At 58.1% G+C, this 56,621-nt stretch carries 53 protein-coding genes, 1 pseudogene and 1 riboswitch (1 of these 55 only partly in view); of the genes and pseudogenes, 28 read left to right on the top strand and 26 right to left on the bottom strand.

What is annotated here, in order from left to right; translation table 11 throughout:
* A protein-coding gene (locus HMPREF3142_RS21080) for a YbgS-like family protein (RefSeq protein WP_012542423.1) crosses the window boundary here: on the bottom strand, positions 1-247 show its 5' portion. 131 nt of this gene lie to the left of the window's left edge; the window shows 247 of its 378 coding nt (coding positions 1-247); its start codon is at positions 245-247; its stop codon lies off the left edge, out of view.
* 314 nt (positions 248-561) lie between these two features.
* On the opposite strand from HMPREF3142_RS21080, the gene aroG reads away from it, so the two are divergent.
* Positions 562-1,614 (top strand): 3-deoxy-7-phosphoheptulonate synthase AroG, encoded by a 1,053-nt coding sequence (gene aroG / locus HMPREF3142_RS21075; RefSeq protein ID WP_012542422.1) that lies wholly within the window; start codon positions 562-564, stop codon positions 1,612-1,614.
* 73 nt (positions 1,615-1,687) lie between these two features.
* On the opposite strand, the gene gpmA is transcribed toward aroG, so the two are convergent.
* The 7 genes from gpmA to modE all read right to left on the bottom strand — a co-directional run bounded on the left by gpmA (position 1,688) and on the right by modE (position 9,529).
* Positions 1,688-2,440 (bottom strand): 2,3-diphosphoglycerate-dependent phosphoglycerate mutase, encoded by a 753-nt coding sequence (gene gpmA, locus HMPREF3142_RS21070; RefSeq protein WP_002895089.1) that lies wholly within the window; start codon positions 2,438-2,440, stop codon positions 1,688-1,690.
* A gap of 290 nt (positions 2,441-2,730) precedes the next feature.
* Positions 2,731-3,774, bottom strand: coding sequence for a galactose-1-epimerase (gene galM / locus HMPREF3142_RS21065; protein ID WP_070612530.1), 1,044 nt, complete (start codon positions 3,772-3,774; stop codon positions 2,731-2,733).
* Positions 3,768-4,916, bottom strand: coding sequence for a galactokinase (gene galK / locus HMPREF3142_RS21060; protein ID WP_016160513.1), 1,149 nt, complete (start codon positions 4,914-4,916; stop codon positions 3,768-3,770). Before galK ends, galM begins: the two co-directional genes overlap by 7 nt.
* 2 nt (positions 4,917-4,918) lie before the next feature.
* Positions 4,919-5,965, bottom strand: coding sequence for a galactose-1-phosphate uridylyltransferase (galT, locus tag HMPREF3142_RS21055; protein ID WP_070612528.1), 1,047 nt, complete (start codon positions 5,963-5,965; stop codon positions 4,919-4,921).
* A gap of 9 nt (positions 5,966-5,974) precedes the next feature.
* Positions 5,975-6,991 (bottom strand): UDP-glucose 4-epimerase GalE, encoded by a 1,017-nt coding sequence (gene galE, locus HMPREF3142_RS21050; protein ID WP_012542419.1) that lies wholly within the window; start codon positions 6,989-6,991, stop codon positions 5,975-5,977.
* Positions 6,992-7,200: 209 nt separating this feature from the next.
* Entirely contained in the window at positions 7,201-8,673 is a 1,473-nt protein-coding gene (gene modF, locus HMPREF3142_RS21045) for a molybdate ABC transporter ATP-binding protein ModF (RefSeq protein ID WP_012542418.1), read from the bottom strand.
* A gap of 67 nt (positions 8,674-8,740) precedes the next feature.
* Complete coding sequence (modE, locus tag HMPREF3142_RS21040) at positions 8,741-9,529, bottom strand: molybdenum-dependent transcriptional regulator (protein WP_008805705.1); 789 nt, start codon at positions 9,527-9,529, stop codon at positions 8,741-8,743.
* Between the two features lie 153 nt (positions 9,530-9,682).
* Between modE and HMPREF3142_RS21035 the strand changes: the two genes are divergently transcribed.
* The 4 genes from HMPREF3142_RS21035 (at position 9,683) to modC (ending at position 12,498) form a co-directional block, all read left to right on the top strand.
* A complete protein-coding gene (locus HMPREF3142_RS21035; protein ID WP_002895156.1) occupies positions 9,683-9,832 on the top strand; it encodes an AcrZ family multidrug efflux pump-associated protein in 150 nt (49 codons plus the stop codon).
* A 142-nt stretch (positions 9,833-9,974) separates the two neighbouring features.
* The gene (modA, locus tag HMPREF3142_RS21030) at positions 9,975-10,748 is read left to right on the top strand and encodes a molybdate ABC transporter substrate-binding protein (protein ID WP_016160514.1); all 774 of its coding nucleotides are present in this window, start codon (positions 9,975-9,977) and stop codon (positions 10,746-10,748) included.
* Positions 10,748-11,437, top strand: a complete 690-nt coding sequence (gene modB, locus HMPREF3142_RS21025) for a molybdate ABC transporter permease subunit (RefSeq protein ID WP_008805707.1) — start codon at positions 10,748-10,750, stop codon at positions 11,435-11,437. Before modA ends, modB begins: the two co-directional genes overlap by 1 nt.
* 2 nt (positions 11,438-11,439) lie before the next feature.
* Positions 11,440-12,498, top strand: a complete 1,059-nt coding sequence (modC, locus tag HMPREF3142_RS21020; protein WP_016160515.1) for a molybdenum ABC transporter ATP-binding protein ModC — start codon at positions 11,440-11,442, stop codon at positions 12,496-12,498.
* On the opposite strand, the gene HMPREF3142_RS21015 is transcribed toward modC, so the two are convergent.
* Complete coding sequence (locus HMPREF3142_RS21015; protein WP_008805709.1) at positions 12,499-13,317, bottom strand: pyridoxal phosphatase; 819 nt, start codon at positions 13,315-13,317, stop codon at positions 12,499-12,501.
* Between the two features lie 228 nt (positions 13,318-13,545).
* Here HMPREF3142_RS21015 and pgl point away from each other — a divergent pair, with 228 nt between their 5' ends.
* Positions 13,546-14,541, top strand: a complete 996-nt coding sequence (gene pgl, locus HMPREF3142_RS21010; protein ID WP_012968676.1) for a 6-phosphogluconolactonase — start codon at positions 13,546-13,548, stop codon at positions 14,539-14,541.
* Positions 14,542-14,649: 108 nt separating this feature from the next.
* Here pgl and HMPREF3142_RS21005 read toward each other — a convergent pair whose 3' ends face one another.
* The 3 genes from HMPREF3142_RS21005 to ycgZ all read right to left on the bottom strand — a co-directional run bounded on the left by HMPREF3142_RS21005 (position 14,650) and on the right by ycgZ (position 15,644).
* Positions 14,650-14,916, bottom strand: coding sequence for a biofilm development regulator YmgB/AriR family protein (locus HMPREF3142_RS21005; protein WP_012542414.1), 267 nt, complete (start codon positions 14,914-14,916; stop codon positions 14,650-14,652).
* 51 nt (positions 14,917-14,967) lie between these two features.
* A complete protein-coding gene (locus HMPREF3142_RS21000) occupies positions 14,968-15,273 on the bottom strand; it encodes a hypothetical protein (RefSeq protein WP_008805712.1) in 306 nt (101 codons plus the stop codon).
* Positions 15,274-15,398: 125 nt separating this feature from the next.
* Entirely contained in the window at positions 15,399-15,644 is a 246-nt protein-coding gene (ycgZ, locus tag HMPREF3142_RS20995; protein WP_012542413.1) for a regulatory protein YcgZ, read from the bottom strand.
* Between the two features lie 331 nt (positions 15,645-15,975).
* Between ycgZ and HMPREF3142_RS20990 the strand changes: the two genes are divergently transcribed.
* Positions 15,976-17,187, top strand: coding sequence for a diguanylate phosphodiesterase (locus HMPREF3142_RS20990; protein WP_012968675.1), 1,212 nt, complete (start codon positions 15,976-15,978; stop codon positions 17,185-17,187).
* 154 nt (positions 17,188-17,341) lie between these two features.
* Positions 17,342-18,076, top strand: a complete 735-nt coding sequence (locus HMPREF3142_RS20985) for a MerR family transcriptional regulator (RefSeq protein ID WP_008805715.1) — start codon at positions 17,342-17,344, stop codon at positions 18,074-18,076.
* A 37-nt stretch (positions 18,077-18,113) separates the two neighbouring features.
* On the opposite strand, the gene HMPREF3142_RS20980 is transcribed toward HMPREF3142_RS20985, so the two are convergent.
* Both HMPREF3142_RS20980 and HMPREF3142_RS20975 read right to left on the bottom strand, forming a co-directional pair.
* The gene (locus HMPREF3142_RS20980; RefSeq protein ID WP_008805716.1) at positions 18,114-18,668 is read right to left on the bottom strand and encodes a helix-turn-helix transcriptional regulator; all 555 of its coding nucleotides are present in this window, start codon (positions 18,666-18,668) and stop codon (positions 18,114-18,116) included.
* Positions 18,669-18,750: 82 nt separating this feature from the next.
* On the bottom strand, positions 18,751-18,966 hold the full coding sequence (locus HMPREF3142_RS20975) for a biofilm development regulator YmgB/AriR family protein (protein ID WP_016160517.1): 216 nt from the start codon (positions 18,964-18,966) through the stop codon (positions 18,751-18,753).
* 734 nt (positions 18,967-19,700) lie between these two features.
* Here HMPREF3142_RS20975 and HMPREF3142_RS20965 point away from each other — a divergent pair.
* Positions 19,701-20,207, top strand: coding sequence for a hypothetical protein (locus HMPREF3142_RS20965; RefSeq protein ID WP_012542408.1), 507 nt, complete (start codon positions 19,701-19,703; stop codon positions 20,205-20,207).
* Positions 20,208-20,223: 16 nt separating this feature from the next.
* On the opposite strand, the gene HMPREF3142_RS20960 is transcribed toward HMPREF3142_RS20965, so the two are convergent.
* From HMPREF3142_RS20960 to HMPREF3142_RS20950, 3 genes are read right to left on the bottom strand one after another with little or no spacing between them, the layout of a single operon-like run.
* Positions 20,224-21,147 (bottom strand): acyltransferase, encoded by a 924-nt coding sequence (locus tag HMPREF3142_RS20960; RefSeq protein ID WP_162493330.1) that lies wholly within the window; start codon positions 21,145-21,147, stop codon positions 20,224-20,226.
* Positions 21,148-21,185: 38 nt separating this feature from the next.
* Positions 21,186-24,251 carry an efflux RND transporter permease subunit gene (locus HMPREF3142_RS20955; protein WP_012542407.1) on the bottom strand — a complete coding sequence of 1,022 codons (3,066 nt, stop codon included), beginning with the start codon at positions 24,249-24,251 and terminating at the stop codon, positions 21,186-21,188.
* Positions 24,252-25,337: an efflux RND transporter periplasmic adaptor subunit gene (locus HMPREF3142_RS20950; protein WP_077270063.1), complete on the bottom strand. Its 1,086-nt coding sequence runs from the start codon at positions 25,335-25,337 to the stop codon at positions 24,252-24,254.
* A 533-nt stretch (positions 25,338-25,870) separates the two neighbouring features.
* Here HMPREF3142_RS20950 and HMPREF3142_RS20945 point away from each other — a divergent pair.
* Together HMPREF3142_RS20945 and HMPREF3142_RS20940 are read left to right on the top strand one after the other, a co-directional pair.
* Positions 25,871-26,302 carry a universal stress protein gene (locus HMPREF3142_RS20945; RefSeq protein WP_008805723.1) on the top strand — a complete coding sequence of 144 codons (432 nt, stop codon included), beginning with the start codon at positions 25,871-25,873 and terminating at the stop codon, positions 26,300-26,302.
* Between the two features lie 51 nt (positions 26,303-26,353).
* On the top strand, positions 26,354-29,041 hold the full coding sequence (locus HMPREF3142_RS20940) for a cation-transporting P-type ATPase (protein WP_008805724.1): 2,688 nt from the start codon (positions 26,354-26,356) through the stop codon (positions 29,039-29,041).
* 287 nt (positions 29,042-29,328) lie between these two features.
* Here HMPREF3142_RS20940 and HMPREF3142_RS20935 read toward each other — a convergent pair whose 3' ends face one another.
* Positions 29,329-30,612 carry a putative acyl-CoA thioester hydrolase gene (locus HMPREF3142_RS20935; protein WP_008805725.1) on the bottom strand — a complete coding sequence of 428 codons (1,284 nt, stop codon included), beginning with the start codon at positions 30,610-30,612 and terminating at the stop codon, positions 29,329-29,331.
* A 154-nt stretch (positions 30,613-30,766) separates the two neighbouring features.
* On the opposite strand from HMPREF3142_RS20935, the gene hutI reads away from it, so the two are divergent.
* From hutI to HMPREF3142_RS20905, 6 genes are all read left to right on the top strand, one after another.
* Positions 30,767-32,086 carry an imidazolonepropionase gene (gene hutI, locus HMPREF3142_RS20930; RefSeq protein ID WP_176747626.1) on the top strand — a complete coding sequence of 440 codons (1,320 nt, stop codon included), beginning with the start codon at positions 30,767-30,769 and terminating at the stop codon, positions 32,084-32,086.
* Complete coding sequence (gene hutG / locus HMPREF3142_RS20925) at positions 32,083-33,039, top strand: formimidoylglutamase (RefSeq protein WP_064170847.1); 957 nt, start codon at positions 32,083-32,085, stop codon at positions 33,037-33,039. The genes hutI and hutG overlap by 4 nt, the downstream gene beginning before the upstream one ends.
* Positions 33,040-33,100: 61 nt before the next feature.
* A complete protein-coding gene (locus HMPREF3142_RS20920) occupies positions 33,101-33,826 on the top strand; it encodes a histidine utilization repressor (protein WP_008805728.1) in 726 nt (241 codons plus the stop codon).
* Between the two features lie 142 nt (positions 33,827-33,968).
* A complete protein-coding gene (gene hutU, locus HMPREF3142_RS29980; protein ID WP_008805729.1) occupies positions 33,969-35,657 on the top strand; it encodes a urocanate hydratase in 1,689 nt (562 codons plus the stop codon).
* The gene (hutH, locus tag HMPREF3142_RS20910; RefSeq protein WP_032729716.1) at positions 35,654-37,180 is read left to right on the top strand and encodes a histidine ammonia-lyase; all 1,527 of its coding nucleotides are present in this window, start codon (positions 35,654-35,656) and stop codon (positions 37,178-37,180) included. Before hutU ends, hutH begins: the two co-directional genes overlap by 4 nt.
* 98 nt (positions 37,181-37,278) lie before the next feature.
* Positions 37,279-38,661, top strand: a complete 1,383-nt coding sequence (locus tag HMPREF3142_RS20905) for an amino acid permease (protein WP_012968669.1) — start codon at positions 37,279-37,281, stop codon at positions 38,659-38,661.
* Between the two features lie 100 nt (positions 38,662-38,761).
* On the opposite strand, the gene HMPREF3142_RS20900 is transcribed toward HMPREF3142_RS20905, so the two are convergent.
* Entirely contained in the window at positions 38,762-39,238 is a 477-nt protein-coding gene (locus HMPREF3142_RS20900; protein WP_008805732.1) for a kinase inhibitor, read from the bottom strand.
* 70 nt (positions 39,239-39,308) lie between these two features.
* Complete coding sequence (gene bioA, locus HMPREF3142_RS20895; RefSeq protein ID WP_070612584.1) at positions 39,309-40,598, bottom strand: adenosylmethionine--8-amino-7-oxononanoate transaminase; 1,290 nt, start codon at positions 40,596-40,598, stop codon at positions 39,309-39,311.
* 85 nt (positions 40,599-40,683) lie between these two features.
* Between bioA and bioB the strand changes: the two genes are divergently transcribed.
* The 4 genes from bioB to bioD are packed head-to-tail and all read left to right on the top strand — an operon-like array spanning position 40,684 to position 44,332.
* Positions 40,684-41,724 (top strand): biotin synthase BioB, encoded by a 1,041-nt coding sequence (gene bioB / locus HMPREF3142_RS20890; RefSeq protein WP_016160524.1) that lies wholly within the window; start codon positions 40,684-40,686, stop codon positions 41,722-41,724.
* The gene (gene bioF / locus HMPREF3142_RS20885; RefSeq protein ID WP_012542399.1) at positions 41,721-42,878 is read left to right on the top strand and encodes an 8-amino-7-oxononanoate synthase; all 1,158 of its coding nucleotides are present in this window, start codon (positions 41,721-41,723) and stop codon (positions 42,876-42,878) included. Before bioB ends, bioF begins: the two co-directional genes overlap by 4 nt.
* Positions 42,862-43,617: a malonyl-ACP O-methyltransferase BioC gene (bioC, locus tag HMPREF3142_RS20880; protein ID WP_012542398.1), complete on the top strand. Its 756-nt coding sequence runs from the start codon at positions 42,862-42,864 to the stop codon at positions 43,615-43,617. Before bioF ends, bioC begins: the two co-directional genes overlap by 17 nt.
* On the top strand, positions 43,610-44,332 hold the full coding sequence (gene bioD, locus HMPREF3142_RS20875) for a dethiobiotin synthase (RefSeq protein WP_032753899.1): 723 nt from the start codon (positions 43,610-43,612) through the stop codon (positions 44,330-44,332). Before bioC ends, bioD begins: the two co-directional genes overlap by 8 nt.
* Here bioD and HMPREF3142_RS20870 read toward each other — a convergent pair.
* Entirely contained in the window at positions 44,274-44,996 is a 723-nt protein-coding gene (locus tag HMPREF3142_RS20870) for an ABC transporter ATP-binding protein (RefSeq protein ID WP_008805739.1), read from the bottom strand. The genes bioD and HMPREF3142_RS20870 overlap by 59 nt on opposite strands.
* 89 nt (positions 44,997-45,085) lie before the next feature.
* A pseudogene (locus HMPREF3142_RS28430) lies at positions 45,086-45,295 on the bottom strand (hypothetical protein); the annotation flags it as partial.
* A gap of 411 nt (positions 45,296-45,706) precedes the next feature.
* Between HMPREF3142_RS28430 and uvrB the strand changes: the two are divergent.
* The gene (gene uvrB / locus HMPREF3142_RS20865) at positions 45,707-47,728 is read left to right on the top strand and encodes an excinuclease ABC subunit UvrB (protein ID WP_008805740.1); all 2,022 of its coding nucleotides are present in this window, start codon (positions 45,707-45,709) and stop codon (positions 47,726-47,728) included.
* Between the two features lie 250 nt (positions 47,729-47,978).
* Here uvrB and pmrB read toward each other — a convergent pair whose 3' ends face one another.
* From pmrB to yvcK, 4 genes are all read right to left on the bottom strand, one after another.
* Complete coding sequence (gene pmrB / locus HMPREF3142_RS20860; protein ID WP_048267678.1) at positions 47,979-49,076, bottom strand: two-component system sensor histidine kinase PmrB; 1,098 nt, start codon at positions 49,074-49,076, stop codon at positions 47,979-47,981.
* A 3-nt stretch (positions 49,077-49,079) separates the two neighbouring features.
* Positions 49,080-49,751 carry a two-component system response regulator PmrA gene (gene pmrA, locus HMPREF3142_RS20855; RefSeq protein ID WP_023297250.1) on the bottom strand — a complete coding sequence of 224 codons (672 nt, stop codon included), beginning with the start codon at positions 49,749-49,751 and terminating at the stop codon, positions 49,080-49,082.
* Complete coding sequence (gene eptA, locus HMPREF3142_RS20850; RefSeq protein ID WP_048267679.1) at positions 49,751-51,391, bottom strand: phosphoethanolamine transferase EptA; 1,641 nt, start codon at positions 51,389-51,391, stop codon at positions 49,751-49,753. Before eptA ends, pmrA begins: the two co-directional genes overlap by 1 nt.
* A gap of 103 nt (positions 51,392-51,494) precedes the next feature.
* Positions 51,495-52,400, bottom strand: a complete 906-nt coding sequence (gene yvcK, locus HMPREF3142_RS20845; RefSeq protein ID WP_023297252.1) for a uridine diphosphate-N-acetylglucosamine-binding protein YvcK — start codon at positions 52,398-52,400, stop codon at positions 51,495-51,497.
* A gap of 208 nt (positions 52,401-52,608) precedes the next feature.
* Positions 52,609-52,747, top strand: a riboswitch (molybdenum cofactor riboswitch).
* On the opposite strand from yvcK, the gene moaA reads away from it, so the two are divergent.
* From moaA to HMPREF3142_RS20815, 6 genes are all read left to right on the top strand, one after another.
* Complete coding sequence (gene moaA, locus HMPREF3142_RS20840) at positions 52,735-53,724, top strand: GTP 3',8-cyclase MoaA (protein WP_022065255.1); 990 nt, start codon at positions 52,735-52,737, stop codon at positions 53,722-53,724. (Overlaps the previous riboswitch by 13 nt.)
* Before the next feature lie 23 nt (positions 53,725-53,747).
* The gene (gene moaB, locus HMPREF3142_RS20835; protein ID WP_008805747.1) at positions 53,748-54,260 is read left to right on the top strand and encodes a molybdenum cofactor biosynthesis protein B; all 513 of its coding nucleotides are present in this window, start codon (positions 53,748-53,750) and stop codon (positions 54,258-54,260) included.
* Between the two features lie 3 nt (positions 54,261-54,263).
* Positions 54,264-54,752, top strand: coding sequence for a cyclic pyranopterin monophosphate synthase MoaC (gene moaC, locus HMPREF3142_RS20830; protein ID WP_008805748.1), 489 nt, complete (start codon positions 54,264-54,266; stop codon positions 54,750-54,752).
* Complete coding sequence (gene moaD / locus HMPREF3142_RS20825; RefSeq protein ID WP_008805749.1) at positions 54,745-54,993, top strand: molybdopterin synthase sulfur carrier subunit; 249 nt, start codon at positions 54,745-54,747, stop codon at positions 54,991-54,993. Before moaC ends, moaD begins: the two co-directional genes overlap by 8 nt.
* Before the next feature lies 1 nt (position 54,994).
* Positions 54,995-55,447 (top strand): molybdopterin synthase catalytic subunit MoaE, encoded by a 453-nt coding sequence (gene moaE / locus HMPREF3142_RS20820; protein ID WP_008805750.1) that lies wholly within the window; start codon positions 54,995-54,997, stop codon positions 55,445-55,447.
* A gap of 45 nt (positions 55,448-55,492) precedes the next feature.
* Positions 55,493-56,197, top strand: coding sequence for a Bax inhibitor-1/YccA family protein (locus HMPREF3142_RS20815; RefSeq protein ID WP_004142079.1), 705 nt, complete (start codon positions 55,493-55,495; stop codon positions 56,195-56,197).
* Positions 56,198-56,621 lie beyond the last annotated feature (424 nt).

Genomic DNA, 56,621 nt, shown 5'->3' with positions numbered 1-56,621 from the left:
TGTCCTGGCTCATCGTCGAGCCATCAGGATGGAGCATGGTGCCGCCAGAGCCAGAATTAATCTGGTTATTGTCCACATTGTTTGGCGCCACGTTCTCACGGGCATCCGGCGCCACCTGACCGGCATCCGCGGAAGAGTTGGCCTGGCCATTATTGGACTGGGCGCCGGTGTCTGCCGCCAGGGCCGCGCCGCTGGCAAGACCTAAGGTGGCGGTGAGTAAAAGGGTCGTCAGTTTTTTCATATTCATCGGATACTCCTGTTAAACCGGGAAGGGGAAATGCGCTTCCCGCGGTGAGTGTGCCAGGGATCTGACTCGCTATGGTTAAAGACTCCGCAGACGATCGCAGTGTCACTATATAATCCTGAAACGTAAGACTTAATTAGCTTTAACAGTTAATTATTGTAGTGCATGAGCCTGGTTTCGCTACTTTATGGCGTATTTTTGCCTATTTCCAGGATTATTCCATCACTACTGTAAAATCACGTTTACACTTTTTCGGCGAAGAGATAGATTGGAGGGATTGCATTTCATTGAATAAGTATGGCAACGCTGGAAAGAAGATGAATTATCAGAACGACGATTTACGCATTAAAGAGATCAACGAATTATTACCTCCCGTTGCGCTCCTGGAAAAATTCCCTGCTACCGAAAATGCTGCAAATACCGTTGCGCATGCTCGCAAAGCGATCCATCAGATCCTCAAGGGCGACGATGATCGTCTGCTGGTAGTGATTGGGCCCTGTTCGATTCACGATCCGGCAGCGGCGAAAGAGTACGCTTCCCGTCTGCTGCCCCTGCGCGAGGCATTGAAGGGCGAGCTCGAGATCGTCATGCGGGTCTATTTTGAAAAACCGCGCACCACCGTCGGCTGGAAAGGGCTTATCAACGATCCCCATATGGATAACAGCTTCCGCATCAACGACGGGTTGCGCATCGCGCGCAAACTGCTGCTGGACATTAACGACAGCGGCCTGCCGGCGGCGGGGGAATTCCTCGATATGATCACCCCGCAGTATGTCGCCGATCTGATGAGCTGGGGCGCCATTGGGGCGCGTACCACCGAATCCCAGGTTCACCGTGAGCTCGCCTCCGGACTCTCCTGCCCGGTGGGCTTTAAGAATGGTACCGATGGCACCATCAAGGTGGCTATCGACGCGATTAACGCCGCTGGCGCACCGCACTGTTTCCTGTCGGTCACTAAGTGGGGCCACTCCGCTATCGTTAATACCAGCGGTAACGGCGACTGCCATATTATTCTGCGCGGCGGCAAAGAGCCGAACTACAGCGCGAAGCACGTGGCGGACGTGAAGATCGGCCTGGCGAAAGCGGGCCTGCCGGCTCAGGTGATGATCGACTTCAGCCATGCCAACTCCAGCAAGCAGTTCAAGAAGCAGATGGAAGTGGGCGCCGACGTATGCCAGCAGATTGCCGGCGGTGAGCGGGCGATCATGGGCGTGATGATTGAAAGCCATCTGGTGGAAGGCAACCAGAGCCTCGAGAGCGGTGAACCGCTGACCTACGGCAAGAGCGTCACCGACGCCTGCATCGGCTGGGAGGATACCGAAACGATCCTGCGTCAGCTGGCGGAAGCGGTGAAAACCCGCCGCGGCTAAGCGAATCTGCGCTGGCGCAGGCAATAAAAAAAGCGTGGAGATTTCCACGCTTTTTTGTTTTTACCGGGAGGAATTACTTCGCTTTACCCTGGTTGGCGACGGCAGCCGCTTTCGCCGCGATCTCTTCCGCATTGCCCAGATAGTAATGTTTGATCGGCTTGAAGTTTTCATCGAACTCATACACCAGCGGTACGCCGGTCGGGATGTTCAGTTCGAGGATCTCGTCTTCGCCCATGTTGTCGAGGTATTTCACCAGCGCGCGCAGGGAGTTACCGTGAGCGGCGATGATCACGCGCTCACCGCTTTTCAGGCGCGGCAGAATGGTTTCGTTCCAGTAAGGCACGACGCGGTCGATGGTCAGCGCCAGGCTTTCAGTGGTCGGCAGTTCGGCGTCGGTCAGTTTTGCATAGCGCGGATCGTGGCCCGGGTAGCGCTCGTCGTCTTTGGTCAGCTCCGGCGGAGTGACAGCGAAGCCGCGACGCCACTGTTTAACCTGCTCGTCACCGTATTTCTCAGCGGTTTCCGCTTTGTTCAGGCCCTGCAGCGCGCCGTAATGACGCTCGTTCAGCTTCCAGGATTTCTCAACCGGCAGCCAGGCCTGATCCAGTTCGTCCAGCACGTTCCACAGGGTGTGGATGGCACGTTTCAGCACGGAGGTATAAGCAAAATCAAAGCTGAAGCCTTCAGCCTTCAGCAGTTTACCTGCCGCTTTCGCTTCGCTAACGCCTTTCTCGGAAAGATCAACGTCGTACCAACCGGTGAAGCGGTTTTCGTTGTTCCACTGGCTTTCGCCATGACGAACCAGTACCAGCTTAGTTACAGCCATTCTCTTACTCCTCTCTACACGCCATCCCTCGCGCCGCGAACGGTGCGCTGAATATGTTGGTGTATGTGTTATTGATTGATAACTATTCTCATTATATTGCCGTGATTTGGCTCACGGCAATGCTTATCCCTAACCATAGCGAAAATAGTGGCTCAGTGTAAGGTGCTTGTAAAACACAGGTTATTTTTTTGTCCTTTGGTGACGGAAAATAGAGCAGGTTGCTGAAAAAAGAGGCGACAGAGAGGAGGGCGGGGACGAAAAACAGCGCCCCCGGCGGAGGGCGCTGGCGATTAACAGGCGATAAACTGATATTCCGTCAGGCTGACGTACTCCTGGCCCGGACGTAACACACAGTCCGGCTGCGGCCATTCCGGATGATTCGGCGAATCCGGCAGGAATTCGCTCTCCAGCGCCAGCCCCTGCCAGTCGGCGTAGGGCTCCGTCGTCTGCGACGGGGTGCCGCCGAGATAGTTGCCGGAGTAAAACTGCAGCGCCGGAGCGGAGGTATAGACCGTCATCTGCAGCTTGCCGTCCTGCGACCAGACCTGCGCCGCAGGCTGGCTGGCGTCGCCTTTGGCATCCAGCAGGAAGGCATGATCGTATCCCTTCACCTTTTGCTGATCGGCGTCGGCGAGGAAGTCGGCGGCGATGGTTTTCGGCTGGCGGAAATCAAAGCTGGTGTTAGCAACATCTTTGAGTTCACCACCCGGGATACCGTCGCTTTCCACCGGCAGATACCTCTGGGCGAGGATCTGCAACTGGTGCTGGCGCACGTCGCCCTGGTCACCGTCGAGGTTGAAATAGACGTGATTGGTCATGTTCACCGGGCAGGGTTGGTCCACGGTGGCGCGATAGGTAATCGCGATGCGGTTATCGTCGGTCAGACGATAGTGCGCGGTGGCCTGCAGAGTGCCGGGGAAGCCTTGATCGCCATCGGGCGAGGTCAGAGCGAACAGCACTTCCTGCTCGTCGGCGCGGACAATGCGCCAGCGGCGCTTATCAAACCCTTCCGGGCCGCCGTGGAGCTGATGGCCCGCGTCGTTTGACGGCGTGACGTTGACGAGCTGGCCGTCAAGCGGGAAGCGGCTATTGCCGATACGGTTGGCGTAGCGGCCTACCGAGGCGCCAAGAAACGCGGCCTGGCGGGCATAGTCCTCCAGCTTCGTACAGCCCAGCAGCGGATGACGCAGGCTGCCATCAACCAGCGGCACCTCGGCGCTGAGCAGCGTCGCGCCCCAATCCGCCACGGTAACGGTCATCCCCGCCTTATTGCGCAGGGTCACCTGCTGCCAGGGCTGGCCGTCCGGCGCCAGCGCGGTGGTTTGCGTTACCATTGGCCTGCCCCCTGTGACGGTTTGCAGACATAGAATGTCTCTTTAATACCGGTTTTCGCTTCATACGTTTTAGCAACGGCCTGCTGAACGGTATCGACCAGATCTTCCGGGACCAGCGCTACCACGCAGCCGCCAAAGCCGCCGCCGGTCATGCGTACGCCGCCTTTATCACCGATCGTGGCCTTAACGATCTCCACCAGAGTGTCGATCTGCGGGACGGTGATCTCGAAATCATCGCGCATCGAGGCATGGGATTCGGCCATCAGCTCACCCATCCGCTTCAGGTCGCCTTTTTCGAGGGCGCTGGCGGCTTCCACGGTGCGGGCATTCTCCGTCAGCACATGGCGTACGCGCTTCGCGACGACCGGATCCAGCTCATGGGCGACGGCGTTAAATTGCTCGAGGGTAACATCGCGCAGGGCGGGCTGCTGGAAGAAGCGCGCGCCGGTTTCGCACTGTTCACGACGGGTGTTGTACTCGCTGCCGACGAGGGTGCGCTTAAAGTTGCTGTTGATGATCACCACCGCCACGCCTTTCGGCATCGAGACGGCTTTGGTGCCCAGCGAACGGCAGTCGATCAGCAGCGCGTGGTCTTTTTTACCCAGCGCCGAAATCAGCTGATCCATGATGCCGCAGTTGCAGCCGACGAACTGGTTTTCCGCCTCCTGGCCGTTCAGCGCAATTTGCGCGCCATCCAGCGGCAGATGATACAGCTGCTGGAAAACGGTCCCGACGGCGACTTCCAGCGAGGCTGAGGAACTTAATCCCGCGCCCTGCGGTACATTGCCGCTGATCACCAGATCCGCGCCGCCAAAGTGGCTGTTCCGCTGCTGCAGATGCTTTACCACGCCGCGGACATAGTTCGACCACTGCTGGGTGTCGTGGCTGATAATCGGCGCGTCGAGAGAGAACTCATCGGTCTGATTGTCGTAATCGGCGGCAATCACCCGCACCGTACGATCGTCGCGCGGCGCGCAGCTGATCACCGTCTGGTAGTCGATGGCGCAGGGCAGCACAAAACCGTCGTTGTAATCGGTATGCTCGCCGATCAGGTTGACGCGGCCTGGCGCCTGAATGACATGGCTGGCCGGATAACCGAAGGCGTCAGCAAACAGGGTTTGGGTTTTCTCTTTCAGACTCATCATTACACTCCGGATTCACGAAAATGGACGTCGCTGACGGCGCGCAGTCGTTCGGCAGCTTGCTCGGCGGTCAGATCGCGCTGGGTTTCGGCCAGCATTTCATAGCCAACCATAAACTTGCGGACCGTCGCGGAGCGCAGCAGCGGCGGATAAAAGTGGGCATGAAGCTGCCAGTGGTGATGGTCTTCGTCGTTAAACGGCGCGCCGTGCCAGCCCATGGAGTAGGGGAATGAGCACTGGAACAGGTTGTCGTAACGGCTGGTCAGCTTTTTCAACGCCAGCGCCAGATCGCTGCGCTGGGCGTCGGTGAGATCGGTAATACGCTGCACGTGCGCTTTCGGCAACAGCAGCGTTTCGAATGGCCAGGCGGCCCAGTAGGGCACGACCGCCAGCCAGTGCTCGGTGTCCACCACCGTGCGGCTGCCGTCGGCCAGTTCGCGCTGAACATAGTCCAGCAGCATCGGCTGACCTTCTCCGGCGTAATACTCTTTCTGCAGACGGTCTTCCCGTTCCGCTTCATTAGGCAGGAAGCTATTGGCCCACACCTGACCATGCGGGTGAGGGTTGGAGCAGCCCATCGCTGCCCCTTTGTTTTCAAAAACCTGGACCCACGGGTAGCGTTTCCCGAGGTCCGCGGTCTGTTCCTGCCACGCTTTAACCACGCCTTCCAGCGCTTCAGGGCTCAGTTCCGGCAGCGTTTTGCTGTGGTCTGGCGAGAAGCAGATCACCCGACTGGTGCCGCGCGCGCTCTGACAGCGCATCAGCGGATCGTCACTCTCCGGTGCGTCCGGAGTGTCGGTCATCAGGGCCGCAAAGTCGTTGGTAAACACGTAGGTACCGGTGTAATTCGGGTTGGTGTCGCCGGTGACCCGGGTATTACCTGGGCACAGGAAACAGTCCGGATCGTGGGCTGGCAAGGTCTGTTTTGCCGGCGTTTCCTGCGCCCCCTGCCAGGGGCGCTTGGCGCGATGCGGAGAAACCAGAATCCACTGCCCGGTTAACGGGTTATAACGACGATGTGGATGGTCAACGGGGTTAAATACGCTCATGAAGGTTCCTTAGTCTGGATAACCCTGCGGATGACGGGACTGCCAGTGCCAGGTGTCCTGCGCCATTTCGTCCAGGTTGCGCGTCACGCGCCAGTTCAGCTCGCGGTCGGCCTTGGCAGCATCCGCCCAGTAGGCCGGGAGGTCGCCATCGCGGCGCGGCGCGAAATGGTAGTTAATCGGTTTGCCGCAGGCCTTGCTGAAAGCATTGACCACGTCGAGCACGCTGCTGCCGACGCCGGCGCCAAGGTTGTAGATATGGACCCCGGCTTTGTCAGCCAGTTTTTCCATGGCCGCGACGTGGCCATCGGCGAGGTCCATCACGTGGATATAATCGCGTACGCCGGTGCCATCTTCAGTCGGGTAGTCGTTACCAAAGACGGCTAGCGAGTCGCGACGGCCAACGGCGACCTGGGCAATGTACGGCATCAGGTTGTTAGGGATCCCCTGCGGGTCTTCCCCCATGTCGCCCGACGGATGGGCGCCAACCGGGTTGAAGTAACGCAGCAGGGCAATGCTCCACTCTGGCTGGGCTTTTTGCAGGTCAGTCAGGATCTGCTCCACCATCAGCTTGCTTTTGCCGTACGGGCTCTGCGGGGTGCCGGTCGGGAAGCTTTCGACATATGGGATTTTCGGCTGGTCGCCGTAGACGGTAGCTGAGGAGCTAAAGATGAAGTTCTTCACGCCCGCGGCGCGCATGGCAGAAACTAATTTCAGTGTGCCGGTGACGTTATTGTCGTAATATTCCAGCGGCTTGGCGACGGACTCCCCGACGGCTTTCAGCCCGGCGAAGTGGATCACCGCCTCAATGGCGTGATCGTGGAGGATCTCCGTCATCAGCGCTTCGTTACGAATATCGCCTTCAATAAAGGTGGCTTCTTTGCCGCCGAGACGCTCAATCACCGGCAGTACGCTGCGCTTGCTGTTGCAGAGATTGTCGAGGATCACCACCTCATGTCCCTGCTGCAGCAGTTGAACGCAGGTATGACTTCCAATGTAACCGCTACCACCTGTAACCAGAACTTTCATGATTCGCTCCATTCGGCTTATCGTGTATGAGGAAGATAGCATATCAAAGAAGTGAAAAGTGTGACACAGGGCAAGTTAGTGGAATCGTTTACACTTGATGGTGAAACGACATAAATTAAAATTTTTTATCTTTAATACAGATGGTTAGGTGGTTTTTCCGCTATTTTTCTGAAAAATACCAGGGATCTTTCGACCCCCGGCAGGGGGCATCAGGCCACAGGACCGAGCTGATAAGTGTAACCGTCTCCACTGGGAACGAACGCCAGGCGATGGGTAATACAGTCCGGGGCATCTTCCGCATGGTGCGAGACAAACAGCAGCTGTGTGGCCCCTTCGCCAATCAACACGTCGACAAAGCGACGCACCAGCTGGCGATTGAGGGGATCCAGCCCCTGCAGCGGTTCATCGAGGATCAGCAGGGTCGGATGCTTCACCAGCGCGCGAACGATAAGCGCCAGCCGCTGCTGGCCCCACGACAGGCTATGAAACGGCGCGTCGGCGGTGCGTTTATCAATGCCGAGAATATCCAGCCACTGTTGCACCAGCTTGTGCTGCTTGTCCGAGACCGCCTGATAAATGCCGATAGAGTCAAAATAGCCCGACAGGATGACGTTGCGGACGTTGGTGCTGACCCGGTAGTCCAGATGCAGGCTGCTGCTGACGTAGCCGATATGCTTTTTAATATCCCAGATGGTCTCACCGCTGCCGCGACGGCGGCCAAAGAGCGTCAGATCGTTGCTGTAACCCTGCGGATGATCGCCGGTGATAAGGCTCAGCAGCGTGGATTTACCGGCGCCGTTGGGGCCGACGATCTGCCAGTGTTCACCCGGGTTCACGGTCCATGAGAGGTGATTGATGACCGGGCGATCGTTGTAGGAGACCACACCGTCATTGAGCACGATACGCGGCGCCGAGTCTGCCAGCGCATGACGGGCTGGTGGAACATCCGGCTCCGGCAGGGTGATGCCGTCCAGTTTTTCACTGTGCGCCAGCTGGGCGACCAGCGCCTGCTGCAGCAGGGAAGACTTCTCGCCGGTCTCGCTGAGGGTGCAGTCAGCCAGCACGCCGGCGAATTGTACAAACTCCGGGATCTCATCGAAGCGGTTGAGGACCAGCACCAGGGTGATGCCGGCGCGGTGCAGGTCGGCCAGCAGGGCAGCCAGCTGCTGGCGGGAGTTGACGTCGAGGCCGTCGAAAGGTTCGTCGAGGATCAGCAGTTGCGGATCGGTCATCAGGGCCTGACACAGCAGGGTCTTACGCGTTTCCCCGGTCGACAGGTACTTAAACCGGCGGTCCAGCAGGGCGCTGATGCCAAACTGTTCGGCCAGGCGCGCGCAGCGGGCAGGATCTTTTACCTCATCCTGGATAATCTCTGCGGTGGTGCGGCCGGTGTCTTCTTCGCCGGGGCTGAGCAGGTCGGTGTTATTGCGCTGCCACTCGTCGCTGACCAGCTTCTGCAACTGCTCGAAGGAGAGGCGGGTTACGCGGGAGAAGTGGCTTTCGTGCTGGCCGCTGAGCAGGGTCAGGTCGCCAGCCAGAGCCCGCGCGAGGGCGGATTTGCCGCTGCCGTTGCTACCGACAAACGCCCAGCTTTGACCCGCTCTCAGGTTCAGCTGGTCTATTTTTAAGGTTTTTGTATCGCTCAGGCGAAACGTGCCTTGCGAAATTTGCAATGATGACATGATGTATCCCATTTTTTGCAGCGATGTGCATCAGGGATACGACTTCGGGCGCGTAATGTCAATGGGGTCAGCATAACGTCGCGAGAATGATGCGATCGGCATTGAAGTAAGCGATCGCCTCCGTCCCTTCCGCCAGGCCAGACGTCTGCGCCTGTGGCAGAGTGGCGCACAGGGTCTGACCGTCGGCCAGCGTCATCAGTACTTCGCACTGCCCGGACCCGCATTCGATATGGCTGATACGACCCGACAACTGGTTATCGGCCTGGCGGGCCACGGCGGGGTCGAGGGTGATGCCGACCCAGGGCGCCTTCAGCAGGACCAGCACCTCCTGGCCCTCATCGAGCCCCAGTTTCTCAGCGCTTTGTGCGGTGATGGCGACGGTCAGGCGCGTCTGCCCGTCGGCCAGCAGTACCTCGACGTGCTGCTGCACCTGCTGGCGATCGCGGCCGGTAATGGTGCCGAACCACTGGTTGCGGGCGCTGGTCTGCAGGGAAAAGCGTGAGATGGCCGCCAGCAGGCTGTCCAGCGGCAGGGCATCGTCATCGCTGAGCACATCAAACGCTTTCTGCTGGATCTGCGCCAGCAGATCGTACAGTTGGATCAGCCGCTGCCCATAGCGGGTCAGCACTGCGCCGCCGCCGCCTTTACCGCCGGTGGCGCGATCCACCAGCGGTTGTTCGCTGAGCTGGTTCATCTCGTTGATGGCATCCCACGCGCTTTTGTAGCTGATACCCGCGTGCTTGGCCCCCTGGCTTATCGAACCGGTCTGGTCAATTTGTTTGAGCAGGGCGATCCGCCGGGGATCGGCAAACAGGCGCTGCTGTAGCTTAAGGGTAAGAAGAATTTCGGCCTGCATAATCGTTTCCTGACAAAAAAGGGTATTGTGACCGATAGTCACCCGCTTGCAAAACCTCTGTGCGCGGTTTTGTCATTACCCACCGCACAAATGGGGCGTGTTTTTTCGGCTGAAACCGTTACAATCAGCAAATCATACTATCTGGAGTGAACCATGTTAGAGCTTTTGAAAAGTCTGGTTTTTGCGGTCATCATGGTACCGGTGGTGATGGCGGTCATCCTGGGACTGATTTACGGTCTTGGCGAAGTGTTCAACCTCTTCTCCGGCGTAGGCCACAAAGATCGCAGCCAGCAAAATCATTGATTTCCCGGCGCCCGGTTTAACCGGGCGCTGTGCTATTTCCCTCCTGTATCATTTCCCTTCGTTTTATTGTCCTGTGTCACTATAAAAATGCTCTGCATATCGTTATATTGTCGAATACATAACGCATTGACAGGAGATTCAGATGGCAGGTTCTTGGTTACGCGGGGTTATCGGGGTATCACTCACGCTGTGCGTCGCGGGTCAGGCGCAGGCGGCAGAGGGGAAAGTGACCGTTTTCGCCGCCGCATCGTTAACCAACGCGATGCAGGATATTGCCCAGGCGTATAAGAAAGAGAAAAACGTCGATGTCGTGTCGTCGTTTGCCTCGTCGTCGACGCTGGCGCGGCAAATTGAAGCGGGCGCACCAGCCGATCTGTTTATCTCCGCCGATCAGAAATGGATGGATTACGCCGCAGACAAAAAGGCCATCGACCCGGCAACCCGTGCCACCCTGCTTGGCAACAGCCTGGTGGTGGTCGCGCCGAAAGCCAGCGCGCAGGGGGCGATTACCATTGATGAGAAAACCGACTGGACCAGCCTGCTGAAAGGAGGCCGTCTGGCGGTGGGCGATCCGCAGCACGTTCCGGCAGGCATCTACGCTAAAGAGGCGCTGCAGAAACTCGGCGCCTGGGAGACCTTGTCGCCGAAACTTGCCCCGGCGGAAGACGTGCGCGGCGCGCTGGCCCTGGTGGAGCGCAACGAAGCGCCGCTGGGGATTGTCTATGGCTCTGATGCCGTGGCCAGCAAAGGGGTTAAAGTGGTCGGCACCTTCCCGGAGGCCTCGCATCAGAAAGTCGAGTACCCGCTGGCGATTGTCGATGGTCATCGCAATGCGGCCGTGAGCGCTTTCTATGACTACCTGAAAGGGCCGGAAGCGTCCGCGATTTTTAAACGTTACGGATTTACCACCCGCTGATGTTTCTGAGCGAACCCGAATGGCAGGCGGTGCTGCTGAGCCTGAAAGTCTCCTCCCTGGCGGTGGCCTTGAGCTTGCCTTTTGGCATCTTTTTTTCCTGGCTGCTGGTTCGGCGCACCTTTCCCGGCAAGGCGCTGCTCGACAGTATTCTCCATTTACCGCTGGTGCTGCCGCCGGTGGTGGTGGGGTATCTGCTGCTGGTGGCCATGGGGCGGCGCGGGTTTATTGGCAGTTGGCTGTATGACTGGTTCGGCATCAGCTTTGCCTTCAGTTGGCGCGGGGCGGTGCTGGCGGCGGCGGTGATGTCTTTCCCGCTGATGGTGCGCGCCATTCGCCTGGCGCTGGAAGGGGTGGATGTCAAACTGGAGCAAGCGGCGAGAACCCTCGGGGCCAGCCGCTGGCGAGTGTTTATGACTATTACGCTACCGCTGACTCTGCCGGGGATTATTGTCGGCACAGTGCTGGCCTTCGCCCGCTCGTTAGGGGAGTTTGGCGCGACCATCACGTTCGTCTCCAATATTCCCGGCGAAACGCGCACCCTGCCTTCGGCGATGTACACCTTGATCCAGACCCCGGGCGGGGAGGGGGCGGCGGCTCGCCTCTGCCTCATCGCCATCGGACTGGCGCTGGTTTCGCTGCTGATTTCGGAATGGCTGGCCCGCGTGAGCCGCCAGCGCATGGGAGGATAATGATGCTGGAGCTGGACTTTACCCAGATCCTCGGCAGTCACTGCCTGCAGATCCGTGAAACCCTGCCCGCCAGCGGGATCACCGCCATCTTTGGCGTCTCCGGCGCTGGCAAAACCTCGTTGATTAACGCCATTAGCGGCCTGACCCGGCCGCAGACGGGGCGCATCGTGCTCAACGGCCGGGTGCTGAACGACACCGCCCAGCGTATCTGTCTGGCGCCGGAGCAGCGCCGTATCGGCTATGTGTTTCAGGACGCGCGCCTGTTTCCCCACTATAAAGTGCGCGGTAATCTGCGCTACGGGATGGCGAAATCCATGGTCAGCCAGTTCGATAAGCTGGTGGAATTGCTGGGGATCGCGCCCTTGCTGGATCGCCTGCCGGGCCGGTTATCCGGCGGCGAAAAGCAGCGAGTGGCCATCGGCCGCGCCCTGCTGACCGCACCGGAGCTACTGCTGCTGGATGAGCCGCTGGCCTCGCTGGATATTCCGCGCAAACGCGAACTGTTGCCCTACCTGCAGCGGCTGGCGCAGGAGATCCATATTCCGATGCTCTACGTCAGCCACTCGCTGGATGAGATCCAGCATCTGGCCGATCGCGTGCTGGTGCTGGAGGCCGGTAAGGTGAAGGCTTTTGGTCCGCTGGAGGAGGTCTGGAGCAGCAGCGTGATGCACCCCTGGCTGCCGGCGGAACAGCAGAGTACGATCCTCAGCGCCACCGTCGCCGCGCAGCATCCGCAGTACGCGATGACGGCTCTGACGCTGGGTGACCAGCTGCTGTGGGTCAACCGGCTCGAACGTCCCGCAGGCGACACCGCACGGATCCGCATTCAGGCGTCGGACGTTTCGCTGACACTGGCCCAGCCGTCCGGGACCAGCATCCGCAATATCTTGCGCGCCGAGGTGGCTCAGTGTCTGGAGGTCAACGGACAGATTGAAGTGCAGCTCAGAGTGAGTGGCCGTCTGCTATGGGCCAGGATTAGCCCATGGGCGCGGGACGACCTGGCGATAGCGCCAGGTCAGCAGGTGTTTGCTCAGATCAAAAGCGTGTCGATCGCCGCCTGATTACAGCAGCTGGCGGTAGATAAACTCGGCGATGCTGGTGGACTCATTGTCGCCGATGACCACCCTGGCGCGAGCTTTCACCTCGTCCACCGCATTGCCCATCGCCACCCCAGTGCCCGCCGCTTCCAGCATGCTAAGATCGTTGTAGTTATCGCCGAAGGCCACCACATCCTGCATCGACAGCCCCTGGCTGGCCACCCATTGCGCCAGGCGTTTGCCTTTGCTGTTGCCGGCGCGCGCGATATCCACCTGATCGTGCCACGACCATTCGCACTCCAGGCCCAGCGTCTCGCCGACCTCGCGGGCAAAGCGCTGCAGACGGGGAATGTCTTCATCGGTGAGGGCGAATTTCCATACCGCGTTGACCTCGCGGACCGCCTGCGCCAGCGAGTCGACCTGGCGGAAGACCGGGCGCTGATCCTCCGGCAGCGCCTGCGCCCAGTTGCGGGTGCGGATCACATGCCCGGTGGGCTGTTCATAAAGCATCGCATCATCCACATACGCCAGGCCATGGATCTGCTGTTCGGCGAGCATGGCCGTCAGGCTTACCGCTTGCGCTACCGGCATAGGGTCGGCTGCCAAAACCTCTTTTGCGTGATAATCATACAAATAAGTGCCATTACAACAAATTGCAGGTGTATCGAGAGCCAGTGCCTGATAAAAAGGATGGATAGCGACGTGATGACGTCCGGTAACGACGATAACCTGGTAGCCCGCCTCTCTGGCGCGGGCCAGTGCCTCCAGCGAAGCGGGCAGGATGGTTTTTTTGCTGGTGAGCAGGGTGCCGTCTAAATCCAGGGCAATCACGCGTGTTGTCATGTGTTATTTCCGGTTGATGTTGAAAAGTGACCTGGCCATGATGGTACACCGCCGTGGCGTCAGGACCAATTTTTCCACATCTGCCGTGAATACCTGTATGCCCTTTGTGCCGCCGTCCGTCGGAAATTCAGCGGACTTTGCGAGTATCATGGGCGGATGTCTTATAATTTTCAGGGTGCTGTTATCCTGAAAATGAAAATTCCACGTGCAGTGAGGGAAGGAGTAGTCATGAAACAAACCGTTTATACCGCCAGCCCGGAAAGCCAACAAATCCACGTCTGGAGTCTTGAAGCGGACGGCAAACTGACGCTGGTGCAGGTGGTTGATGCCCCGGGGCAGGTACAGCCGATGGTGGTCAGTCCCAATAAGGAGTATCTGTACGTTGGCGTTCGTCCGGAGTTTCGCGTGTTAGCGTATCGCATCACGCCGGATAACGGAGCGTTGACCTTTGCGGGGGAAGCGGCGCTGCCGGGCAGCCCGACCCACATTTCTACCGATCATCATGGCCGCTTTGTCTTCAGCGCCTCCTACAATCAGGGTTGCGTCAGCGTGACGCCGCTGCAGGACGGCCTGCCGGGCGAAACCGTCACCGTGGTGGAAGGCCTGGAAGGGTGTCACTCGGCCAATATCTCCCCGGACAACCGCACCCTGTGGGTGCCGGCGCTGAAGCAGGATCGCATCTGCCTGTTTACCCTCAGCGAGGATGGTTTCCTCTCCGCTCAGGAACCGGCGGAAGTGACCACCGTCGAGGGCGCCGGTCCGCGCCACATGGTGTTCCATCCGAACCAGCAGTATGGTTATTGCGTCAATGAACTCAACAGCTCCGTTGACGTCTGGGAGCTGAAAGACCCGAATGGCAACATCGAATGTGTACAAACCCTGGATATGATGCCGCCTGATTTCACCGGCGTGCGCTGGGCGGCGGATATTCACATCACCCCTGACGGTCGTCATCTGTACGCCTGCGATCGTACCGCCAGCATCATTACGGTGTTCAGCGTCTCGGAAGATGGCAGCGTGCTGGCAGTGGAAGGCTATCAGCCGACGGAAACTCAGCCACGCGGCTTTAACCTCGATCACAGCGGTAAGTATCTGATTGCCGCAGGGCAGAAATCGCACCATATCGCAGTGTATGAAATTGAGGGTGAGCAGGGGCTGCTGCATGAGAAAGGCCGCTATGCGGTTGGGCAGGGGCCGATGTGGGTGGTGGTCAACGCCCACTGAAGGGTCAGGCGGTAAAAGAAAAACCTCGCGTCAGCGAGGTTTTTTTGATCAGAGCGGACAGGCTCTGTAGAGAAGCTGTTGCCCTGGCGGGCCTGAAGCGTGACGGCTTTAGATATCGTCCATGGTGTAGCCGACGACAATCTCCAGCGTTTTACGGATCACGTCGGCGGTCACCACATCATCGGTGCTTTCCAGCGCCTGAATCAGCCATAATATAATGGCCTTATTGTTCAGGTGCCCCTCGGACTGAAGAATACTGTTGATGGCGAGCGACATCACGGCGGACTCATCAACCAGTTTATCACCGGCGGTACGGAAATAATCTGAGAGCGCGGTGTCCTGCAGTCCTGCGTAAATATCGGGTTGCTGATGCATAGTCTGTCTCATCACATTCTCACTCTGTTTTATTCACCATGGTTGGGACAATCAGTGGATTTTTTTAGCTTCCGGCGCCATGCTGCTCTGCGCCAGCGTTCCTCTGCTTTCCCAACGGCCATTGATTTTCTTAACCTGCAAAGGCGCGTGCTTCCGCTGGAGGGCGAGCTTCGCGCAAATTTCTTCAATAACGGCAGCGATGATTTTCCTTCGCTGGCGATCTGACTCTGTGGCCTGCATCAACCGAAGCCGAACCAGCAGGGTCGGGGTGGTAATCGGGCGATTCGTTTTCAGAAGCGCGAGCACCGCCTCGCCGATGATCTCATCGGTTATTTCCTCAGTATCACTGCTATTCATAACCGTCTCTCTGCATGCCACACTCTTCCTGAATCTGGTAACGGGCATTCAGGTCAGCAGCAGGTTTATGGAAGCGATCGCCCCTCATCTGCTACTGCGGTTGCAACAGGCGACGATCGATGACGTTATTCCTGACCGGCAAACAACAAACCAATTAAGGTTTGATAGTGGCTCTCTTCCTCAGGCGCACGGGCGCTGTCAAGGCGGCTCAACAGTTTGGTGCACAGGGCCTTGCGGTTGAGATGGCGCCCTTCGTTGAGAATATCCATCACGATCTGACCCAGCGTTTCCTGCTGGGAAGGTAACGATGCTTTGTTGAAATACTGGGCAATTGCGTTCGCTGTATCTGGAATGTAACCATTCTGCTGCATATGTGCTCCTTTCATTTCATTCATCTGTTAACTGCAAATAAACTTATACAATAATTAATAAGTTGTACATAGAAAGTTGCGTAATATTGCAGCGATCGTTGCTATCATGATGATTTTTAATGTAATATTTGTTTTTGTTTGCGGAGATCCTGGCTTGTAAAGGTAGGGGTTAGCGTTGCATGTTGTACAAGGAAAGAAAAAAAGAAAAAAAACCTTGCACAAAGAGTGGATTTTTAGTGTATCTTTTTTGTTAAGATAAAACGTAGTTTTGCAAGACGATTAGCCTGATAACTGCTACTGTGAATGCTTATCCCTCCCATCTGGAATCACTATGCTTACCACCATCATTTATCGCAGCCATATTTGCGACAATGTCTCATTCAAATCGATCGAGGCCATGGTTGCCAGGGCAAACGAGAGAAATGGGCAGGCGGATGTCACCGGTATATTACTGTTTAACGGGACGCATTTTTTTCAACTTATTGAAGGACCGGAAGAAAAGGTAAGGGATATTTATCAAAAAATTGTCCTCGATCCTCGTCATTATAATCTGGTGGAGTTGTTTTGCGATTATGCACCGTCCCGTCGATTTGGTAAGGTCGGTATGGAACTGTTTGATTTACGGGAACATGATCGTGAGGAAGTACTACAGACAGTGATGGACCGGGGCACGACAAAATATCAGCTCACCTATGACGACCGGGCGCTGCAATTTTTCCGTACTTTTGTCGAATCCACGGAAAAAGCGAACTATTTTGAGATCCCTTCGGCGGACAGTTGGGTTTTTATTCCCGATAAGGACACTTTTTATCCGGACACCCCCATTATCGATAATACGGAAAGCTGGTCTTTTGCCTTTCAGCCGATCGTCGATCCTTTCGCCTGCGAAATTATCTCATGGGAAGCGCTGCTGCGTACACCGGACGGCCAGTCTCCTGGCGCCTATTTTGCCGGGCTGGCAGGGGATGATATTTATCTCGCCGACCTGCACAGTAAGCGCGTCGCGCTGTCTCTGGCGGGTAAATTAGGTTTACGTAATAAGGCGTTAAGCATTAATTTGCTGCCGATGACCCTGGTCAAAGCGCCGAATGCGGTGGCTTTCCTGCTCGACGAAATTAGTCGCAATGACCTGATCCCGGAGCAGATTATTGTCGAGTTCACTGAGCGGGAAGTGATTTCGCGGATGGCCGATTTTACCGATGCGGTGCGCAAACTGAAGGGCGCGGGGATTAATCTTGCCATCGATCACTTCGGCGCCGGGTTTGCCGGGCTGTCGCTGCTGGCGCAATACCAACCCGACAGAATTAAAATCGACCATGAGCTGATCCGCAATATCCACCAGGACGGGCCGCGCCAGTCGATTGTACAGGCGATTATCAAATGCTGTACTTCTCTGGAGATTGCGGTCTCAGCCGTCGGCGTTGAGCGTGCTGAAGAGTGGATGTGGCTTGAATCAGCCGGGATTTCGCAGTTTCAGGGCAATTTATTCGCGGGTGCCCGCCTGGGGGGCCTGCCCGCCGTTGCCTGGCCGGAGAAGAAATGATCCACCGCGAAATCAGCTTACTATTTTTTCATCTTTTTCCCCGCGCGCTGTGAGCCACAACCTGATATCTTTATCTGTACAAGAAAATAGAGTTGTACAGGATGCCTGAATTCGTTAGTTTAGGTAAAAAGTATCAGGTTGATGTGAGGCTGCTATGGCGTTTTACAGTATCGGTGAAGTCGCCGAACGTTGCGGAATCAATCCGGTTACATTGCGCGCCTGGCAGCGGCGTTACGGTCTACTGAAACCGCAGCGCAGCGAAGGCGGGCATCGACAGTTTGATGAAGAAGATATCCTGCGCATAGAAGAGATCAAGCGCTGGATAGAGCGCGGTGTATCCGTAGGGAAAGTCAAAGCGCTGCTGGAGGATAATCTGCCGGCGGCGCGCGACGAATCCGCGCATCTTCAGGAAGAGATGATGTCCATTCTGCGTTATATGCAGCCCGCCAGAATCCGCGCCAAATTAATGGCGCTGAGCCATCAACACCCCGTTGATACCCTCATCGATAGCCTGTTAGTGCCGGTACGACAGCGTCTCAAGCTTGATCAGAATACCTCGTTGGTGATTAGCAGCCTGCTGGATGGCTTGCTCATTGACTGCGTGGCGCTGTTTCTCGCCGAAGCGCGTAAAAAAAATGGTAAAGAGACACTGCTGGTGGGCTGGAGCAATGAAGACCGGACTCGTCTGTGGCTGGAGGCATGGCGTCTTTCGCAGCGCGGTTGGCATGTCAACGTTCTCGCTGAACCGCTGGAGTCGCCGCGGCCCGAGCTCTTCCCCGGGCAGCATATCTTTGTCTGGACCGGACGCGCCGCCACGCCACTGCAGGAGGAACTGCTCAGCCACTGGCAGGAGCAGGGCTTCAGCATTCATTTTCACGGTACGCAATAGCCCCGTCTGGGGGACAGGCCGGGGCTATTGCACCTGACTACAGGTGAATTTGACTCCAGGATTTAAAGGTTTCACTACGACTGATATTAAAAAAATCGGTCCTACCGCTACAGCCGAGCTTTTTAATCAGATTCAGCCGGATCTGATAAATGGTTTTGATGTGCAGATTTAGCGAACGACCAATGCTGGCAACCGCTTCGCCATTGCTGATAAGCTGAATAACTTTCTTTTCCCGTTCGGTAAACTGCACCGAGGCGCCCGGCGCCGGGTGCGTTTTGTAATAGCGGGTGGGCTGATGCAGGAAGATTTTTAATTCTTCCGGCGTCGAATTTGCCGGTAAGCGCAACATAGGCAGTTCACTGAGAAAATTAAGATCGTTTCCCTCAGTTAACAGAATAAATAACGTATCCCGCCGATTATAGTTATGCTCAAGCACCGCGAAATAATTGTCGCTGGTAAAAAAAACATGTTTTTTACGAAAATAAGATGCCGGCAAGGTATTCAGGATCAGCGACATCCCGTAGAGAAGAAAACGATTATCAAACCACAGATCGTAATGCTCAGAACGATAGCAAGTATTATGGTGTGACATTTTTTGAGCCCCAGTTAGCAGATGAAAACCCAGGCGTGCCGGCACAGCAGGGCTGTCCCTGCTGTCGGCGCGGTGGGATCACTTAATGATGATGTTTTTTGCTGTACAGCATATCCAACGCCTGCAGATAGAGGTCGGAAAGTATTTCATTACTTTCCGTTTGCAGGCGGTGCTGGATTTCCGTAATCATCCGCTCATTATTGATCGTGCTGTGCTGCTTGATGAGCGTGTTTTCAATATCTTTCATCAGGGCTGAATTGAAGACAAACTCTGCTGGAATGGTATTTTTAATATGCATAGCTCGAACTCTCCCACGTATAAAGCAAACTGACCATAAAAGTCGCAGCGTACCGGTGGTACGCGAAAAGTCACTAACAGGAAATGCAAAACCAGGAACCACCGCCAGACTCGCCACGCAACCGTTTAGCGTTCCCGCTTTGTTGCGCAACAAGCAGTTAACACTCAAAAACTATAGTCGGTGATCTCAGGATGTACAACTTTTTTCATAACGATATGTACAGCGAGACGGTTTATTTTTTCGTTTTAATTTTATTTGTTGATTTTAAAGGTATTTTTAATTTTATTAACTTGTACAAAAAAGCGGTTCTGTGCAGGATGCGGATACAGGGCAATCAGACAGGGGATAATGACACAGACACGATCGGAATACGGGCTCTGTCGGTTTACGTCACTTGAGCAGAAAGAGCGCCGACGCAGGAAGGGGTACACAGCAACTCTGTCGTCGACAGGTGGCTAACTTCCGCGTCGGACCCTGAGCATAGCGGAAAACAGGTGAGGTTTTGTCTGTTTTTTGCACAATATAGTAAAGAGAGAAATATCAACCACTCCGCTATCGCCATGGTCGGTTTGTTGGCGGATTAGGCGTGTGCTACGCTTTTCTGGAACTCCATATTCATTTCGGCACGGTTATCTTCCCCCATTTTCCTGTCGGGTGTCGCAGCAGCATAACGACCGGTAAATACGACAAAAGCATTCTGTTCATGGACAGGCATAGAGGACTGAGGAGGGATGATGCGTGGTAAAAGCGTGATGCTCCTGGCCGGGTTAGCCGCTTTCGCGCAGGCGAAAGAAATTAATCTCTATTCGGTAAATACTGGTTCCTATGTTTACCATCTGACCAATAACCACGGACAATATACTGAGAATTTTGAAAACCACTTTTTCTCGGTAGAGCGGAAATTCTCGGAAGATTCGAAATATAGTCTGCTGATTGGCACGATGAACAATAGTTTCGACGATCGTTGCCTGGCGCTGGGGGTGAGAAGAGACTGGTACCACAACGGCAGTGGATGGACCTTTAAAGGGGTCTACGGCTACACCGGCGAATTCTTCTTCGACGCCTTTGAGCATTGCGGCGATCATGGCTCCTACAAAGATTTTAAGGACGCCACCGGGATCGGCTTTTCCCCCTATATCTACCATGCCATTCAGTACAACTTTACCGACTATTTCGCCCTTGAGAGCGGCATCATTATTCCCAGCGTGTTTGTGATTAGCATCCAGTGGAGTTTCCGCTAAGTTGCCGCGTCGTTTGTCACAGGGTTATCACCTTCTTGAGCAGCGTGCTGGAGAGCACAGCGAGAGAAATGAGCACCGACAGGATAAACGTTAGCGCAATCACGCCCAGCTTGGTGGCTAACGAGTGAATAGGGATCAGCATCACCAGCAGGTGGAAAACGGAGTAGTGCAGAATATAGACCCCGGTCATCGCTTTGCTAACCGTCGCCAGCACCGCCTCCTTCAGTTCGCGGTTCTTTTTAAACTGCACGGCGTTAGCGGCGATCACCAGCAGGACGATCAGAATATAAATTTGCGATCCCGTCAGAATGAACGCATTGCGATCGGCTTTAAACAGCGCGAAGAAAAAATGGCGTTCATAAAACCAGGTAAATAAATAGACAAAGGGCAGGGCGATAATGGAGGCTTTAATCACCCGCGGGTCGCGTATCCACTCCGTGACTCGCGGATCGTTAAACAACTGCCCGGTTAAATAAAAAAGTAGCCATGTCCACAGACGATACTGCGGCGGCAGGCTGAAGAGATGTTTGTCCGGGTAGAGCACCGAGAGCAGGTCGTAACCATAAGCGCAGCACAGCAGCGTCAGAACCACGGTGAAAAACAGGCCCCGCCGCTGGCTGAGCCAGGCGATAAAGGGATGGAAGGTATAGATCACGATCAGGGCGAAAATAAACCAGGGCTGGATCAGGTAGCCGCGCTGATAAGGCTCCCAGACATAATAGACCGTTACCCAGAACAGAAAGACGATGACCACGCTTTTAATTTTGCCGATTTGCCAGTTGGCATCGTGACGCGTCTGTGCATCAAGATAACCAGCCACCACAAAAAACAACGGCGTCGCGATGGTCGAGATAAAGGTCAGCAGCCCGAGGATCCAGTGATAGTCATAATCATAGTGATCCCAGGTGTTATAGATAGTGAAAAAGGTCACCGCTGTCATACAGCCTAATGTCTTGATAATGCTGAGACCGGTACTGTTCATCGTTGAGGCGTCATATCCTTATGGTGGAAGCAAGCGTAAATTACCGGCAGAACCAGTAGCGTCAGTACGGTGGCAAAGGCGAGGCCGAACATGATCACCACCGCCATACTCTGGAAAAAGACATCGCGCAGCAGCGGGGCAAGGCCAAGCACAGTGGTAAAGGCGGTCAGCAGGATCGGCCGCAGACGAGAGGTTGCCGCATCAATGATTGCTTGTCTTTGATCTTTCTCCTGTTTTTGTTGCTCTATCTCTTCCACCAGCACAATGCCGTTGCGGATCAGCATACCGCTGAGGCTAAGCAGGCCGATTAAGGCCATAAAGCCGAAAGGGATGCCGGTCAGCAAAAAACCGGGCGTGACGCCGATCAGCGCCAGCGGGACGGTCAGCCAGATGGCAACAGCGTTTTTCAGCGAACTGAACATCAGCACCGTAATGATAAACATCACCAGATAGCCAAGCGGTAGGGTCGTGAACAGCCCTTGCTGCGCTTCACTGGAGTTCTCCGCATCGCCGCCCCATTCGATGCGGTAGCCATGCGGCAGCGTCAGCGCGTCAATGCGTGGTTTCACCCTGGCAAGGATATCGCCCGACGTTTGGCCGCTTTGCGGGCTGGGGTCGGTCTGAACGGTAAGCACGCGGGTGCGATCGCGACGGAGAATCAATGGATCTTCCCACTCCAGCGAGAAGCCATGGATGACGTTACTCAACGGAATATACTGCTGCCGGCTCTGGCTCCAGACCAGCACGTTATTCAGGTGATTGGCATCCTGTCGCTCCGCTTCCGGCGGACGGACGATAACCGGCAGCAGGTCGGCGCCCTCGCGATATAACCCGGCGCGACTGCCGGAGAAATTCATCTCCAGCGCGCTATCAATATCCTGTTTATCCACCCCCAGCTCACGTCCCAACGCCAGAGAGTATTGCGGGCGGATCACCTTGCTGCGGTTCTGCCAGTCGTTACGTACGCTGTCGGTCGCCGGATCCGCGGCGAGAATGTCGCCCACCTGACTGGCCAGCGCGCGCAGGGTATCCGGATCAGGGCCCTTAATGCGCACTTCAATCGCGCTATCGCCGGACGGGCCGAACATAATGCGTTTGGTGCTGGCGTTCACCTGCGGGTAGTTTCTGGCAATCCAGGCCTCGACGTGGCGGGTGACGGGGGCGATACTGCGCTGGTCGTCCATCCGCACCATAATCTGCGCGTAGTTGCTGTACTGGCGCTGCCCGCTGTAGGTGAGAATAAATCGCATACTGCCCTGGCCAATGGTGGAGACGGTGGTAGCCACCCCCGGCTGGCTGGCGATCGACCGCTCAATATCGCGGGTCATCTGCTCGGTGGCGTTAATATCGGTACCGTAGGGCAACCACAGGTCGACAAAGAAAATGGGCGTATTCGATGACGGAAAGAAATTCTGCCGGACGAAGGTGAAGCCCCAGATCGCCCCGGCTAACAGCGCGCCCATCAGCACCAGCGTCAGGGTCTTTTGCTGCAGCAGTATTCGCAGCGTCTGCTGATAGCCACGATAGAAGCGGCCGCGGTAGGGATCGGCTTTTTCCTTCGGCGCCTCGGCCGACGGGGCGTTTTTAAACAACCACCACTTGATGAGTACCGGCGTGATGGTCAGGGCGGAAAACCAGCTGAGCATCAGGGAGATCAGCAGCACCTGGAACAGGGATTTGCAATACTCCCCGGTGGAGTCCTGGGAAAGGCCAATTGGCGCGAAGGCGAGGATGGCAATAACGGTGGCGCCGAGCAGCGGCAGGGCGGAGCGGCGGATCACATAATTAATCGCGCCCAGCAGCGGAGATCCTTGCTGGCGGGCGATCAGCACCCCTTCGACAATGACAATGGCATTGTCCACCAACATACTCAGGGCGATGATCAGCGCCCCGAGGGAGATTCGCTGTAACTCGATCCCCCAGATATACATGATAAGCAGAGTGCCGAGGACGTTGAGCGCCAGCGACAAAGCAATAATGATCCCGCTGCGCACCCCCATGAACACCAGCAGCACGCCGACGACGATCGCCAGGGCCATCAGGAAGTTGGTAATAAAACCATTGACCGAGTGGGCGACCTCTGCCGCCTGATCGTAAAAAATGGCGATGTCGATACCCGCCGGTTTATCGGCGGCCATCTGCTGAAGTCGGGCTTCGAGGGCATGCCCCACGTCAATGACGTTAACGCCAGGGATAAAGGAGACCCCCATGGTCACCGCCTGGCGGCCGTTGGCATGATAGATACTGGAGGGAGAGTCGGTCAGCCCGCGCGACAACGTGGCAATATCCCGTAGTCGGGTGGTGGCGCTGGCGCCATGAGGGCTGACCAGAAGATCCCCCAGTTCATCGATATTCTGAAACTCCCCGGTGGGGTGAAGGCGGATCGATTCGCTGCCGGCGCGGATCTCCCCGGCGCTGGATACCACGTTGAGCCGGGTCAGGATAGCGGCAAGCTGGTTAAGCGTAATACCGCGCGCCGCCATTTTCGCCAGCGAGATATCAACATTGATCTGCTGTGGAATCGCGCCGCCAATGGCGACTTTGCCGACGCCCGGCACCAGCACCAGCTCACGGCGCAACTGCTCGGCATAGCGCACCAGCTCAGGATTGGTAAAACTGTCGCCCGAAATGGCGAAGAAAAAGCCAAACACATCGCCAAAGTCATCATTGACGAAGGAGGGGACTACCCCCGGGGGAAAAAGCCGGCTGGCGTCACCGACGCGGCGACGCAGCTCATCCCAGATTTGCGGCAGTTCGCTGGAATGGTACTGCGAAGCAATATTCACTGTAATTTGCGATAAGCCATTCGAGGAGATGGAGCTGACGTTATCCAGCGAGGGAAGCTGCTGAATCGCGTTTTCCAGCGGCAGGGTCACCTCCTCCTCCACCTGCTGAGCGGACGCGCCAGGGTAGTGGGTGACGATCACCGCCGTTTTGATGGTGAAGGCGGGATCTTCCAGGCGGCCAATATTGAGCAGGGCGAACAGGCCACCCACCCCCAACAGCAAAATGGCTAACCAGACGCGGGTCGGGTTGTTAATAAACTGACGGGAAATGTCCATTTATAATCCTCGTTCACGCGTCCAGATCCGCACCGGCTGCCGGTCGTGGAGGTCGCTTACCCCCGCTGCAACCACCTGTTCGCCCGCACGGAGCCCTTCGGTGATCATCACTCCCTGCGAGGTCACTTCCCCGACCGTGACTCTGCGCTCCTCAAGATACAGATGGGCGTTTTCGCCTTTTACCACCCAGACGACCGGTTCATTCTTCGGTCGGTTATCGGGGTTAAACACTGCTTCCACGGGCACTACGAGGGTTTCCCGTCCGGCGCTGGCCGGCAAATTGCCGAGATTGACCGTCACGGTGCCGCTAACCCCGCCGACGGTGGGAAAATCATCTGGTCGCGGCATGGTTAAAATGATCTGCCAGGTGAGGGTGCTGTTGTCGCTGCTGCCGGTATGCTCTTTGTATTCCGCGGTAAACTCGCGGCCCGGCAGAGTATTGATCCTGACGACGGGGCGGTAGGCGGTATTGCGGATATCGAGCGAGGTGAACAGATTTTCCGGAATGCTGAAGACCACATCGAGCAGGTCGGTACGCGTCAGGGTAATCACCGGCTGGCCAGCGGCGACCACCTGATGATTACGGATATGCACGCCGGCGGCAATCCCGCCGAAGGGGGCGGTGAGACTCATTTGCGCCAGCTCTTCACGGGCAATTTTCAAGGCCGCGTTGGCGGCATCGCGATTGGCGCGCTGCACGTCCATCTCCGCCTGGGAAATCGCCTGACGTCCTGCCAGGGTCTGGAAACGATCAAACTGACGCTGGGCGAGGGTTGCCGCCGTTTGTCGCTCATTGACCCGCTGCTGGGCTTCGCGGGCATTCAGACGCGCCAGCGTTTGTCCCTGAGTTAGGGTTGCACCCTGGCGAATATCCAGTGACTCCACCTGACCACCCCGTTTAAACGACAGTTCGGTGGAGTCGCCAGACTCGATGCGGGCTGGAAACGTCCGCTGCTGGGTGTTACCCACGGCGGTGACTTGCGCCACCTTGACCATCCGGGGAGCGGCTTCGACGGACGGCGCTTTCTGATCGCAAGCGGTTGTTAATAAAATAACAACCGGGATGAGAGAAAAATAACGGTTCACAGTATTCCCCTCAGACTTATGATTTATTTTACGTTTTTATTAGGCGGCGCACTCTTATTCTGCGAGGGCGGCGACAACCAGATAGGTGAATAGTCCTACCAGTGTACAGGCGACAATGGCCAGCGCGACAAACAATCCCAGACGTAACAGGCTATAACCAAACATGATTTTCTCCCTTAACTCCCACCCGAACCGCGAATGTCATTTCGCCCGGCACAATGTGTGACCGTCGGACATTCGGTGCGGCACTCCTGCTTGTAATCAGCATAGTCGGAGAAAACATGAAGTGTTAAAAAAGAGAATACCGCGTCGCTGTTGGCGTCAAGGGGTTAAGGGCAGGAGATCTGCGGGCTTTCGCGGGCTTTTATAATATTTTTCAGTCTATTAATGGCTCATTTTCTAATGTTAATTTTCCTGTGCTACGTTTAATAACATTGATTCCGCTTGCCGCTTCTGTTGTTGAGATTTGCTTCCTCCCCAAGTATGGGGCTATTCATCACTACGCATTGTATTGGTAATAAAAGGATTATCTCATGTATAAAAATATCGTTGTTCCCGTTGACGTGTTTGATGCAGGCCTGGCCGACAAAGCCCTCTCTCATGCGAAATTCCTCGCCCAGCACTCTGCCGGGCAAATTCATCTTGTGCATGTTATTCCGGCATTTTCACCGGTATTAACGCGTGGATTTATCTCTGATGCGCGAAAGATGGAAGAGCATTTGATTTCTACCGCTAAGGAAAAACTCAGCGATCTGGTAAAGAAAAATTCTCTGGCGGAAGAGACCAGCCATCTTTATGTGCGCAGTGGCAATATTCGCGATCAAGTGATTGACCTGGCCGATGAGCTGAAAGCGGACGTGGTGATTGTCGGTTCGCGCAATCCGGGGATCCAGACCCATCTTCTGGGCTCTGAAGCGGCAAACATCGTGCGCTACGCCCATGTACCGGTTTTCGTTGTGCGCTGATGACGGCGGGATGTCGTCCTGACTTCCGCTTCAGAAATCGAGGGAGAGAGTATGAATACAGATAAACCGGGGGCGCCCTTCTATCAGCGTTCCGTCGAGGAGACGCTCGCCAGCGTGCAAAGTACGCCGGAGGGCATTAGCGGGACAGAAGCGGCCACACGCCTGCAGCAGTATGGCGAAAACGCCCTGCCGCAGAAGCCGGGTAAGCCAGCCTGGCTGCGTTTTATCGTGCATTTTAACGATGTACTGATCTACGTGCTGCTGGCGGCGGCGCTGCTGAAGGCGGTGATGGGCCATTGGATCGACATGGCGGTGATCCTCGCGGTGGCGGTCGTCAATGCGCTGATTGGCTTCATCCAGGAAAGTAATGCGGAGAAATCGCTGCAGAGTATCCGCAATATGCTGTCCAGCGAAGCGGTAGTGATCCGCCAGGGTAACCATGAAACCATCCCCACCACCTCGCTGGTACCCGGCGATATCGTGGTGATCCGCGCCGGCGACCGTATCCCCGCTGATTTACGGGTGATTGAGGCGCACAACCTGCGGGTGGAAGAGGCCATCCTCACCGGGGAGTCAACGGTGGTGGAAAAAACCACCGAGCCGCTGAGCGGCGATTTACCGCTCGGCGATCGCAGCAACCTGTTGTTTTCCGGTACCACCGTCAGCTCAGGGGCGGGCAAAGGGATCGTGGTGGCAACCGGCGGCGATACCGAGCTGGGTCACATCAACCAGATGATGGCGGGCATTGAAAAACACCGTACGCCGCTGCTGGTGCAAATGGACAAGCTGGGCAAAGCCATCTTTATCCTCATTCTGGTGATGATGGCGGCGCTGTTCGTCTTTAGCCTGCTGTTCCGCGATATGCCGGTCTCCGAACTGATGCTGTCGTTGATTAGCCTCGCGGTGGCGTCAGTCCCGGAAGGCTTGCCGGCGATTATCTCGATTATTCTGTCGCTCGGTGTGCAGGCGATGGCGCGCCAGAAAGCGATTATCCGCAAGCTGCCGACGGTGGAAACCCTCGGCGCGATGACGGTTATCTGTTCGGATAAAACCGGGACCCTCACCATGAACGAAATGACGGTGAAGGCGGTGATCACCGCGGACAGCGTCTATCGGGTGGAAGGGGATAGCTATGAGCCGGTCGGTAAGATCCACGCCATTGATGACCCGACGCCGGTCGCGGTCGCGCCTGGCACGCTGTTCGAACGCTATCTGCGTACCATCGATCTGTGTAACGACAGTCAGCTTATTAAAGATGAGAGCGGGTTGTGGAAAATCACCGGTGGCCCGACCGAGGGGGCGCTGAAGGTACTGGCGGCGAAGGTTACTCTGCCGCCGCTGACCAGCGAGCTGCGCAGTAAAATTCCTTTTGATTCGCAATATAAATACATGTCGACCCTCTACCGGCTGGGTGAAGAGGAGGTGGTGCTGGTCACTGGCGCGCCGGATGTCCTGTTCCGCCTGTGTCAATATCAGCAGAGCGACAGCGGATTGCAGCCGCTGGATCTACCGTACTGGGAAGGCAAAATTGAAGAGTACGCCCGGGAAGGGCTACGGATGGTGGCCGCGGCCTGGAAGCCGGCTTCCGCAGGCCAGACGGAACTAACCCATCAGGATCTGCAGCAGGGGGTGATTTTGTTAGGGGTTGCCGGGATGATGGATCCGCCGCGTCCGGAGGCCATCACGGCGATTGCCGACTGCCTGCAGGCCGGGATCCGCGTGAAGATGATCACCGGCGACCATCCGCAAACGGCGATGAGTATCGGCAAGATGCTGGGGATTGGCAATGCGGGGAATGCCATTACCGGGCGCGAACTGGAGGTGATGGACGACGCGCAGCTGAGCGTGGCCGCGCAGCAGTATGATATCTTTGCCCGAACCAGCCCGGAAGATAAGTTCCGCCTGGTGCAGGCCCTGCAGAGCAAGAAAGAGATTGTCGGGATGACCGGCGACGGGGTGAACGATGCTCCGGCGCTGAAGCAGGCTGACGTCGGCGTGGCGATGGGGATCAAGGGGACCGAGGTGACCAAGGAAGCCGCCGATATGGTGCTGACCGATGATAACTTCGCCACCATCGCCAGCGCGGTCCGCGAGGGGCGTCGGGTGTATGACAACCTGAAGAAAACCATTCTCTTTGTCATGCCGACCAACCTTGCGCAGGGGTTACTGATCGTGATCGCGCTGCTGGCGGGCAACGTACTGCCGCTGACGCCGGTGCTGATCCTGTGGATGAACATGGCCACTTCCGCCACGCTGTCGTTTGGTCTGGCGTTTGAAGCCGGTGAGAAAAATATTATGCGGCGGCCGCCGCGTGATCCGAAAATTCACGTCATGGACGGCTTTGCCATCTGGCGCGTGGCGTTTGTGGGGTCGATGATTGCGGTCAGCGCATTTATTCTCGAAGCCTGGCTGCAGCCGCGCGGCTATTCGCCGGAGTTTATCCGTACCGTGCTGTTGCAGACCCTGGTCACCGCCCAATGGTTCTATATGCTGAACTGCCGCGTGTCGGATGGTTTCTCGTTGACGAAAAGTCTGCTGGCTAACAAAGGGATCTGGATTGTCAGCGGCGTGCTGCTGGTGCTGCAGCTGCTGATTATCTATGCGCCGTTTATGCAGATGCTGTTCGGTACCACCGGGCTGCCGTTCCGCTACTGGGTGATCACCTTCATCATCGGCTTCGCGATGTTCCTGATCGTTGAACTGGAAAAACCGCTGACCCGCAAATGGCGAACCGCCTGACGGCGTGACGTGCAGTACGCAAAAGAGAACACGCAAAAGAGAAGAGGGGGCATCGCCCCCTCTCTGGCTGACGACAAACCTGTTTCGTCATTGTGCTCGCATTTCTGCCGGGTGGCGGCATTCGCCTTACCCGGCCTACGAAAGACTTCAATATCAAACCGTTATGCAGTTATCTGTAGGCCCGCGCAAGCGCAGCGCCGCCGGGCAATTCCTGAAGATTGCACGTTGTCAGCAGTCTGGGAGAGGGCATCGCCCTCTCTTTTATTATGGTTCACGCTTGTTGCGCGTTACTGTTTCGGCTCGGCGACCACAGTGCTTCCCACGCCGCGGTTGTTATATTCCCACATGCGATTGACGCTATTGTCGTTGAGGTTGCGCTGCAGATTGCCTTTGGCATCTACTGCGCCAACGTTACCGCTAAAGGCACGGTTTGAACCGACCGCTGCCGCCCACGGCTGGGCGATGTTAAAGCCTTCATTGATGACGCTGTCGCGGATCACGACCTGGCCATTGCTGTTGCCGTCAACGTCCAGCGCGCGGCCCAGCTGCGCGACGTTATCGCCGGACGCGGTAAAGCGGCTGTTGGTCGCCAGGAAGCCGTAGGTCACGCTCTTCAGGGTAGCCGGCGCGAAAACATAGGCTTCTTTCTGGGTACGCGAGTTCACCACGCGGAAATCGGTGTTATCAAATACCACCGCGCCGCGACCGGACACGATATCCACATCGCCTTCAATGTAGCTGTTGGTCACCAGGGTGCGGGTCTGGCGGTTATCCTGCAGACGGTTCTGCACGCCGCTGTTGGTCACAAAGAAGGTGTTCTGACGGCCAAGAATATTGACCTTGTTGATCTGCACCTGATCGCCATCGGTGCGCAGGGCGACGGCCTGGTGAGTACCGGCGTCGACGCTGTCGCCAAGGTTGTTGGCGATGGTCAGGTTCTGCAGCTGCAGGCCGTTATTCTGCGACCAGAAGACCGCAGAGCACATCACGCCGACGGTGGCCGCGGATTTATTCTGGCAGCTATCGAACATATACCATGCCGGTTTGCCTGGCATATATTTACCGCCCGGATTGACCAGACGGCGCCAGGTGTTGCGATCCATTTCAGAATCAATGGCTTCGCTGATTTTCACGTCAATTGGCTTGTCGCCAGTACCATACAGGGTCAGGGCGCCAGGCGCCGCCGGTACGTAAACCGTTCCCGGGTACTCGCCAGGCATGATGGCAATAAACAGACGGCGATTTGAATGACGGGCAATCGCCGCATCGACCGCCGCCTGGACGGTGGTATGGGTCACGCCCTGGGTTCCCGCCGGGCCAACGATAAAGTCAGGCTGCGCCGGCAGGCTGATGGCAGATGGCGTCCAGGCCGCGGCATTGGGAGTCAGCGACTGGAAATAGGCCGCCGGGGTAAAGTTTTTCGCTTCATCGGCGTTCAGAATGGGACGCGCGGTGGTGCCCGGTGCAGTCTGCGTAGAGGGCTGTTGATCGGCAGGCGTCGAGCTACAGGCGGACAGCGTCACGCCGAAGGCCAGCGCCAGCGCCAGACGGGAAACGGAATATGTGTTCATGTTGCTCCGGGCAAAATTAAGCGTAGTGAAATACCCCGGCTGAGACGCCAGGGTATAAGTCCTTTAAAACCTGCTGTTTTATACTAACTTGAACGAAACGGGAAGACATGGGCGGAAAAACTTACCGTCTTTACGCAACGTTCAGTCCTGCTGGATGGTCTTTAGTCACAAAAAAATAACATTTCCCCGCGCTATTGTTGACTTTATCGGCGTTATGAAAATAAATGTCTATACAACCCATGACAAGTTAAGCGTTATGACTCAAGCCACCTCTGAACGCGTTATCTGGCGAAACGCGCGTCTCGCCACCCTGAACCCTGATTACTCTCAACCCTACGGTCTGCTGGAGCGCCATGCGCTGCTGGTGCGCAATGGCCGCATTGAGGCAATTGTCGCCGACGCTGACGCCCCCGGCGGGCGCAGTATCGATCTCGAAGGCCGGCTGGTTACGCCGGGTTTAATCGACTGCCATACCCACCTGATCTTTGGCGGCAGCCGGGCGCAGGAGTGGGAGCAGCGGCTGAACGGCGTCTCCTATCAAACCATCAGCGCTAACGGCGGTGGGATTAATTCCACCGTGCGCGCCACGCGCGACAGCAGCGAAGCTGAACTACTGGCGCTGGCGCAGCCGCGTCTGGCGCGCCTGCTGCGTGAAGGGGTGACCACCCTGGAGATTAAATCAGGCTACGGTCTCGATCTGCAAAACGAACGCAAAATGCTGCGGGTCGCCCGCCAGCTGGCCGACGACAATGGCGTGGAACTGTCGGCGACGTTGCTCTCCGCTCACGCCACGCCGCCGGAATATCATGGCGACGCCGATGGCTATATCTCGCTGGTCTGCGAGACCATACTGCCGACGCTGTGGCAGGAGGGACTGTTTGAAAGCGTTGACGTCTTTTGCGAAAACGTTGGCTTCAGCCCGCAGCAAACTGAGCGCGTCTTTCAGGCGGCGCAGGCGCTGGGCATTCCGGTAAAAGGCCACGTTGAGCAGCTCTCGTCGCTGGGCGGCGCACAACTGGTGAGCCGCTATCACGGACTGTCCGCCGACCATATCGAGTATCTGACGGAAGAGGGCGTGGCGGCGATGCGCGAAAGCGGCACCGTGGCAGCTCTGCTCCCCGGCGCGTTCTACTTCCTTAATGAAACCCGCAAACCGCCGGTGGAACTGCTGCGCAAATACCAGGTGCCGATGGCGGTGGCGACCGATTTCAACCCCGGCACCAGCCCCTTCGCCAGCCTGCATCTGGCGATGAACATGGCCTGCGTCAAGTTTGGTTTAACGCCGGAAGAGGCCTGGGCCGGGGTAACGCGCCATGCCGCGCGGGCGCTGGGGCGGCAGGACAGCCACGGTCAGCTGGCGGCGGGCTTTGTGGCTAACTTTGCCATCTGGGATGCCGAGCATCCGGTCGAGATGGTGTATGAGCCGGGGCGCGCGCCGCTCTGGGGACGCGTGGTACGAGGAGAACGGCAATGATGCTGTGGCAAGCTACGCCCGCCAGTCTCTGGCAGGGACGCGATGATAGCGCGGAAGCGCCCAATGCGCTGCGCCTGTTCCAGACTATCGCCCGCGCGGAACGCTTCGCGCCGCAGGCGATGCCCGGCGATATCGCGCTGCTCGGCTTCGCCTGTGACGAAGGGGTCCGGCGTAACAAAGGGCGTACCGGCGCCGGGCATGGTCCGGAAGCGCTGCGCCGGGCGCTGGCCAATATGGCCAGCCATCAGGGCCACGACCGCTGTGTGGATATGGGCACGATTAGCGTCGATGGCGAACAGTTAGAAGCCGCGCATCAGGCGCTGCGCGAGGCGGTGGCCGCCTGCCAGCGTGCCGGCAAACGCACGCTGGTCCTGGGCGGCGGTCATGAGACGGCCTTCGGCCATGGCGCTGGGGTTCTGGATGCCTTCCCGAGCGAAAAAGTGGGCATTATTAATCTCGATGCGCATCTGGATTTACGCTTTGCCGAATGCGCCAGCTCCGGGACGCCGTTCCGCCAGCTGGCGCTGGAGTGTGACGCCCAGCAGCGCGGTTTTCACTATACCTGCATCGGCGTCAGCCGGGCGGCGAACACCCAGGCGCTATGGGATGAAGCAGCGCGCCGCCAGGTGGCTGTCGTTGAAGATCTGGCGGTGCTGGCGGACTTCGACACTCACGTGTTGCCGGAGCTGGAGCGCAATATCGCGCAGTACGATCGTCTGTATCTGACCATCGATCTCGACGTGCTGCCGGCGCGCGAAATGCCGGCGGTTTCCGCGCCGGCTGCGCTGGGCGTGCCGCTGGCAATCCTGCTGCGCATCGTTGAGCTGTTGTGCCGCAGCGGAAAGCTGCAGGCGGTGGATTTGGTCGAGTTTAATCCGCAATTTGACATCGACGGACAGGGTGCCCGCGCGGCGGCCCGTCTGGCATGGCAAATCGCCCATTGGTGGCGCTAGCGATCCGCGCTATTATTTTCGCTTCGCCGCTCCGCTTATTATGCATAAGGAAAGCCAGGCCATGTTTGCACAACAACCTCGTTCCGCGCCCGCGCCTTTCTATGAAAAGGTGAAGCAGGCGATTAGCGAAAAAATCTACCGCGGCGAGTGGCGTCCGCACGACCGAATTCCCTCGGAGGCTGAACTGGTTGCCCAGTTCGGCTTCAGCCGGATGACCATCAACCGCGCGCTGCGCGAGCTGACGGATGAAGGCCTGCTGGTCAGGCTGCAGGGGGTCGGGACCTTCGTCGCCGAGCCGAAAGGGCAGTCGGCGCTGTTTGAAGTGCGCAGCATTGCCGATGAAATTGTCTCTCGTCGCCATCAGCACCGCTGTGAAGTGCTGCTGCTGGAGGAGACCGAAGCCGATCTCATTCAGGCGGAGGCGCTCACCGTCGCCGAAGGCACGCGTATCTTTCATTCACGGATGGTGCATTTCGAAAACGAGGTTCCGGTACAAATCGAAGATCGCTGCGTGAATGCTGCGGTGGTGCCGGATTACTTGTTACAGGATTACACCACTACCACGCCGCATGATTATCTGTCGCTGATCGCGCCATTAACCGAAGGCGAACATATTGTCGAGGCGGTGCAGGCGACGTCAGAGGAGTGCGCGTTGCTGCGCATTCTGCCGCACGATCCCTGCCTGCTCATTCGCCGTCGCACCTGGTCGAAGACGCATATCGTCTCACACGCTCGCCTGCTGTTCCCCGGCGCGCGCTACCGTCTGCAGGGCCATTTCAGCTCGTAATTTTCCCTGGCGTCAGCAAAACGTGATTGCTGACGCAATATAACAAAATTGTATCATTTCTGTTAAATCCTGGCTTGCGCAGAGTTGTATAGACAAGTATATGTATCTACGTACACAACGTTAATTGTCAGGAGAAACCCCGATGTCGCAAAGCAAATATCGCCAGCTGGACGTCCGTGCACCGAGAGGCACGACGCTGACCGCCAGGAGCTGGTTGACCGAAGCGCCGCTGCGTATGTTAATGAACAACCTCGATCCCGATGTCGCTGAAAACCCGCATGAGCTGGTGGTCTATGGCGGTATTGGTCGCGCTGCGCGCAACTGGGAATGCTATGACGCTATCGTGAAGGCGCTGAAAAACCTGGAAAGCGACGAGACTCTGCTGGTGCAGTCCGGCAAACCGGTCGGCGTCTTTAAAACGCATGAAAACTCGCCGCGCGTGCTGATCGCTAACTCCAACCTGGTTCCGCACTGGGCCACCTGGGAACACTTCAACGAACTGGATGCCAAAGGGCTGGCGATGTACGGCCAGATGACCGCCGGCAGCTGGATCTACATCGGTAGCCAGGGCATCGTGCAGGGCACCTACGAAACCTTCGTCGAAGCCGGTCGCCAGCACTATCAGGGCAGCCTGAAAGGGCGCTGGGTGTTAACCGCCGGTCTGGGCGGCATGGGTGGCGCGCAGCCGCTGGCCGCGACGCTGGCGGGCGCCTGCTCGCTGAACATCGAATGTCAGCAGAGCCGCATCGATTTCCGTCTGCGTACCCGCTACGTGGATGAACAGGCCACTTCTCTGGATGACGCCCTGGCGCGCATCAAAAAATACACCGCCGAAGGCCGCGCCATCTCCATCGCGCTGTGCGGCAACGCTGCGGATATCGTGCCAGAGCTGGTGAAACGCGGCGTGCGCCCGGATATGGTTACCGATCAGACCAGCGCCCACGATCCGCTGCATGGCTATCTGCCGAAAGGCTGGAGCTGGGAGGAGTATCAGCAGAAAGCCGAATCCGATCCGCAGGGCACCATTCTGGCGGCGAAACGCTCAATGGCCGACCACGTGCAGGCGATGCTGGCCTTCCACGAGATGGGGGTGCCGACCTTCGACTACGGCAACAACATTCGCCAGATGGCGCAGGAAGTGGGCGTCAGCAACGCCTTCGATTTCCCGGGTTTCGTGCCGGCGTATATCCGCCCGCTGTTCTGCCGGGGTATCGGCCCGTTCCGTTGGGTAGCGCTGTCCGGCGATCCGCAGGATATCTACAAAACCGACGCGAAAGTGAAAGAGATCATTAAAGATGATAAGCATCTGCACCACTGGCTGGATATGGCGCGCGAGCGCATCAGCTTCCAGGGACTGCCGGCGCGTATCTGCTGGGTAGGTCTGGAGTGGCGTCAGAAGCTCGGTCTGGCGTTTAACGAAATGGTGCGCAGCGGCGAAGTCTCCGCGCCGATCGTGATTGGCCGCGATCACCTTGATTCCGGCTCCGTCGCCAGCCCGAACCGCGAAACCGAAGCCATGCGCGACGGCTCAGATGCGGTATCAGACTGGCCGCTGCTGAACGCCTTGCTTAACACCGCCAGCGGCGCGACCTGGGTGTCGCTGCACCACGGCGGCGGCGTAGGTATGGGCTTCTCGCAGCACTCCGGGATGGTTATCGTCTGTGACGGTACCGATGAAGCGGCGGCGCGTATCGCTCGCGTCCTGCGCAACGACCCGGCGACCGGCGTGATGCGTCATGCCGATGCGGGTTACGATATTGCTATTGAATGCGCAGCAGAACAGGGTCTGAATCTTCCGATGGTGGCAGCAACGCAGGGGAACGCTAAATGAAATCGTTAACGCTCATTCCGGGGAAACTGAGCCTGTCGCAGCTCCGCGAGGTTTACAGCCACCCGCTGAACATTACCCTCGACAGCAGCGCGTTTGCCGCCATTGATGAGAGCGTGGCCTGCGTCAACGCCATCCTTGCCGAAGGGCGTACCGCCTACGGTATCAACACCGGTTTTGGCCTGCTGGCGCAAACCCGTATCTCGACGGACGATCTGGAGAACCTGCAGCGTTCGCTGGTGCTGTCCCATGCGGCGGGCGTAGGTGAGCCGCTGGACGATGACCTGGCGCGCCTGATTATGGTGCTGAAGATTAACAGCCTGTCTCGCGGTTTCTCCGGGATCCGCCTGAGCGTGATCCAGGCGCTGATTGGCCTGGTCAATGCCGGCGTGACGCCGTGGATCCCGGCGAAAGGTTCCGTCGGCGCCTCCGGTGACCTCGCGCCGCTGGCGCATATGTCGCTGACCCTGCTGGGTGAAGGCAAAGCGCGGGTTCGCGGTGGCGAATGGCTGCCAGCGACCGACGCGCTGCGTCAGGCGGGGCTGGAGCCGATAACCCTGGCGGCGAAAGAGGGCCTGGCGCTACTCAACGGCACCCAGGCCTCAACCGCTTTTGCCCTGCGCGGTCTGTTCGAAGCCGAAGATCTGTTCGCCTCCGCGGTCGTCTGCGGGGCGTTAACCACTGAAGCGGCGCTGGGTTCGCGTCGTCCGTTCGACGCGCGTATTCACGAGGTGCGCGGCCAGCGCGGGCAGATTGATGCGGCGGCACTGTATCGTCACCTGTTGACCGATGACAGCGCGATCTCGCGGTCGCATCATAATTGCACCAAGGTTCAGGATCCGTACTCACTGCGCTGCCAGCCGCAAGTGATGGGCGCCTGCCTGACGCAGATCCGCCAGGCGGCGGAAGTACTGTTAGCCGAAGCGAATGCGGTCTCCGATAACCCGCTGGTCTTTGCCGCCGAAAATGACGTCATCTCCGGCGGTAACTTCCACGCCGAACCGGTGGCGATGGCGGCGGATAATATCGCGCTGGCGATCGCCGAAATCGGCTCGCTCTCCGAGCGTCGTATCGCGCTGATGATGGACAGCCATATGTCGCAGCTGCCGCCGTTCCTCGTGAAAAATGGCGGCGTCAACTCCGGGTTTATGATTGCCCAGGTCACAGCGGCGGCTTTGGCCAGTGAAAACAAAGCGCTGTCACACCCGCATAGCGTTGACAGCCTGCCGACGTCCGCCAACCAGGAAGACCACGTCTCGATGGCGCCGGCTGCCGGCCGTCGGCTGTGGGCGATGGCGGAAAACACCCGCGGCGTACTGGCCGTTGAGTGGCTGGCGGCGGTGCAGGGCCTGGATATGCGCGAAGGGCTGACCACCAGTCCGCTGCTGGAAGAGGCGCGCCATCTGCTGCGCGAACGCGTATCTCACTATACGCAGGATCGTTTCTTCGCCCCTGATATTGAAAATGCCATTGCACTTTTGGCTGCACGTCACCTGACGCGTCTGCTGCCTGCCGTACTGCATTAATCACCGTTGTTCTCTGTACCCGCGTCGGGGGAAGTCATTCCCCCGGCCGACCTACATCGCATATTTGTCGTCATATAAAAAAATCAGGACACCTGTATATGCAACAACAACACAAACCGCATCTGCTGCGCGGGCTGAATGCCCGACACATTCGTTTTATTGCGCTCGGTTCCGCTATCGGCACCGGGCTGTTCTACGGTTCGGCCTCCGCCATTAAGGCGGCGGGCCCGGCGGTGCTGCTGGCCTACCTGATTGGCGGCGCGGCGGTCTTTATGGTCATGCGCGCGCTGGGTGAAATGGCGGTGCGCAATCCGGTTTCCGGCTCCTTTGGCAGCTATGCGCGCCAGTATCTCGGGCCGCTCGCCGGGTTTATCACCGGCTGGACCTATACCTTTGAAATGGTGATCGTGGCGCTGGCCGACGTCACCGCGTTCGGTATCTATATGGGGTTGTGGTATCCCGATGTGCCGCGCTGGATCTGGATCCTCAGCATCATTTTCTTTATTGGCGCGATGAACCTGTGCAACGTGCGGGTGTTCGGCGAGATGGAGTTCTGGCTGTCGCTGATTAAAGTGGTGGCGATTATCGCCATGATGGCGGCGGGCGCGGGGATCATCTTCTTTGGCTTTGGCCATAGTTTCCCGGCTACCGGGCTGGAAAATTTGTGGAGCCACGGCGGCTTTGCGCCACATGGCTGGCAGGGGATCATCGCTTCGCTCGGCATTGTGATGTTCGCCTTCGGCGGGGTGGAAATTATCGGCGTCACCGCGGCGGAAGCGCAGAACCCGAAGAAGGTCATCCCGCAGGCCATCAACACCATTCCGCTGCGTATTATTCTGTTTTACGTCTGCACCCTGGCGGTGCTGATGGCGATCTTCCCGTGGAATAGTTTTGGCGAGCAGGGCAGTCCGTTTGTGCTGATCTTCGATGGTCTGGGGATCCCGGCGGCGGCGACCGTGCTGAATATCATCGTGATTAGCGCCAGTATCTCGGCGATTAACAGCGATATTTTTGGCGCCGGGCGCATGATGTACGGCATGTCGAAAGAGGGGCTGGCGCCGAAGTGCTTCCAGCGGCTCGCCAGCAACGGTGTACCCTGGATGACGGTGGTGGTGATGGGCGTGGCGCTGCTGGTGGCGGTGGTGCTTAACTATCTGATGCCGGAACAGGTCTTTGTCCTGATTGCCTCGCTGGCGGCGTTCGCTACCGTCTGGGTATGGCTGATGATCCTGCTCTCTCATTTCTCGATGCGTCGCGGTTTGTCGGCCGAAGAGCGCAGTAAGATCGAATTCCCGATCCCCTTCTGGCCGGTTGGCCCGCTGTTGACGCTACTGTTTATGGGGCTGGTGATCGCCGTGCTGGGAATGGTGGAAGAGACGCGCGTGGCGCTGTTAGCCGGGCTGGTCTGGCTGGGGCTGCTGACGGTGGTGTGGTACGCGCGCGTGCGTAAAACCGCGCTGCAGGTGGCCACGGAACAGTAAGGTCAATCTCCCCGGTGGCGCTGCGCTTACCGGGGCTACAAATGGCACTGACTGTAGCGAGTAGCCCGGATAAGGCGTAAGCCGCTATCCGGGGGGATAATTAACTAAACAGGGCGGTGATGGAAGCGCTGGCGAGGGAATGGAAATGGACGTTAAAGCCGACCATCGCGCCGCTGGCCTCGGCATCGACATCAATCTTATCGATATCCAGGGCGTGGACGGTAAAAATGTAGCGGTGGGTTTCACCCTTCGGCGGCGCCGCGCCGCCGTAGCCTGCCTTACCAAAATCGGTGCGGGTCTGAACGGCCTCTTCCGGTAGCTCCGCCTGACCGGAGCCGGCACCCTGTGGTAGCACCCGAGTATCGGCAGGCAGGTTGGCTACCACCCAGTGCCACCAGCCGGAACCGGTCGGTGCATCCGGGTCGTAGCAGGTGACGACAAAGCTTTTGGTGCCCGCGGGCACATCATCCCACATCAGGTGCGGCGAAATATTGTCGCCATCATAGCCCATGCCGTTGAAGACGTGACGATTGGGCAGCTTGCCGCCGTCCTGGAGATCGTGACTGATCAATTTCATGCTTCATCCTCATTGATAATGTGCAGATTAACAAAGAAGTGTAGCCTTCCCGGCGGCGCAAATCCGCTGTTTATTCGCTAAAAAATGTTTCGTCCTGCACGGCCAGGTTGACCGCACGGGTCAGGCGGGTCAGCTGTTTGGGCGTGATGATGTACGGGGTCATCAGATAAATCAGACGGCCAAACGGGCGGATCCACACCCCTTGTTCGACGAAAAAGCGCTGCAGGGCGGCCATATTTACCGGACGCCGGGTTTCAACCACGCCAATCGCGCCCAGCACGCGCACATCGGCGACCAGCGCAGATCCCCGCGCCGAAGCCAGCTCGGCCTGTAGTTGGGCTTCAATCGCCGCCACCTGCTGTTGCCACTCGCCGCTCTCCAGCAGGCGCAGGCTTTCGCTTGCCACCGCGCAGGCCAGCGGATTGCCCATAAAGGTGGGGCCGTGCATAAAGCAGCCGGCTTCGCCATTGCTGATGGTTTCCGCGATCTCGCGGGTGGTCAGTGCGGCGGAAAGAGTCATGGTGCCGCCGGTCAGCGCTTTACCCAGACACAGAATATCGGCGGCGATACCAGCGTGTTCGCAGGCGAACAGTTTGCCGGTGCGGCCAAAGCCGGTAGCAATCTCATCGGCGATCAGCAAAATCCCTTCCCGGTCGCACATTTTACGCACCCGCCTCAGCCACTCCGGATGGTACATCCGCATTCCGCCGGCGCCCTGGACGATCGGTTCGAGGATCACCGCGGCGATGTCGTGGCGATGCGCGGCCATCAGGCGGGCAAACGGCACCATATCCAGCTCATCCCACTCGCCGTCGAAGCGGCTTTGCGGCGCGGGAGCAAACAGGTTATCCGGCAGGTAGCCCTGCCACAGGCTGTGCATTGAATTCTGCGGATCGCAGACCGACATCGCGCCGAACGTGTCGCCATGATAGCCGTTGCGGAAGGTCAGGAAACGACGACGCGGCTGGCCTTTGGCCTGCCAGTACTGCAGCGCCATTTTCATCGCCACCTCTACCGCCACCGAACCGGAATCGGCGAGGAAAACGCACTCCAGCGATTCCGGGGTCATCGCCACCAGTTGGCGGCACAGCGCCACCGCCGACGGATGGGTGATCCCGCCGAACATCACGTGCGACATCTGATCGATCTGCGCTTTCATCGCCGCATTGAGGCGCGGGTGATTGTAGCCGTGGATCGCCGCCCACCAGGAGGACATGCCGTCAATCAGCTGTTCGCCGCCGGCGAGGGACAGCTCGCACCCGTGGGCGGAAACCACCGGGTAGACCGGCAGGGGGGAAGTCATAGAGGTGTAGGGGTGCCAGATGTGGCGCCGATCGAAGGCGAGATCGTCCAGTGTCATAAGCGACTTGTAAACCATTTTGAAAACATTTAGGTTTACGAGTATAAACCGAACCGCAAATTAACAAAACCTTTTGGAGAGGCTAATGGCTCACCACGCACGCTGGACAATGTCGCAAGTTACTGAGTTATTTAATAAATCACTCATCGATCTGTTATTCGAAGCGCAGCAAATCCACCGCCAGCATTTTGACCCGCGTCAGGTGCAGGTCAGTACGTTGCTGTCGATTAAAACCGGCGCTTGTCCGGAAGACTGTAAATATTGCCCGCAAAGCGCACGCTACAAAACCGGTCTTGAATCCGAGCGCCTGATGGAGGTCGAGCAGGTGCTGGAGTCGGCACGTCAGGCGAAAAACGCCGGCTCCACCCGCTTCTGCATGGGCGCGGCGTGGAAGAACCCCAATGACCGCGATATGCCCTATCTGGAGCAGATGGTGAAAGGCGTCAAGGCGCTGGGGCTGGAGTCCTGTATGACGCTCGGTACCCTGACCGCCAGCCAGGCGCAGCGCCTGGCCGGCGCGGGGCTTGATTACTACAACCATAACCTCGACACCTCGCCGGAATTTTACGGCAACATCATCACCACCCGTACCTATCAGGAGCGTCTGGATACGCTGGATAAAGTGCGCGATGCCGGGATCAAAGTCTGCTCCGGCGGCATCGTCGGGCTGGGAGAGACCGTAAAAGATCGCGCCGGGCTGCTGCTGCAGCTGGCTAATCTGCCGACGCCGCCGGAGAGTGTGCCGATCAACATGCTGGTGAAAGTTAAAGGCACGCCGCTGGCGGATAACGACGATGTCGACGCTTTCGATTTCATCCGCACCATCGCCATCGCACGCATCATGATGCCCACCTCTTACGTGCGTCTCTCCGCCGGCCGCGAACAGATGAACGAGCAGACCCAGGCGATGTGCTTTATGGCCGGGGCGAACTCGATTTTCTACGGCTGCAAGCTGCTCACCACGCCGAACCCGGAAGAGGACAAAGACCTGCAGTTGTTCCGCAAGCTGGGGATCAACCCGCAGCAGACGGCGGTACTGGAAGGCGATAATGAGCAGCAGCAGCGCCTGGAGCAGGCCTTACTCACCCCCGACACTGAGGAATATTACAACGCGGCGGCGCTATGACCTGGCAGCAACGAATCGAGCGGGCGCTGGACGAGCGGCAGCAGACGGATGCGTTTCGCCGCCGCCTGCCGGTAAGCCACGGCGCCGGACGCTGGCTGGAGCGCGAAGGGGAGCGCTGGCTCAACTTCTCCAGCAATGATTACCTGGGCCTGAGCCAGCATGCCGGCATTATCGCCGCCTGGCAGCAGGGGGCGGAACGTTATGGCGTCGGCTCCGGCGGATCGGGCCACGTGAGCGGCTATAGTGAGGCCCACCGCGCGCTGGAAGAGGAACTTGCCGACTGGCTCGGTTACCCGCGCGCGCTACTGTTTATCTCCGGCTTTGCCGCCAATCAGGCACTGGTTGCCGCGCTGGCGGAAAAAGAGGATCGGATTGTCGCCGACCGCCTGAGCCACGCCTCCCTGCTGGAAGCGGCGAGCCTCAGCCCGGCCCAGCTGCGGCGCTTTGCCCACAACGATCCGCAGCAGCTCGCGCAGCTGCTGGCGAAACCGCTGGACGGTCTGCAGTTAGTGGTGACTGAAGGCATTTTCAGTATGGACGGCGACAGCGCGCCGCTGGCTGACATTCAGGCGGCAGCTCGCAGCGCCGGAGCATTATTACTGGTTGATGATGCTCACGGAATCGGGGCGATTGGCGATGAAGGGCGCGGAAGCTGTCATACGCAGGCGGTTCGCCCGGAGCTGCTGGTAGTCACCTTCGGCAAGGCGTTTGGGGTGAGCGGCGCGGCGGTACTGTGCAGCGAATCGATGGCCGATTATCTGCTGCAGTTTGCCCGTCATCTGATCTACAGCACCGCCATGCCGCCCGCCCAGGCGGTGGCGCTGAGCGCGGCGCTGCGGGTCATTCGTAGCGATGAGGGCCAGCAGCGGCGGGAAACCCTGGCCGCCCGCATCCGTCAGTTCCGTGCAGGGATGGGCGATGTGTCGCTGGGGCTGACCGATTCCGTCAGCGCGATCCAGCCGCTGATCGTCGGCGATAACGCGCGAGCGCTGAGCCTGGCCTGCCGTCTGCGCGAGGCCGGCTGCTGGGCGACGGCGATCCGACCACCGACGGTGCCGGTCGGCAGCGCTCGCCTGCGTCTGACCCTGACCGCCGCTCATCAGGCTGAGGACATTAACCGTTTACTGGAGGCGCTGCATGGTCACGGTGAATAAGCAGGCGGTGGCCGCGGCGTTTGGCCGGGCGGCCAGCGGCTATACGCAACATGATGAACTGCAGCGGCGCAGCGCCGATCTGCTGCTGCGCCAGCTGGCGCGCCGCGATTTTGCCCAGGTGCTGGATGCCGGCTGCGGCCCCGGCAGCATGAGTCGCTACTGGCGTGAGGCGGGCAGCGTGGTGACCGCGCTGGATCTCTCCGCCGGCATGCTGGCCCAGGCGCAGCGCCACGACGCCGCGCAGCATTATCTGCAGGGCGATATCGAAGCGCTGCCGCTGCCGGATGGCTGCGTCGATCTGGCATGGAGCAACCTGGCGGTGCAGTGGTGCGACGATCTGCGCGCGGCGATCGGCGAGCTGTGCCGGGTGGTGCGACCCGGCGGGCGGGTGGCGTTTACCACGCTGCTGGCCGGATCGCTGCCGGAGCTCAATCAAGCGTGGCAGGCTATCGACGACCGGCCACATGCCAACCGTTTTCTCAGCGAACCGGCGGTAAGGGCCGCACTGAGCGGCCTGCGCGCCGAAGGCGTCGTTCATCAGATTAGCCTGCCGTTCGCCGATGCGCTGAGCGCTATGCGCTCCCTGAAGGGCATCGGCGCTACCCATTTGCACCAGGGGAGGGCATCCGCCCCGCTTGGCCGCGGCAAACTGCGCGAACTGCAGCTGGCCTGGCCGCAACAGCAGGGTATCTGCCCGCTGACGTATTATCTTTTTACAGGAGTCATTGAACGTGACTAAACGTTTTTTCGTCACCGGAACCGATACTGAAGTCGGGAAAACGGTCGCCAGCAGCGCACTGCTGCAGGCGGCGAACCAGTTGGGTTTTAACACCGCCGGCTATAAACCGGTGGCTTCCGGTAGCGACCTGACCGCACAAGGGTTACGCAATGAAGATGCGCTGGCTCTGCAGCGTAATAGCCGGGTGGCGCTGAGCTATGAACAGGTCAACCCTTATACTTTTGCCGAACCGACCTCGCCGCATATTATTAGCGCCGATGAAGGGCGACCGATTGCCGCGGCGGCGCTTTCCAGTGGCTTACGCGAACTGGAGCGCCTGGCAGACTGGGTACTGGTGGAAGGGGCCGGCGGCTGGTTTACGCCGCTCTCGGACACCCTGATCTTCGCCGACTGGGCGCAGCAGGAGCAGCTGCCGGTGATTCTGGTGGTGGGGGTCAAGCTCGGCTGTATCAACCATGCGATGCTTACCGCCCAGGCGGTGCGCCAGGCGGGGCTGCCGCTGGCGGGCTGGATCGCCAATGACGTGCAGCCGCCGGGCAAGCGCCATGGCGAATATCTGGCGACGCTGAAAAACCGGTTGGCCGCGCCGTTTCTTGGTGAAATACCGTGGCTTGTCGATATCGCGCAGCGCGACGATCTCGGCCAGTATCTGGATCTCAGCGCGCTGGATCTGGCGTCATCCACTGCGCCAGCAGCGGTTCATCCAGCGCCATAATATCGCCCTCGGCGACATTACGCCCCCGGTGAAGGACACAGAACCGATCCGCCACCCGGCGGATAAAGGGCAGGTGCTGCTCGGCGAGCAGCACCGTCAGACCGATATCGCGATTTAACCGCAGCAGCAATTCCGCCAGCTTTTGCAGGCAGCGCGGCCCTGCGCCGCGTGAGGGTTCGTCAAGGATCAGCAGTCGTGGCTGGACGATCAGCGCCCTGGCCAGCGCCAGCTGGTACTGATCGTCGGCGCTTAGCGAAGCGCCTTTGCGCTGCCGTAGCGCATAGAGTTCGGGAAAATGGTCATAAATTTCGCCGCCGCTGGCGTTAGCCCCGGGTTTCCCGGCCGCCAGGGCAATATGCAGGTTCTCTTCCACGCTGAGCTGGGAAAAGATGCGTTTATCCTGCGGCACGTAGCCGATGCCGATGGCGCTGCGCGACTGAGCGGACAGGGGGGTGAGATCGCACGGCGGGGCGCCAATGTCATGCCAGGTCATCCGACCGCTGGCCACCGGCAGATGGCCGGCAATGCAGTTGACCAGGGTGGTTTTTCCCATTCCCTCGCGTCCCAGTACGCCAATGCACTCTCCGGGGCGTAGTTCAAGATCGACATTCCACAGCGAGTGCTGATTACCGTAAAAATGATTTACTGCCTGTAAATTCAACATGGACGTTTTCTCCTTATCCTGGCGTCAGGGCGACAGAAAGATGCTGCAAAACTCTTGCCAGGAAAAAGAACGCTCGGAAAAAACCGCGAAACGCCGACACCATCGGGCACAGTCAGCGCGGGCGCTGCACTTTTCCGGTGCCCGACGCTAAAGGGTGGTGCAAAAAGCAGCAAAAATCGAGCGGCTTTAAACGGATAGTTATCAAAAATAGTTCGATAAAAATTTTTCGCCGCACGGTTTACGGCGAAAGTCGATTTGCGCCGGGCGGCGGCGGTCTTGGGCTGCAGACAGTTATCCACTATTCCTGTGGATAACCTTGTGTATTAGAGTTAGAAAACCTGCGGTAAGCTAGAGCGTACGCGGCCTGCGGCTGAATTGGCGCGAAAGGCGTCTTTTCTTTAAATTCATTAAATATCAGTTTGTTAGATAAAATCAATGGGTGTAAGAAAAGCGTCATCTACTGCCATAAAACTTTCACCCGTCCGCTTGACAAATGTTAAAAGGTAAAAATTTCTGGGGATAACCCTGCCGGCCGGAGGATTATTCCACCCGGTGCGCGTTTTATGCGCACCATGGCGGCGAAATAAGCCGTTTACTGACGCTATCATAGTGATGTACTGTTTAAATATCCAGTATAATTTGTTGGCAAAAAATGGCCCGGAGGGTAGAATTAAACACCGGCCGCTAAATCCATCTTCAGGTTTTGATCAATGAGTAAATCGTTTGTTCTGCATTCCGCCTTTCGCCCCTCCGGAGACCAACCGGAAGCCATCCGCCGCCTGGAAGAGGGGCTGGAGGATGGGCTCGCGCATCAAACGCTGCTGGGGGTCACCGGCTCCGGTAAAACCTTCACCATCGCCAACGTGATTGCCGACCTGCAGCGGCCGACGATGGTGCTGGCGCCAAACAAAACCCTGGCGGCCCAGCTCTATGGCGAGATGAAAGAGTTTTTCCCGGAGAATGCCGTCGAGTATTTCGTCTCCTACTACGATTACTATCAGCCGGAAGCCTACGTCCCCAGCTCAGATACCTTCATTGAGAAGGACGCCTCGGTAAACGAACATATCGAGCAGATGCGCTTGTCGGCGACCAAAGCGCTGCTCGAGCGGCGCGACGTGGTGGTGGTGGCGTCAGTCTCGGCTATCTACGGCCTCGGCGACCCGGACCTGTACCTGAAGATGATGCTGCACCTGACGGTCGGGATGCTGATTGACCAGCGCGCTATCCTGCGCCGTCTGGCCGAACTGCAGTATACCCGCAACGATCAGGCCTTCCAGCGCGGCACCTTTCGCGTGCGCGGCGAGGTGATCGACGTCTTCCCGGCGGAATCCGACGATATCGCGCTGCGCATTGAGCTGTTTGATGAAGAGGTCGAGCGCCTGTCGCTGTTCGACCCGCTCACCGGCCACGTGGAATCGACGGTGCCGCGCTACACCATTTATCCCAAGACCCACTACGTGACGCCGCGGGAACGCATCGTCCAGGCGATGGAAGAGATCAAGCTGGAGCTGGCGGAGCGGCGCAAGGTTCTGCTGGCCAACAACAAGCTTCTGGAAGAGCAGCGCTTAACCCAGCGTACCCAGTTCGACCTCGAAATGATGAACGAGCTGGGCTACTGCTCGGGCATTGAAAACTACTCGCGCTTCCTTTCCGGTCGCGGGCCCGGCGAGCCGCCGCCCACTCTGTTTGACTATCTGCCGGCAGACGGTCTGCTGGTGATAGACGAATCCCACGTTACGGTGCCGCAGATCGGCGGTATGTACCGGGGCGACCGGGCGCGCAAAGAGACGCTGGTGGAGTACGGTTTCCGCCTGCCGTCGGCGCTGGATAACCGGCCGATGAAGTTTGAAGAATTTGAAGCGCTGGCCCCGCAAACCATCTACGTCTCGGCAACCCCCGGCGCCTACGAGCTGGATAAATCCGGCGGCGAAGTGGTGGATCAGGTGGTGCGGCCGACCGGTCTGCTTGACCCGATCATCGAAGTGCGGCCGGTAGCCACTCAGGTCGATGACCTGCTGTCGGAGATCCGCCTGCGCACGGCCATCAACGAGCGCGTGCTGGTGACCACCCTCACTAAGCGGATGGCGGAGGATTTAACCGAGTATCTTGAGGAGCACGGCGAGCGGGTGCGCTATCTGCACTCGGATATCGACACCGTCGAACGCATGGAGATTATCCGCGACCTGCGCCTTGGCGAGTTTGACGTGCTGGTAGGGATCAACCTGCTGCGTGAGGGGCTGGATATGCCGGAGGTGTCGCTGGTGGCGATCCTGGATGCCGACAAAGAGGGCTTCCTGCGCTCCGAACGCTCGCTTATCCAGACCATCGGCCGCGCGGCGCGAAACATCAACGGCAAGGCCATCCTTTACGGCGATAAGATCACCCCTTCCATGGCCAAAGCCATTGGCGAGACCGAGCGTCGACGGGAGAAACAGCAGCGTTATAACGAAGAGCATGGCATCGTACCGCAGGGCCTCAACAAGAAAGTGGTGGATATCCTGCAGCTGGGCCAGGGCCTGGCGAAAACTAAAGCCAAAGGGCGCGGTAAAGCGAAGGCCGTTGAGCCTGCCGGGCTTAGCGCCGTGGAGATGACGCCAAAAGCGCTGCAGCAGAAGATCCACGAGCTGGAAGGGCAGATGATGCAGCACGCCCAGAACCTCGAGTTCGAAGAGGCGGCGCAAATTCGCGACCAGTTGCATCAGCTGCGCGAGCTGTTTATCGCCGCCTCCTGAGTCCCGGCGCATACTGCCGGAGTGGGCGTGTGGGGCGTAGTGAAGGCGGGACGCTTCTCTCATTGTCCCGCTACCAGATAGCAAACCTTTGAGAAGAAAAAAGGCCGCATTGCGGCCTTCTTAATGTTTGCTTAATCTCGCCAGGCGACACTAACCTCCCCATGATGAGGATAGCGCCCATGCAAAAAATCAACTTCCGTGAATATCTGGCGGTTGCCACCGCCCTGGTTATTATTGTTGCCTTTTTCCATCAGTGGGTACTGACGTTCTGACCCGCGCGCCGCGGGAATAACACCCACGCGCGGACGCCGGGCCCCGGCTGGCGGTTGTGCAGGAAGAACTGGGCGTCATGCAGCTGAGCAATGCGCGTGACGATGCTCAGTCCGAGGCCTATGCCGCCGTAGCGACTGTCCATGCGCACAAACGCTTTACTGAGTTCGCCGCTTTTCGCCTCATCAATCCCTGGGCCTTCATCTTCCACCGCCATCACCGGCATCAGGCCCGCTTTCACCGACACGCGGATAGTTGACCCTTCCGGGCTGTAGCGGTGAGCATTCTCCACCAGATTGCGCAGGATCACACGGATTAACGTCGCGTCGCCAGAGACGATGGCCTCGCTTTCGACATCCGTCAGCAGCAGCCGCTGCTGACGCTGCGCCAGCATGGTCTCCAGCTCATCCTGCAGCGGTTTGACCACGTCATCCAGTAGCAGCACCTGCTGATAGCTGCCGGCGGAAAAAGACTGTCCGACGCGCGCCAGCTGCAGCAGCTGCGAAATGCTGGTGGTCATCTGGTCGAGGCGCTGGATCAGCGGGTCGACGCCCACGCCGTGCACTTTCGCCAGTAGTTCGAGGTGCAACCGCAGGCCGGCCAGCGGGGTACGTAGCTCATGCGCCACGTCGGCGGTAAACAGCCGCTCACGGTCGAGGGTCAGATTGAGGCGGGAAACCAGCTGATTCAGGGCGGTGGTCACCGCCGTGACTTCGGGCACCGATTCGCTGAGCACGATGGGGGTGAGGTTATCCGGCGTGCGGCTCTCCAGCTCGCTTTGCAGTCGGGAGAGCGGGCGGGTGATCTTGCGCACCGCCAGCATGCTGATATGCAGCGCCAGGCCAACGATCAACAGGCTCGGCACCAGCAGGCTGGCGACCGCTTCCCGTACCTCATGCTCCACATGTTTCTGGTTATTGTGGCCTTCGATGGCGCTGGCCACCAGCAGCTGGATCTGCTCTTTGCTCTCATGCCATAGCCAGAAGACGCTGATCAGCTGGCAGACCACCAGGATGGCGCCAATGGTCAGCAGCAGCCGGTTGCGCATGGTCCAGGTTTCGGTTGCAAACAGAGCCATGGTCTATTCCGTGTCGATGTGGTTAGCCAGCATATAGCCAAAACCCCTGACGGTGCGGATCCGCGATTTGCCAATCTTTTCGCGCAGGTTATGAATATGCACCTCAAGGGTATTGGTCGCCGGCTCGTTGTCCCAGCTGTAGATGTCGTTGTAGAGGATTTCACGATGCACCGGGCTACCGGCTTTCATCATCAGCCGCGACAGCAGGGCATACTCTTTTGGCGTCAATTCCAGCGCCGCCTCACCCAGCCACACCAGGCGGCGGGTGACGTTGAGGCGCAGATCGCCGACGCTGATTTCGTTATCGCCCTGGTTATTATGCCGGCGGAGCAGGGCGCGAATGCGCGCATTCAGCTCTTCCAGGGCAAAGGGTTTCACCAGATAGTCATCCGCGCCGGTATCGAGACCGCTAATGCGATCCTCAAGCGTATCGCGGGCGGTGAGGATCAGCACCGGCTGGGTCATCTTCTCCCGCCGCATACGGGTGAGAAAATGCAGACCGTCTTCATCCGGCAGGCCGAGGTCGAGGACGATCAGGCTGTAGTGATTGCTGGCCAACGATAGCGCCGCTTCGTGCGCTGTGGAGACGCCGTCGCATACGTATCCTTCACTTTGCATCGCCAGAATCAACCCCTGCAACAGCAGCGCATCGTCTTCAATGACTAAGATTTTCATCAACCAGCCTCTCTACATGGCGTTAAAATATCATCTGCTGCCTGGTACTCGTGGGTGCTGACGCCGAGCAGGCCGAGCAGGGTGGAGAACAGATTATCTTGTGAATAATCCTTCGTCTTAGCCTGTTGTTGCAAACACTGGCTGGAGACACCGTAACGTTGCTGGTAATCCGGCGACAGCCACAGCAGCATGGGCACGTGTTTTTGCGTATCCGGCGCAATTGAGTACGGCAGACCATGCAAATAGACGCCATCTTCACCCAGCGATTCGCCGTGGTCTGACAAATAAACCAGACTAGTGGTAAATTTATCCTGTTTGGATTGCAGTAATTTTATCGCTTTATCAACAACATAGTCGACATACAGAATGGTGTTGTCGTAGGTATTGGTCAACTGTTGTTGCGTACAACTTTGGATTTCATTGGTATCGCAGGTCGGGGTGAATTTTTTGAATTCAGCCGGATAGCGGTTGTAATAGGTCGGGCCGTGGCTGCCGATAGTATGCAGTATGATAATGCCATCCTGTTTCAGGTTGTCGATGTAACTGTCCAGATTATGGAACAGGACCTCATCGTAGCACTCGCCGTCGATGCACTGACCGCTGAGGTGCAGATCGGTGACGTTCTGGTGCGGTACACGGTCACAGGCGCCTTTACAGCCACCGTCATTGTCGTTCCACAGCACCTGAACACCGGCGCGCTGCAGAATATCCAGGACGCCTTCCTGATGGTGCGCCAGTTCTTCATCGTAATGCGCGCGCGGCATATTGGAGAACATACAGGGGACGGAAACCGCAGTTGCCGTGCCGCAGGAGGTGGTTTTCGGGAAGTACACCACGTCGTCCTGTTGCAGGCGTGGGTTAGTCTCCCGATCGTAGCCGCCCAGCGAGAAGTTCCCGGCGCGCGAGGTTTCGCCCAGCACCACAATCGTCAGGTTTTTGCGGGGGCCGCTATGCATCACTGGTTTCTGCCTGGCATCTTCGCCAATCTTCACCAGCGGCAGATTGTCCATGCGGTTGTGCGCATACCACGAGTTCAGCGCCACAATGCTGTTGGAGGGACTCAGGGATTTCACCAGTTCTTTGTTGTTACGGAACACCGAGGCGTAATCTTTGTAGAACAGCGCGGCCACCAGAATAATCAGCAGCGCCGAAACGGCGATATTGAGCAGGCGCATCGCCGCGCCGCGCCACCGTGTGGCGGGCTTACGGATTTTCACCCACCAGGCGACGAATACCGCTAAAACCCCCGAGAGGCCGAGGACGGCGATCATTTCGCCGGAGAGCAGAGCAAAGCTCTCCGCCGGAGTGGTGTCGAGGATATTGGTGATCATGCTGCGGTCGATCACTACCCCGAAGTTCCAGATAAAGTACTGCGCCGACGCGCTGAGCAGAATAAACAGGCTGATGACCACCCGATCGAGCTTCAGGAACGAGGCGAGGGTGGTGATGATATTCATCACGCTAATGGCCACGATCGGCATACTGAGGAATACCAGCCAGTTATGCAGGCTGTTTACCGGCAGTAACGGGAAAACCTGGCGATAAAAAGCCAGGTTGAGAAAGATACCGATATAGCAAGCAAAGAGAATCAAATAAGTCGTGCGGCTGAAGAGCGGCCGACGCAGAGGCAATAACGACATAATACCTACCCACAGAAAGAGATAAGCGTATAGTGCCAGCCCTATTTTAAGACAACCTTAAGATTTTAAGGTGCACCGAAGGTTGGCCCTCCGGCGCGCAGCGTCAGCCAGGAAGCTGAATCGCCTTTTCCAGCGCGCCGCGGAGCAGCGCCCGATCATGGCGATAGGGCACGTCACTGGCCTCCAGCGGCGTCTGGATCACCAGCCGGTCGTTGATGCCGCGGATATCGGCTTTTGGCCCGGCGATCACCGCATCCACCACCCGCTTACCCACGTAGTGCTCCATAATCGCAATGCGCTCCGCCAGCGACAGCCTCGCCGCCGGGCTGTGCTCTTTACCCAGATTATCGATAAACACCATCGGCGCCGGGGTGCGGCGCAGCGCCTGGGCCATCTCGTCGAGCAGCAGGATCGGCAGCAGGCTGGTGTAAAAGCTGCCCGGGCCGATGAGGATCAGATCGGCTTCGGCGATCGCTTCCACCGCCTCGCGAGTGGCGGGTACCGGTGGGGTAAGCATCAGCTCCTGCGGTAGGTTGTCGAGCTGATCGATATTCACTTCGCCGTAAACTTCATGGCCTTCATGATCGAGCGCCATCAAATCCACCGGTTGTTCCGACATCGGGATAAGAAACGCGTCTACTTTGAGCAGGTTTCTGATTAAATTGATAGCTTCTAAAGGCCGCACGCTCAGGTGGTCCAGCGCCTTTAACATCAGATTTCCGAGGTTATGCCCGGAAAGTTCGCCATTACCGCTAAAACGATACTCGAACATCGCCGACGCCACGCTGGGCTCGGCAATTAACTGATTGATGCAGTTGCGCATATCGCCCCAGGCAATGCCGCCTTCCGAGCGGCGGATCCGCCCGGTGGAGCCCCCGTTGTCGGTGGTGGTGACAATGCCGGTCAGCCGCGAGCCGAGCGAGGAGAGGGAGGACATCACCCGGCCCAGACCATGCCCGCCGCCGAGCGCGACCACCCGATCGAGGTCAGCGAATGTACGATTGCGCATAGAAATTCCTTATTTCACATAAACGGCCACACACTACCCGATCTACCCCTAAAAGACGATGGGAGGAGCCCGACAAACTGACCGACATCAAGGCAAAAAAATGATTTATGGCTATTCTGTAGCGAAAATGCACGAAGGTAGCGATATATACAATGTTATATAACGAAATCGCAAATGGCGAAACCGTCCGTAACGCGCTACTATCGGCATAACCTGTTAACACTCTAGCCTCTTCGCCTGTGTCAAAAGATATGGCGGTTTGGCCGCGACCCCTCCGGGTGTCGCCAGGGCGTGGGAAGAAATGACCGCGCCTCCCGTATTTGGAAAGGTGTATATGGCCTCACAGCTTACCGATGCATTCGCGCGTAAGTTTTTTTACCTGCGTCTGTCGATTACCGATGTGTGCAACTTCCGTTGCACCTACTGCCTGCCGGACGGCTACAAACCCGGCGCCGTCAATAACAACGGCTTTCTCAGCGTAGACGAAGTGCGCCGCGTCACGCGCGCTTTCTCCGCGCTGGGCACCGAAAAAGTTCGCCTCACCGGTGGGGAACCCTCTCTGCGTCGCGACTTCACCGAAATCATTGCCGCGGTGCGTGAAAACCCGGCGATCCGTCAGATTGCGGTTACCACCAACGGTTACCGCCTGGCGCGCGATGTCGAACGCTGGCGCGATGCCGGGCTGACGGCGATTAACGTCAGCGTTGATAGCCTCGACGCCCGTCAATTTCATGCCATCACCGGCCAGGACAAGTTCCACCAGGTGATGGACGGCATTGATGCTGCTTTCGCCGCGGGCTTTGACAAGGTGAAGGTCAATACCGTGCTGATGCGTGATGTTAATCATCACCAGCTCGATACCTTTCTCGCGTGGATCCAACCCCGTCGTATTCAGCTGCGTTTTATTGAGCTGATGGAAACCGGAGAGGGCAGCGATCTGTTCCGCCGTCACCATCTTTCCGGCATGGTGCTGCGCGACGAGCTGCTGCGCCGCGGCTGGATCCACCAGATCCGCCAGCGCAGCGATGGCCCGGCGCAGGTCTTTTGTCACCCGGATTACGCCGGTGAAATCGGCCTCATCATGCCGTATGAAAAAGATTTCTGCGCCACCTGCAACCGTCTGCGCGTCTCATCCGTTGGCAAACTGCACCTGTGTCTGTTTGGCGAAGGCGGCGTCGACCTGCGCGATCTGATGGCTGAGGACGAGCAACAGGCCGAGCTGGAAGCGCGGATAGCCGAAGCCTTGACCCATAAAAAGCAGACCCATTTCCTGCATCAGGGCAACACCGGTATTACGCAGAACCTGTCCTATATTGGCGGTTAATCGTTTTCGAAAGGAGCATTCAGATGAGCCAGGCTAGCGCTGAGTTTATTCCGACCCGTATTGCTATTCTTACTGTTTCCAGCCGCCGTGGCGAAGAGGATGATACCTCCGGCCACTGGCTGCGCGAGGCGGCGCAGGAGGCGGGACACCATGTCGTCGATAAGGCGATTGTGAAAGAAAACCGCTACGCCATCCGCGCCCAGGTGTCGGCGTGGATCGCCAGCGATGACGTGCAGGTGGTGCTGATCACCGGCGGGACCGGGTTCACCGAGGGTGACCAGGCGCCGGAAGCGCTGCTGCCGCTGTTTGACCGTGAGGTCGAAGGCTTTGGCGAAGTGTTCCGCATGCTGTCGTTCGAAGAGATCGGCACCTCGACGCTGCAGTCCCGGGCCGTGGCCGGCGTCGCCAACCGCACGCTGATTTTTGCCATGCCGGGCTCGACCAAAGCCTGCCGCACGGCGTGGGACAACATCATTGCCCCGCAGCTGGATGCTCGCACCCGTCCGTGTAACTTCATTCCTCACCTGAAGAAATAATCTATGTCACAACTGACCCATATTAACGCCGCGGGCGAAGCCCATATGGTGGATGTCTCCGGCAAAGCGGAAACGGTGCGCGAAGCGCGCGCCGAGGCTTATGTCGAAATGCAGGCGGCGACGCTGGCGATGATTATCGACGGCAGCCACCATAAAGGCGATGTGTTCGCCACCGCGCGTATCGCCGGGATCCAGGCGGCAAAACGTACCTGGGAGCTGATCCCGCTGTGTCATCCGCTGATGCTGAGCAAAGTGGAAGTCAATCTGCAGGCGCAGCCGGAGCATAACCGGGTGCGCATTGAGTCACTTTGCCGTCTGACCGGTAAAACCGGCGTTGAGATGGAAGCATTGACCGCCGCCTCCGTTGCCGCGCTGACCATCTACGACATGTGCAAGGCGGTGCAAAAAGATATGGTCATTGGCCCGCTGCGCCTGCTGGCGAAAAGCGGCGGCAAGTCCGGCGATTTTAAGGTGGACGAACGCCATGATTAAGGTTCTGTTTTTCGCCCAGGTGCGCGAACTGGTCGGCACCGATGCCCTGACACTCGACGCCAGCGACCTGGCAACCGTCGAGGCCGTGCGCCAGCAGCTTGCCGCGCGCGGCGACCGCTGGGCGCTGGCCCTGGAAGAGGGCAAGCTGCTGGCGGCAGTCAACCAGACGCTGACCGCGTTTGACCATCCGGTCGCCAGCGGCGACGAAGTGGCGTTCTTCCCGCCGGTGACCGGAGGCTAAGATGACGCAAACTCGTATCGTGGTTAGCCCGGCACGCTTTAGCGTCGGCGATGAGTATCCGTGGCTGGCCGAGCGCGATGAAGACGGTGCGGTGGTTACCTTCACCGGTAAAGTGCGCAATCACAATCTTGGCGACAGCGTAAAAGCGCTGACCCTCGAGCACTATCCGGGGATGACCGAGAAATCACTGGCGGAAATTGTCAACCTGGCGCGCGAGCGCTGGCCGCTGGGCCGGGTGACGGTTATCCACCGCATCGGCGAAATGTGGCCGGGGGAAGAGATTGTGTTTGTCGGCGTCACCAGCGCCCACCGCGGCAGCGCCTTCGCCGCCGGCGAGTTTATTATGGACTACCTGAAAACCCGCGCGCCGTTCTGGAAGCGTGAGGCGACGCCGGAAGGCGAACGCTGGGTCGACGCCCGCGACAGCGATCGTCAGGCGGCAGAGCGCTGGTAGTGTGATACGCTTACAGGGTGAAACTTTGTTAATCAGGAGAGAGTCATGGACAGATATCCGCGTTCCGATTCAATCGTGCAGGGCCGTACCGGCCTGCAGACTTACATGGCGCAGGTATACGGCTGGATGACGGTTGGCCTGCTGCTGACGGCGTTTATCGCGTGGTTTGCGGCGAATACCCCGGCGGTGATGATGTTCGTCTTTTCGAGCAAAATCACTTTCTTTGGGCTGATTATTGCCCAGCTGGCGCTGGTGTTTGTGCTGTCGGGAATGGTGCAGCGACTGAGCGCCGGGATGGCCACCACGCTGTTTATGCTCTACTCGGCGCTGACCGGGCTGACGCTGTCGAGCATTTTTATCGCCTATACCTACTCATCGATCGCCAGCACCTTTGTGGTCACCGGCGGGATGTTCGGGGCGATGAGCTTGTATGGTTACACCACGAAGCGCGATCTGAGCGGCTTCGGCAGCATGCTGTTTATGGGGCTGATTGGCATCGTGCTGGCATCGCTGGTCAACCTGTGGCTGAAGAGCGAGGCGCTGATGTGGGCGGTGACCTACATTGGGGTGGTGCTGTTTGTCGGCCTGACGGCGTATGACACCCAGAAGCTGAAAAACATCGGCGAGCAGATTGACACCCGCGACAGCGCTACGCTGCGTAAATACTCGATCCTCGGGGCCTTAACGCTGTACCTGGACTTTATCAACCTGTTCCTGATGCTGCTGCGTATTATGGGCAACCGCCGCTAACCTCTTAATATCAGAGGGTTGCATCTCCTAACGCCCGGCAAGCGCAGCGCCGCCGGGCGATATATCAGGCACGGTACCCGTGATTTTGCCGGGTGGCGGCTGCGCCTTACCCGGCCTACAGGATCCTCTCACAGGCTCACACCCCGTAGGCCCGTGCAAGCGCAGCGCCGCCGGGCGATGGCATCAGGCACGGTACCCGTGATTTTGCCGGGTGGCGGCTGCGCCTTACCCGGCCTACAGGATCCTCTCACAGGCTCACACCCCGTAGGCCCGTGCAAGCCGCAGCGCCGCCGGGAGAGATTTCAGGCACGGTACCCGTGATGTTGCCGGGTGGCGGCTGGCGCCTTATCCGGCCTACGGTGCGTGCGACCTGTCGTTAATTTATTCACCTTTCTTGCTGAAACTGCCGGTGCTGACGGCCTCA

Source organism: Klebsiella sp. HMSC16C06 (assembly GCF_001808325.1).
GTDB lineage: Bacteria > Pseudomonadota > Gammaproteobacteria > Enterobacterales > Enterobacteriaceae > Klebsiella > Klebsiella variicola.
This window is presented reverse-complemented; position numbering and strand designations above follow the sequence as displayed.

Coding starts and splice junctions, on each gene's coding strand:
- HMPREF3142_RS20940 (WP_008805724.1), top strand. CDS start 26,354: ATGAATACAGATAAACCGGGGGCGCCCTTCTATCAGCGTTCCGTCGAG.
- moaD (WP_008805749.1), top strand. CDS start 54,745: ATGATTAAGGTTCTGTTTTTCGCCCAGGTGCGCGAACTGGTCGGCACC.
- yvcK (WP_023297252.1), bottom strand. CDS start 52,400: ATGCGCAATCGTACATTCGCTGACCTCGATCGGGTGGTCGCGCTCGGC.
- HMPREF3142_RS20945 (WP_008805723.1), top strand. CDS start 25,871: ATGTATAAAAATATCGTTGTTCCCGTTGACGTGTTTGATGCAGGCCTG.
- galM (WP_070612530.1), bottom strand. CDS start 3,774: ATGGTAACGCAAACCACCGCGCTGGCGCCGGACGGCCAGCCCTGGCAG.
- modB (WP_008805707.1), top strand. CDS start 10,748: ATGTTTCTGAGCGAACCCGAATGGCAGGCGGTGCTGCTGAGCCTGAAA.
- HMPREF3142_RS21015 (WP_008805709.1), bottom strand. CDS start 13,317: ATGACAACACGCGTGATTGCCCTGGATTTAGACGGCACCCTGCTCACC.
- HMPREF3142_RS20815 (WP_004142079.1), top strand. CDS start 55,493: ATGGACAGATATCCGCGTTCCGATTCAATCGTGCAGGGCCGTACCGGC.
- HMPREF3142_RS20900 (WP_008805732.1), bottom strand. CDS start 39,238: ATGAAATTGATCAGTCACGATCTCCAGGACGGCGGCAAGCTGCCCAAT.
- galE (WP_012542419.1), bottom strand. CDS start 6,991: ATGAAAGTTCTGGTTACAGGTGGTAGCGGTTACATTGGAAGTCATACC.
- eptA (WP_048267679.1), bottom strand. CDS start 51,391: ATGTCGTTATTGCCTCTGCGTCGGCCGCTCTTCAGCCGCACGACTTAT.
- HMPREF3142_RS21000 (WP_008805712.1), bottom strand. CDS start 15,273: ATGAATAGCAGTGATACTGAGGAAATAACCGATGAGATCATCGGCGAG.
- modA (WP_016160514.1), top strand. CDS start 9,975: ATGGCAGGTTCTTGGTTACGCGGGGTTATCGGGGTATCACTCACGCTG.
- moaE (WP_008805750.1), top strand. CDS start 54,995: ATGACGCAAACTCGTATCGTGGTTAGCCCGGCACGCTTTAGCGTCGGC.
- modE (WP_008805705.1), bottom strand. CDS start 9,529: ATGCAGGCCGAAATTCTTCTTACCCTTAAGCTACAGCAGCGCCTGTTT.
- pmrA (WP_023297250.1), bottom strand. CDS start 49,751: ATGAAAATCTTAGTCATTGAAGACGATGCGCTGCTGTTGCAGGGGTTG.
- HMPREF3142_RS20905 (WP_012968669.1), top strand. CDS start 37,279: ATGCAACAACAACACAAACCGCATCTGCTGCGCGGGCTGAATGCCCGA.
- hutI (WP_176747626.1), top strand. CDS start 30,767: ATGGTCTTTAGTCACAAAAAAATAACATTTCCCCGCGCTATTGTTGAC.
- hutG (WP_064170847.1), top strand. CDS start 32,083: ATGATGCTGTGGCAAGCTACGCCCGCCAGTCTCTGGCAGGGACGCGAT.
- HMPREF3142_RS20955 (WP_012542407.1), bottom strand. CDS start 24,251: ATGGACATTTCCCGTCAGTTTATTAACAACCCGACCCGCGTCTGGTTA.
- modC (WP_016160515.1), top strand. CDS start 11,440: ATGCTGGAGCTGGACTTTACCCAGATCCTCGGCAGTCACTGCCTGCAG.
- HMPREF3142_RS20935 (WP_008805725.1), bottom strand. CDS start 30,612: ATGAACACATATTCCGTTTCCCGTCTGGCGCTGGCGCTGGCCTTCGGC.
- HMPREF3142_RS20920 (WP_008805728.1), top strand. CDS start 33,101: ATGTTTGCACAACAACCTCGTTCCGCGCCCGCGCCTTTCTATGAAAAG.
- bioB (WP_016160524.1), top strand. CDS start 40,684: ATGGCTCACCACGCACGCTGGACAATGTCGCAAGTTACTGAGTTATTT.
- gpmA (WP_002895089.1), bottom strand. CDS start 2,440: ATGGCTGTAACTAAGCTGGTACTGGTTCGTCATGGCGAAAGCCAGTGG.
- uvrB (WP_008805740.1), top strand. CDS start 45,707: ATGAGTAAATCGTTTGTTCTGCATTCCGCCTTTCGCCCCTCCGGAGAC.
- pgl (WP_012968676.1), top strand. CDS start 13,546: ATGAAACAAACCGTTTATACCGCCAGCCCGGAAAGCCAACAAATCCAC.
- ycgZ (WP_012542413.1), bottom strand. CDS start 15,644: ATGCAGCAGAATGGTTACATTCCAGATACAGCGAACGCAATTGCCCAG.
- bioA (WP_070612584.1), bottom strand. CDS start 40,598: ATGACACTGGACGATCTCGCCTTCGATCGGCGCCACATCTGGCACCCC.
- moaA (WP_022065255.1), top strand. CDS start 52,735: ATGGCCTCACAGCTTACCGATGCATTCGCGCGTAAGTTTTTTTACCTG.
- HMPREF3142_RS21005 (WP_012542414.1), bottom strand. CDS start 14,916: ATGCATCAGCAACCCGATATTTACGCAGGACTGCAGGACACCGCGCTC.
- HMPREF3142_RS20990 (WP_012968675.1), top strand. CDS start 15,976: ATGCTTACCACCATCATTTATCGCAGCCATATTTGCGACAATGTCTCA.
- pmrB (WP_048267678.1), bottom strand. CDS start 49,076: ATGGCTCTGTTTGCAACCGAAACCTGGACCATGCGCAACCGGCTGCTG.
- HMPREF3142_RS20975 (WP_016160517.1), bottom strand. CDS start 18,966: ATGCATATTAAAAATACCATTCCAGCAGAGTTTGTCTTCAATTCAGCC.
- HMPREF3142_RS21035 (WP_002895156.1), top strand. CDS start 9,683: ATGTTAGAGCTTTTGAAAAGTCTGGTTTTTGCGGTCATCATGGTACCG.
- hutU (WP_008805729.1), top strand. CDS start 33,969: ATGTCGCAAAGCAAATATCGCCAGCTGGACGTCCGTGCACCGAGAGGC.
- bioC (WP_012542398.1), top strand. CDS start 42,862: ATGGTCACGGTGAATAAGCAGGCGGTGGCCGCGGCGTTTGGCCGGGCG.
- modF (WP_012542418.1), bottom strand. CDS start 8,673: ATGTCATCATTGCAAATTTCGCAAGGCACGTTTCGCCTGAGCGATACA.
- aroG (WP_012542422.1), top strand. CDS start 562: ATGAATTATCAGAACGACGATTTACGCATTAAAGAGATCAACGAATTA.
- HMPREF3142_RS20870 (WP_008805739.1), bottom strand. CDS start 44,996: ATGTTGAATTTACAGGCAGTAAATCATTTTTACGGTAATCAGCACTCG.
- HMPREF3142_RS20965 (WP_012542408.1), top strand. CDS start 19,701: ATGCGTGGTAAAAGCGTGATGCTCCTGGCCGGGTTAGCCGCTTTCGCG.
- galT (WP_070612528.1), bottom strand. CDS start 5,965: ATGAGCGTATTTAACCCCGTTGACCATCCACATCGTCGTTATAACCCG.
- HMPREF3142_RS20980 (WP_008805716.1), bottom strand. CDS start 18,668: ATGTCACACCATAATACTTGCTATCGTTCTGAGCATTACGATCTGTGG.
- moaC (WP_008805748.1), top strand. CDS start 54,264: ATGTCACAACTGACCCATATTAACGCCGCGGGCGAAGCCCATATGGTG.
- HMPREF3142_RS20985 (WP_008805715.1), top strand. CDS start 17,342: ATGGCGTTTTACAGTATCGGTGAAGTCGCCGAACGTTGCGGAATCAAT.
- HMPREF3142_RS20960 (WP_162493330.1), bottom strand. CDS start 21,147: ATGACAGCGGTGACCTTTTTCACTATCTATAACACCTGGGATCACTAT.
- moaB (WP_008805747.1), top strand. CDS start 53,748: ATGAGCCAGGCTAGCGCTGAGTTTATTCCGACCCGTATTGCTATTCTT.
- hutH (WP_032729716.1), top strand. CDS start 35,654: ATGAAATCGTTAACGCTCATTCCGGGGAAACTGAGCCTGTCGCAGCTC.
- galK (WP_016160513.1), bottom strand. CDS start 4,916: ATGAGTCTGAAAGAGAAAACCCAAACCCTGTTTGCTGACGCCTTCGGT.
- bioF (WP_012542399.1), top strand. CDS start 41,721: ATGACCTGGCAGCAACGAATCGAGCGGGCGCTGGACGAGCGGCAGCAG.